Raw genomic sequence first — 52,243 nt, forward strand, 5'->3', positions numbered from 1 at the left:
TGCCCACACAGATTGATAGGTTTAAATTGTTAAAGAGCAATCTTAACGTGGCAAGCTTTTTGCTTTCCGGTTAAGAGGGCGGCCATTTTAACGATTTGATTGATGGTGTCAAACACTTTCTACAATCTTTTTTCGTTACCCTTTTTGAGAAGGTTGTGACCTCTGACTCGTTGCTGCCGCTAGGCTGTGTGCTCCGTGTCAGTGAGGTCGCATTATAGAGATCAAGTTCACATTGGCAAGGGCTTTTTTATAATTTTTAGTATTTATTTTTAGTTCGATGAAAAAAGGAGCAACAAGGCTCCTTTTTGGTGTTTTAATCATCGATACAGCACGTATTACTAAATAAAAGCATACGCATCAGCAAACATTCTTTCTTTCTGTGCTTGCTTGAAGTCAACAAAGCGCGTTCTTGCTGCTCCAGCCATTTCAAAACGACCAGCTATATAGATATCAAAATCAATTAATGAGGAGAAGTCTTGTTCTATGATTTCCAGAACATTGCCTTGCCTTCCATTCCACTCCTTTTCTTGAGCTTCAATCACAGGAATAAAATGTACGTTTTCATTCACTGCAGCAATTTGTTTAAGCTCTTTCATTGCGTATAACTGCTCACTATCTTTTCCACCCCAATATATATAAATGGGCTGAGAAAATTTCTGGCTGATACAATGGTCTAGGATTGATCGTGTATAACTAAACCCAGTTCCGCCAGCAATTAATAATATCGAACGTGCAGATTCAGTCTGCAACCAAGCAGTACCATGGGGTATATCAATCTCTATCGCTTGATCGTTAGCATAAGCATGATTCATCGACTCTACCACTTCTATTGCATACGCATTATGATCGGCGGCTCCAATATGCAATTCTAACTCGCCACTATGTCGGCATGGACTACTTGCAATTGAGAATGGCCTTTTATCTTCCTCCCCCATAACTACCATCAAATATTGCCCTGCCTTATAACTCACTGGGGTTTTTGGGTGTAGCAGGATTCGATAAGTATTGCGAGCTAATGGTTCTATCGATTTTACCGTGCATATGATCGTCATAGTTTCCTCTTGGTCACTCATCAAATAATAAAACTAAGTGACTTGTTGCATAAGCCAAACATGGAAATATCCACCCTTGAGTCAGCTCTTTTTGTGTAAGAACCGGTTCAAGAGCATAAAGTACATTCCCTTCGATTTTTTTACATAAGCACATTGTACACACTCCAGCTCGGCAGCGGCTAGGAATGTATATCCCATATTGCTCAGCCGCCTCAAGAATGGTTTGATCAGTGTCTACATCAAACTCTTGCTGGCTAGGGAGTAACGTAACTTTGTAAGACATTTTATTTATTGTCTGGAAAAATATTTAACGATTTCCAGATAGAATCAATTCTTTCAACAATCGCGGGATCTTTTTTAATCGGTGTTCCCCACTCTCTTACCGCTTCACCAGGCCATTTATTGGTAGCATCTAAACCCATCTTAGAACGAATATAAGAATTTTCAGGCCCTTCTTTCAACATTAAAGTATCCCTTGTCGGATCCATTCTTGTCGTCACAGCCCAAATCACATCATTCCAATCTCGAATATTTACATCACCCTCGCAAACAATAATGAAACGAGTGTCTATCAACGGTTCTAGATACTCCCAAAGCGCCTTCATCAAACGTCGGCTATGACCAGCTTCTTTCTTCTCCATGCTTATAATCATCATTTGTGAGTATTCAAAGCCACATGGAAAATACCAATCCAACACTTCAGGAAACTTTTGATGCAATTCAGCGAGCTCAGCATCTTTTAAACTAGATTCACTTAGCGATGAATTTTCATCATTTGAAATCGCAAGTTCTGCAGCCCATTTCTGGGTTATATCTAATCCCATCTTAGAGCCTAGACCAACAACTGGTGAAGCAAAATCGAGTGAATCAATTGGTGTATTATCAATTAAAGTCGTATCCCGGATCGGATCCATATTTAGAATCATGGCATGACTAATACTTGACCAATCTCGAATATCAACCTCTCCATCGCACACGATAACAAATTTGGTATACATAAATTGACGTAAAAAAGACCACACCCCCATCATCACGCGTTTGGCGTGACCAGGATATTGCTTCTTCATTTTCACAACGGCCATTCGATATGAACAGCCTTCAGGTGGAAGATAAAAATCTTCAATTTCTGGAAATTGTTTCTGTAAGATTGGAACGAACACTTCATTCAGGGCGACACCTAATACCGCAGGCTCATCTGGTGGGCGGCCGGTGTAAGTACTGTGGTAAATCGCATCCTTACGCATCGTTAAATGGGTAATAGTAAAAACATGATGCTTTTCTACTTCGTTAAAATACCCAGTATGATCACCGTAAGGTCCTTCATCGGCAAGTTCATTTGGATCAATATAGCCTTCCAGTACAATTTCAGCGCTTGCTGGAACGTCAAGATCGTTGCTAACAGATTTCACGACTTCCGTTTTACTGCCTCGTAACAACCCAGAAAAAGCATATTCAGATAATGAATCGGGAACAGGGGTGACTGCGCCTAAAATAGTCGCGGGATCCGCTCCAAAGGCAACTGAAATAGGGAATGGTTTTCCTGGGTGCGTTTCCATCCAGTCTTTCATATCTAACGCACCGCCACGGTGAGCGAGCCAACGCATAATGATTTTATTTTTGCTGATTTTTTGTTGACGATAGATACCAAGATTCTGACGATTCTTATTTGGCCCTTTGGTTATAGTTAATCCCCAAGTCAATAACGGCGCGACATCACCAGGCCAACAGCTCATGACAGGAATTTTATCTAAATCGATTTCGTCGCCTTTTAAAATAATATCTTGGCATGATGCACGCCGAAGGCGCTTCACTGGCATATTTAAAACTTGCTTAAATACGGGCAGCTTATTGATAGCATCTTTAAAACCTTTAGGCGGTTCAGGCTCTTTAAGGTAGGCCAATAGTTTGCCTACTTCTCGCAACTCTTTTACTTCACTTCGCCCCATCCCCATGGCAACACGTTCCGCCGTACCAAATAAATTGGTCAGCACTGGCATATCGTATCCAATAGGGTTTTCAAACAATAAAGCAGGGCCACTAGCTCGTAATGTACGATCGCTTATTTCCGTCATTTCATAATGAGGATCAATTGGATGAGTTATACGCTTGAGTTGTCCGATCTTCTCTAAGTGAGTTAGAAAATCGCGTAAATTCTTAAAACTCATAACACTTCTATTCGTTATTGATAATAATTGTCATTATATACTGATTCAAACTTACGATCTCGCCTCAAACTGTTTTTTGTTATTCTTATATCTTATTTAATCAACGATGATGTCATAGGAATTAATCCACTTCCGCTCAGCTGCTGCAACCAAGACTCATATCCATTCTTAATTAACAGCGCCCTCAAACCTTCTCCATCTTCATCCTTATTTAATCGAGAAACAAAAAATTGCTCTAACCCAATTGGCATAGGCTTTATCTTGATTAAGCCTATCATTGCTATTGATTTTAATGCTGGATTACCCACGGCATTGATCAATTGTTGTGTTGAAAAAACATCACCAATAGAGGCGAGTCTATTCACTTCATTTTCAAGTTCCGTACTTCCTTTCATCCTCCAGAGTAAATGATAAATACGAGGATCTTTCGAAACTTGAGCCAATTTAACCATCACAGCCGACGTTGGCAGCCATTGAATGACTTTATCTCCTGCAATTTGATTAACTAAATAAGACACCGCTTGTGGTGATAAGCTATCCATAGCAGAAATTAATAATGACTCTCGCTGCTTAATTTGGCTATCGGAACCTTTCAGCCATTGATGCAGTTCAAGGTTGCGCTCCTCAACAGATAAAATAAAATCTAAATTAGATTGTGTTTTGCTTCGTGCTCGCATTAAACGAGTCGCCACAACAGAGGAATTAAAAGCGGGGATCATTGTTTGATAACCATCCCCCGACTCCTCAATCGTATAAGCGGGTGAATGTTTAGTTTGCGAAAAAACAAATGCGGCCATTTCTGGGCTTAAGACAAACTGTGATGTTTCTAATTTTTTTAATAAGAGATAACGAGTGATCTCTTGATTTGGCATAGATAAAGATTCGAGTCGTAGTGCCAACTGATCTGTATCGTTTTTGGCTGCATTATCATATAACTGATCAACGACAATACTAATTTGAGGTTTTTTTAACCATTGCTGTGCTTCTTCTCTTGAGATTGATGTTGCTGATGCAAGCTTACTTGTCAGTAAAACAACACACAAAAGAATGAATGCAAACCGTCCTTGGTGCATAAATAATTCTTCCTTTTTACTATCGAGCCATACTGCTACGAATTTTTCGCTCATACAATAAAAATCACCGCTCAATGTGAGCGGTGATAGAAAGTTAAATCAATGATCTTATTCTATAGGGCCGTTATTGACGACGCATAGCATCAAAGAACTCATTATTAGTTTTGGTCATGGCCAGTTTATCGATGAGGAATTCCATGGCATCCGTTTCGCTCATAGGATGAACGATTTTACGTAAAATCCACATTTTCTGTAGCTCATCGCCTTTGGTCAATAACTCTTCACGACGCGTACCTGAACGGTTGAAATCAATGGCAGGGAAAACACGTTTTTCCGCAATCTTACGGTTTAAGTGCAATTCCATATTACCAGTACCTTTAAACTCTTCATAGATAACTTCATCCATTTTAGAGCCAGTGTCGACAAGCGCGGTTGCAATAATAGTTAAACTGCCACCTTCTTCAACATTACGTGCGGCACCAAAGAAACGTTTAGGGCGATGCAACGCGTTAGCATCAACACCACCTGTCAATATTTTACCTGATGATGGAATCACGGTGTTGTAAGCACGAGCTAAACGAGTAATCGAATCAAGCAAAATAACAACATCTTTCTTATGTTCAACCAGGCGTTTTGCTTTTTCAATCACCATTTCAGCCACTTGAACATGACGTGAAGCTGGTTCATCAAAGGTAGAAGCAATAACTTCTCCTTTCACTAAGCGCTGCATTTCTGTTACTTCTTCTGGGCGCTCATCAATCAGTAACACCATTAATTCACATTCAGGATGATTATGCGCAATGCTTTGTGCAATGTTTTGCAATAGCATTGTTTTACCGGCTTTTGGCGGAGCAACAATCAAACCACGTTGGCCTTTACCAATTGGAGATGCTAAATCTAAAACTCGAGCCGTAATATCTTCCGTTGAGCCATTACCACGCTCCATAACCATACGTTCGTTAGCATGCAGAGGCGTTAAGTTTTCGAAAAGGATTTTGTTACGGGCGTTATCTGGGCGATCAAAGTTGACTGTGTTGACTTTAAGAAGGGCAAAATAACGTTCACCATCCTTTGGTGGTCGAATTTTTCCGGCTACCGAATCACCTGTCCGTAAGTTAAAACGGCGAATTTGGCTTGGTGATACATAAATATCATCAGGGCCGGCAAGGTAAGAACAATCTGCCGAGCGTAAAAAGCCAAAGCCATCTTGTAAAATTTCAAGAACCCCATCGCCAAAAATATCTTCACCACCTTTAGCATGAGCTTTTAGGATAGAAAAAATGATGTCTTGCTTTCTCAAACGGGCTAAGTTTTCTAAACCTAGACTCTCTCCAAGTGCAACAAGTTCAGAGACTGGGCGGTTTTTTAATTCAGTTAGATTCATAGTGGTGGATGCTTGTTTTGTCAAAATAGGATTCTGTTTTTGGTGGTTTATAAGATAGGTATATGACCTTAAGGATCGGCCATGAAATGAAAATTTGTATATTTAACGTGCGATAAATTATCACTAAAATTAACGCTCGTCTAGCTTTAAAAAACACAAACCGCATATAAGTGATCATATGCGGTTTGTTATTTTATATTAATTAAGCAATACCCGATTACAGGTTGGCATCTAAAAATTCTTTCAACTGAGTTTTAGATAGTGCGCCCACTTTCGTTGCAGCAACACTGCCATCTTTAAAAAGAAGTAATGTAGGGATACCACGGATACCAAATTTTGGTGGTGTTCCAGCATTTTGATCGATATTTAGCTTACCGATAGTAAGTTTACCTTGGTATTCGTCAGCGATCTCATCAAGAATTGGAGCGATCATTTTACAAGGACCACACCACTCCGCCCAAAAATCAACTAGCACTGGACCAGCAGCTTTGATTACATCGTTTTCGAAACCTTCATCAGAAAGCTGCATAATCTTGTCACTCATCTTCCACTCCAATGTCTACTTTTATGAGCTGGTTGGATGATAACCAGCAATTAGATTGCCTATTGGAATGGATTTACTTTCGTATTGCAAGCTTAAGCTGATATTCTATGCGAATGAAAAAGACACATATCACAGAGCAAAAATTCGCCGACTTGGATTTATTACCCCAAGTCATTGAAGGATTGGAGAAAAAAGGGTTTGAGTTTTGCACCCCTATCCAAGCCTTGGCGTTGCCGGTACTGCTCACCGGCCAAGACATTGCAGGCCAAGCCCAAACGGGTACAGGTAAAACGCTCGCGTTTCTTACTGCTACTTTTAATCACTTACTAAAAAATGATGCTCCTGAGGGTCGTTCAAAAACGAGCCCGCGCGCAATCATTATGGCTCCGACTCGTGAACTTGCGATTCAGATTTATAACGATGCAGAAGGTCTCATTGAAACCACAGGTTTGAAAGCAGGTTTAGCTTATGGTGGCGAAAGCTATGATAAACAACTAACCAAACTTCAAGATGGTGTGGATATTTTAATTGGTACTTGTGGTCGTATCATCGACTTTTATAAACAAAAAGTATTCGATTTAAATAGCATACAAGCTGTTGTTTTAGATGAAGCCGATCGTATGTTCGACCTTGGGTTCATTAAAGATATTCGATTCTTGTTCCGTCGCATGCCCGAGCCAAAAGATCGCCTTAACATGCTATTTTCAGCTACGCTGTCTTATCGCGTACAAGAACTGGCCTTTGAACATATGCACAATCCTGAGCATGTGGTGGTTGAGTCTGAGAAAAAAACAGGCGCGAACATCAAAGAAGAATTGTTCTATCCATCTAATGAACACAAAATGGCACTACTTCAAACATTAATTGAAGAAGAATGGCCAGAACGTGCCATCATTTTTGCCAATACCAAATACAAATGTGAATCTGTATGGGGCCACTTAGCCGCAGATGGACACCGTGTTGGGTTACTAACAGGTGATGTTCCACAGAAAAAACGTGAGCGAATTCTAGAAGAGTTTACTCGCGGTGACGTTGATTTCTTGGTCGCGACTGATGTTGCTGCACGTGGGTTACACATTCCAGCGGTAACACACGTGTTTAACTTTGATCTGCCAGATGATGCTGAAGATTATGTACACCGTATTGGCCGTACCGGTCGTGCTGGTGCTAGTGGTTCGTCGATTAGTTTTGCTTGCGAAGACTATGCGATTAATCTTCCAGCGATTGAAGAATATATTGAACATTCTATTCCGATGTCAGAATATGATGCATCAGCATTATTAACCGAATTACCACCAGCGATACGACTGCAACGTCGTCCACAAACCAACCGCCGTACTAACACTGGCGGCGCTCGTGGTTCTAATCGCAGTAATGGTGCACGTAATAATAACCGTCGCCCACGCCAACCGCATAGCAATTAATCAAGGATATGATTGATTTATGAGTACAGCAGTTTCACCACCACTTTACGCGGCTATAGACCTTGGTTCGAATAGCTTCCATATGCTAATTGTCCGTCATATCGATGGCAGCGTGCAAACTATGGCAAAAATCAAACGTAAAGTCCGCCTTGCAAATGGTTTAGATACAAATAACCAATTAAGCCAAGACGCAATGCAACGTGGGTGGGACTGTTTAGACTTATTTGCTGAACGACTGCAAGATATACCAGCCGAAAACATTCGTATTGTTGGCACAGCAGCTTTACGCTCAGCTATCAATGTGGATGTTTTTCTGCAAAAAGCGAATCAAATTCTCGGCTATTCAATTGAGATCATTTCTGGTGAAGAAGAAGCGGCCACTATTTATAAAGGTGTCGCTCATACTTCTGGCGGTTTAGGTCGTCGATTAGTAGTCGATATTGGCGGCGCCAGTACCGAGCTTATTATTGGCCAAGAATTTGAAACTCAAGCACTTATTAGCTTACCAATGGGATGTGTAACTTGGTTAGATAATTACTTTCATGATCGCCAGCTTACGCAATACAATTTTGATAATGCAATTAATGCAGCAAAAATAACACTCGCGCCTATACTGGAAAAATACACCCAACTCGGTTGGGATGTGTGTGTTGGGGCAAGCGGTACCGTACAAGCATTGCAAGAAATCATGCTAGCTCAAGGCATGGATGAAGTGATTACTCTCAGTAAACTTAAGCGTTTACAAAAACAAGCTATGCTGGCTTCTCATTTAGAAGAACTAGAAATAGATGGATTAACTTTGGAACGGGCTTTGGTCTTTCCTAGTGGTTTATCTATTTTGATCGCTATTTTTGAAAGCTTAAACATTGAATCAATGACATTAGCGGGCGGCGCGCTGCGTGAAGGTCTGGCTTATGAAATGATCAGTGAAATGCGACAATCTGATATTCGCCAACGAACTATTGATAGCGTACAAAAACGCTACCAAGTTGATATAATTTATGCAAACCAAGTTGCTGAAACGGCATTACAATTATTTCGACAATGCAATCAACAATCATGGGTAAATGAGTCTCAAGCCCCCTACCTTCTGCAATCGGCCGCAGAATTACATGAAATTGGATTAAGCATCGATTTTAAGAAAGGTGGAGAGCACGGAGCTTATCTCATTCAGCATTTAGATTTACCAGGGTTTACTCGATCACAAAAGTACCTATTAGCTGAATGGATTCGCCGCTATCGCGAACAATTGAGCTCACTACCAGAGCAACATGCATTGTCGAGTCAAAGTAGTAAACGCTTGCTAAGAATACTTCGTCTTGCCATTTTATTGACCCACCGCCGCCATGTTAATTTACAGCCATTGGTTAAACTCCACTCCAATGAAGATGTACTCACATTATCCATTGATAAAAAGTGGCTAGAATCTAATCCACTCACTCAAGCTGAGCTAGAATTAGAAGCTAATCGACAAACGGATATAGGCGGGCCATTAATCATTAATTTGATTTAACCAAGAAAATGGAGCTCAATCGGCTCCATTTTTATAACCAATACTATTTAGATCTAATTATTCATGATCCGCTGTATCTACCGTAATATTATCTTGTGCTAACCACTCAGCAACATCCTTTGCGAAATAAGTTAAAATGCCATCTGCGCCAGCACGTTTAAAACAAAGTAACGATTCTAGTACTGTCTCTTTCTCTTTCAACCAACCATTTTGAATTGCAGCCTTATGCATCGCATATTCACCCGAAACTTGATAAGCGAAAGTTGGCACCTGTAATTCAGTCTTAACACGGCGAACAATATCGAGATATGGCATACCCGGTTTTACCATTACCATATCCGCACCTTCGTTAATATCCATCGCAACTTCATGGATGGCTTCATCACTATTAGCTGGATCCATTTGGTAATTTTTCTTATTACCACCTTTTAGGTTGCTACTTGAACCGACTGCATCTCGGAAAGGCCCATAGTAGTTGGACGCATATTTGGCTGAGTACGCCATAATTTGAGTGTGTATGAGTCCCGCTTTTTCTAAAGCTTCACGAATTTTACCTATGCGGCCATCCATCATATCGGAAGGAGCAACAACATCAGCACCTGCTGCCGCATGAGACAATGCTTGTTTAACTAAGACTTCAGTTGTCTCCTCATTTTGCACATAACCATCTGCATCAATAATGCCATCTTGGCCATGAGTCGTATAAGGGTCTAACGCAACATCCGTAATTACACCTAATTCAGGTACATGTTCTTTTAATGCCTTTACAGCACGCTGTACTAATCCTTCAGGATTATATGCTTCGGTTGCACATAAAGATTTTACATCTTGATTGACCACAGGAAACAGTGCGATGGCTGGCACACCAAGTTTTGATAGGTAATCGGCCTCTTCTAATAAAAGATCAATAGAAAGACGGTCTACACCTGGCATCGACTCAACTGCTTCACGACGATTTTTGCCCATTAAAACAAACATTGGATAAATCAAATCATCAACGCTAACTTTATTTTCAGCCACTAAACGACGACTGAAATCATGCTTACGAATACGACGAAGACGACGACCCGGAAATTGACCTTGAATAGATACAGACACCCTAACTCTCCTTAATTATCTTGAGCTACCGTTCATCGCTTAGCTCCCATGTATTTTATTATCATATCACTCTCAGCTATTCTTGAAAGCTCGTATTATCGCAATCCATGTGACGATTGGTTTGCAGTCATTTATACTAAGTGCACCATTTATAAACAGAGTTAATTATGATTGATAGCCACGCCCATATTTATGCAACTGAATTTGATGAGGACCGTGATCAGGTCGTTGAACGCGCTCTATCAATCGGCATTGAAAAAATTTTACTGCCAAATATTGATCTAGAATCAATCGCACCAATGCTCGCCACTGAAGCTCGATACCCCGACGTTTGTCATTCAATGATGGGCTTACACCCATGCTATGTAAATGACAATATTGAACACGATTTGGCGATCATTCGTCAGTGGTTTAATCAACATAAATTTATTGCCGTTGGTGAAATTGGCATTGATCTTTATTGGGATAAAACCTATCAACAGCAACAAGAATTTGCTTTTCGTACCCAGCTACAATGGGCAAAAGAACTTAATTTACCTGTTGTCATTCATACTCGAGATTCAATAGATCAAACTCTAGAGATATTGAAACAAGAGCAAGATGGTAGTCTGCGAGGCGTGTTTCATTGCTTTGGCGGCAGCCTTGCACAAGCCGAAGCCATTAACCAACTTGGTTTTCATCTAGGGCTAGGCGGCGTTTCAACCTTTAAAAATGGCGGAATGGATAACGTTATCCCACACCTGGATTTGGATTTTGTAATTTTAGAGACCGATTGCCCTTACCTTGCCCCAACCCCTCATCGAGGTAAGCGTAACGAACCTTTCTTTATGGAACTAGTTGCTCAAAGAGTTGCGGATTTACGCGAGATGTCTCTCAGTGAGGTCAGCCAGATTACAAGCAAAAATACCAAATTATTATTTAATCTCTAACCACTATTCTTTATATTTCACCCATAAAAAATGCGATGAATAACAGTTCATCGCGTTTTTTATAACAATATATTCGACGTTTAAAGATTGCTACGCCTAGCTTTTACGTCTATGCATCCTCTTCTCTCTCATCATCCCCATCATCATTTTTCGGTCGAGTATAAAAGCGAGAGAAAAACAAACCGATTTCAAACAAAATACACATCGGAACAGCTAATAAGGTTTGAGACACCATATCGGGTGGTGTTAATAGCATGCCAACAATGAAAGCAATGACGACAATATAAGGGCGTTTTTCCGATAAGGTTTTCGCATCGGTCGCACCAGTCCAACACAGTAAAATAATCGCGACAGGCACTTCAAATGCAATTCCAAATGCCATAAACAGTGATAACACAAAGTCCAAATAGCTGGATATATCCGTAGCAAATTGCACTCCTCCTAACGAAATAGCGGTAAAGAAAGAGAAGATAAGAGGGAAAACCACATAGTAAGCAAATGCCACACCACAGTAGAACAATAAAGAGCTCGAAAATAGTAATGGCGCAATTAAGCGACGTTCATGCTTGTATAAACCAGGTGCGACAAATGCCCATACTTGATAAAGCACAAGCGGGACCGCCAGAAAAACTGCAACCACTAAAGTCAGTTTTAATGGTGTAAAAAAAGGAGAAGCCACATCCGTTGCGATCATGCTGCCACCTTGAGGTAACCGGCTGATCAAAGGAGCTGAAACAAATTCATATATTTGGCTAGAGAACCAAACAATCGAAATAAAGATGGCCATAATAGAGGCAATTGCTTTTAAGATTCGATTTCTAAGCTCAATCAGATGCGTGATTAACGGTTGAGTTTGTTCCTGAGTGGACATATAAAGCCTCAATAATAAAACGCCTAGCTCATATAGAATAATCTAGGCGGTATTTCTCTCTAGTGCGCTTTATTGGCGTCAGTAGATTTACTTTCCGTTGAAGTCTCATCGGTGACTTTATTTGCATCAGGTAATGCTTTGTCATCCGCTTGGGCTACGGTTTGAGTATCTTCAACCTCATCTCGTGCATACGGCCGCTGCACATCTTGTGCGGCCTTTTTTAATGCTTCAATAGAGGATTGCAGCTCTGGCGATAAATCTTTCATCCCCATATTCTCTGCTTTACGAAGGTTATCTTGTAGTTCTTGAATTTTAAGCTCTTGGGATAGCTCATCTTTCACGTTATTAGCCATTGTTTTAGCCGTGCGAATAAATTTACTCACACTGCGAATAGCCGTTGGCAAACGTTCAGGCCCTAGTACGACCAAGGCGATAACCGATATTAATACCAGCTCCCCAAAACCGATATCAAACACCAGTTAGCCCTGCTCTTTTTCTTTTTTAGTATCTGTTGAGTGCGCAGATGCATCTGTTTTGGCTTGATCAATCGACTTTGGATCAAAATCAGCATCATCAGCTGTTGACTTATCAGCCGATTTTTCTTCTTCACTCATGGCTTTTTTAAAGCCTTTTACCGCAGATCCCAAATCACCACCAATACCACGTAATTTTTTCGTACCAAATAAAAGCACAACGATAACTGCAATGATTAAAAGTTGCCAAATACTAATTCCGCCCATTATTTTCTACCTCGGATCTACTGTTTAAAATATAAAGAAAGAGCACATTATAATGCACCTAGTTTACGAATTAATGACGGTACGCTTTCCAGCTCGCAAGCCAAAAAATGAGACCAACAGCACCACTCACTATAGAGGCATCTGAATGCCATTGAGTGCTACTTAATTGTAATATTGCAGAGCATACGACTAATGTCCCTCCAATACCAAATAAAAACTTACCCGTAGCTTGTTTACGTTTATTTAATGCATATCCTTCATAAATACGTGCAAGTTTTTGATCCATATCACGACTACGTTTCAACGTTTCGTATAGGAGTTCCGGTAGCTCTGGCAGTTTTTCAGCCCATAATGGTGCTTTCTCTTTTACTGCTTTAAATAACGCTTTAGGTCCTACTTGTTCTAACATCCACTTTTCAAGGAATGGCTTTGCCGTTTCCCATAAATCTAGTTGTGGGTAAAGTTGACGCCCTAAACCCTCAACGTATAACAGCGTTTTTTGTAAAAGTACTAATTGAGGCTGTACTTCCATATTAAAACGACGCGCCGTATTAAATAAATTCAATAACACATGACCAAATGAAATCTCACATAAAGGCTTTGCAAAAATCGGCTCGCACACGGTACGAATTGCAGATTCAAAATCAATCACATTGGTATCAGCAGGTACCCAACCAGAGTCAATATGCAACTCGGCCACTCGTCGATAATCACGATTAAAAAACGCTAAAAAGTTTTCTGCCAAATAACGTTTGTCTTCATTATTTAGCGTCCCAACAATACCGCAATCTAGTCCTATCCATAATGGGTTTTCTGGTGTTTGGTGTGAAACGAATACATTACCTGGATGCATATCCGCATGAAAAAAACTATCGCGAAAAACTTGGGTAAAAAAGACCGTCACCCCTTTTTCAGCCAAAAGTTTCATATTGGTGCCATTACTTGCCAGAGTTTCAAGATCAGAGACTTGTACCCCATATATACGCTCTGACACCATTAAATGCTCACTGCTGAAATCCATCAGGACGTCAGGGACGTATAAATCATCGCTATTAATAAAGTTACGCCTTAATTGCAGTGCATTTGCCGCTTCACAACGTAAATCCAATTCATGAACTAAGGTAGTTTCGTATTCTTTAACCACTTCAACCGGCTTTAAACGACGAGCATCTGGCATGAATTTAGCGACAATTCTGGCCATCCGATACATCAACTTCAAATCCGCTTCGATAACAGGGCGAATATCAGGACGTATAACTTTCAAGACGACTTCTTGCCCTGTACTTTTTAGTTTTGCCGTATGGACTTGAGCGATAGACGCTGACGCTAACGGTTCAATCTCAAATTCATCGAACCACTGCTCAACGGGTCCTCCCAATGATTTTTCAATACACTTTTTAGCCAGTTGACCATCAAATGGGCCGACTTGGTCCTGTAATAAAGCCAGAGGATCCGCAATATGATCGGGAAATAAGTCACGCCGAGTGGACATCATTTGACCAAACTTGATCCAAACTGGCCCAAGATCTTGCAAAGCCAATCGTAATCGGTCTCCAAGCAATTTATCTTTATGCTTCGGTGTTATCCAAAATAATAGTTTTTTAAGCAGTAACGGCCATTTGGTTAACTTATGAGTTGGCAGCAACTCATCTAATCCATATTCAAGCTGTATTTTAGCTATTCGGTATAAGCGGCGAGTCTCAGTCAATGTCATGATTTTTCCATCCATCGATTGATTCGTTGTTCAAGCTGAGCCGCTCGACTGGTAACATCATCAACTTGATCACAAAAATAAGCGACCTCCAAACTACTCGGAGCCACTTTCCACTCTTCAGTTAGTACAATACCTAAACGTTGTTGCTGTAATCGAACTTCTGATTTTAACCATTGTGTGGGCGCTTTTAATCCTTGAACTAAAGTATGTGCAACCACATCGCCCGTCACTCTAGAAACCCACTCTTCAATATCAGGCTTAATGTCTGCCATTAGTTGAGAAAACTTTTGTGCCAGTTGGATATCACCTTCAAGCACTAACTGATCTTGTTTAATTAATTGCGTGATTTTAGATTGGTCTTTTAGCTTAGGTAATGTCGCCAGTTTTAAACTTAAATAACAATCTGGATTACCTTCGTATTGGCTTAAAACATCAACACGATAACTAAAAACAAAAATCAAATTACGGTTTAATTCTTGTAAATGGATATGAATGACTTTGCCTTTTAGCCTAGCCACTTGCTGAATATATTCTGCATCATCTTGAATCAAACGATTGAGTGCAGTTTCAATCACGCCGGTTACGATAGGTTCAAATGGCATGATTATTCCTTAAAATTTATAACCGCGGTGCAATGCGACAATGCCGCCAGTCAAATTGTAATAGCTAGTTTGCTCAAAACCAGCCTCGTCCATCATACCTTTTAACGTGTCTTGGTCTGGGTGCATGCGAATAGATTCCGCTAAATAACGGTAACTATCTGCATCGTTAGCAACCACTTGACCAATCTTAGGTAATAAATGGAATGAATATGCATCGTAGACTTTTGACAGAGCTTCCATTTGTGGTTTCGAAAACTCCAATACCAACAAACGACCACCAGGTTTTAAAACACGGAACATTGAGCGCAATGCTTTATCTTTATCCGTCACATTACGTAGACCAAACGCAATCGTAATACAATCAAAGTGGTCATCAGGAAATGGTAATTCTTCGGCATTGGCTTGCACGTAATGTACATTACCTACCACGCCAAGGTCGCGTAATTTATCGCGTCCAACATTCAGCATTGAATTATTAATATCAGCTAAAACCACATGGCCATTATCACCGACAATACGAGAAAACTTAGCAGTTAAATCGCCTGTACCACCGGCAAGATCTAACACTTTATGACCAGGACGAACACCACTGCAATCGATAGTAAAACGCTTCCATAAACGATGTATGCCAACCGACATCAAATCGTTCATAATGTCGTACTTTGCCGCCACAGAGTGAAAAACTTCCGCTACTTTCTCCACTTTTTTATCTTTTGCGACAGTGGTAAAGCCAAAGTGAGTCGTATCGTCTTGAATGATTACATTATCTGATTGTACTTGTTTATCCGTCATGGTTATTCCGATTATTCAATCTCAGTGAGGATCTGGGCCAATAAAAGAGCGCTTAGTTTACTTTATCCTCAAGCGATTGTCTGTCATTGTGAAAATCATTTTGCGCAATTTCTGCTAAATTCGGTGCAATCTCTTTTTTGACTTCAACCCCTAAACTTTTAAATCCTTCGGCTTGACGAATCAGGTTACCTTTTCCTTGTGATAATTTATTCATAGCGCCTTGGTAGCTCGATTGTGCCCGATTTAAAGCCGAGCCTACCGAATCCATATCATCCACAAACAAACGCATTTTGTCGTATAACTTGCTTGCTTTATCAGCGATCAGTTTAGCATTCTGGTTCTGCCTTTCATTGCGCCATAAATGATTAATAGTGCGCAGCGCAACGAGTAAAGTGGTTGGACTTACCAATATGATATTTTGTTCCATCGCATCTTTCACCAACCGAGGATCAGCTTCCATCGCCAATTGGAAGGCAGGCTCAATTGGGATAAACATCAATACATAATCAAGTGAGGTAATCCCTTGTAATTGATGATAATCCTTTTGACTGAGCAACTTAATATGGCTCCTCATCGCGATTAAATGCTCAGTAATGGCTTTAGATTTATCAGCGTCGGTCACGCCATTAAAATAACGTTCAAATGCCACTAACGTCATTTTGGAATCAATAACGACTTGCTTATTTTCAGGTAAATTAACAATAACATCCGGTTGATAACGCTTTCCATTTTCATGATTCAAACTGACTTGAGTTTGATATTCATGCCCTTCGCGCAGACCTGAATCTTTTAATACATTGGCGAGAACCACTTCTCCCCAATTACCTTGCTGTTTATTGTCACCTTTCAATGCTTGAGTCAGATTAACGGCATCTTGAGCCATTTGTTGATTCAATTTTTGCAAATGACGAATTTCATGCACTAAGGTGTGTCGCTCTTTTGCTTCATGATTAAAACTAGTATCAACCTGTTGTTTAAAACCGTGTAATTGCTCTTTTAACGGTGACAATAATCCGTCTAGACTAAGCTTATTTTGCTCATCAACACTTTTCACTTTTGCTTCAAATACTTGGTTGGCCAAGCTTTCAAATTCTACTTTAAGCCTTTTCTCTGCTTGCTCTAGTATCTGCAATTTCTCTTGCGCGGCTTTTTGTGATTCAGTATGCCTAACTTCTAATTCTCGGTTAGCGGTTTTATAGTCGCTCAATTGCTGTTGTATCTGTTGATTCGCTTGCTTTAATTGCTGCATTTCGACTTGCTGAAGCTCTAAATAATTTAGCTTCTCCTTGCTTGCCATCAACTCCCCATAAGCTTGACGAGCATCAAATTCTGATTTATCACGAGCCATATCAAGCTGCTCTAATTCTTTTTGCTGTTCGAGATTAGATTGCTGTAAGTGCTGGATCGTTTGTCGAAACAAATTCACTTCACCAATGTGCTTCTCTTCTATTGCCAATTGCTTGGATTGATAACGATAACGAAGCCAAACTGCAAGCATCATCAAGCTAATCGTTATCCCTATTAGGCAAAGTATTATCAAATCGTTATCATAAGTGAACCCGTGCATATAAACCCTTATGGCTTGTTTTACTTACATAAATAATATTAGATACTGTATAAATGTCCAGTCTCTTGTCAAATCTTCCTTACTAACATTGAAATGGATAACCAATGAGCGATATAAAAAATGAACGTACCGCCATCATTCTTGGACTTTGTGCGGTATTACTTTGGTCAACGGTGGCCACGGCTTTTAAACTTACATTAGCGCAGTTTAGCCCAATTCAAATGTTAGCAATCGCAAGCCTTGTCTCCGCCATCACATTACTGTTAATTTGTGGTTATCAAGGAAAGCTTAAGCAAATAGGCTGCGTCTTTTTAAGTAACCCTTGGTTTTTCCTTTTACTTGGATTAATCAATCCTTTCGCTTATTACTTAATATTATTTAAAGCCTATGAGCTTTTACCTGCCTCTCTAGCACAGCCTTTAAATTACAGTTGGGCAATTACATTAACCTTAATGGCATCAGTTTTTCTCGGTCAAAAAATTCGTCGCCAAGATTGGTTCGCATGTGGTTTAGGTTACTTTGGCGTTTTGGTGATAGCAACGAAAGGTGATTTATTCGAGCTTAATTTTGACAGCCCTCTTGGCATTACTCTTGCCTTATTATCCACACTTTTATGGGCATCTTATTGGATCCTCAATACGAAAAATAAATCTGATCCTGTCGTGGTGGTATTACTTGGTTTCTTAGTGTCATTGCCATTTTCGGCTAGCTTGGCTTGGTATGAAGGTCATCCATGGAGCCAGATTACTTGGCAAGGCTGGATGGCAGTTTCTTATGTGGGATTGTTTGAAATGGGGATCACTTTTATCTTATGGTTGAGTGCATTAAAGTTAACGTCCAATACTGCTCGTATCAGTAACTTTATTTTCCTTTCGCCATTTATTTCATTGTTATTACTTTCTCAAATCATAGGCGAAACAATCTATCCATCGACAATTATTGGCTTAATATTTATTTTAATTGGTTTGATGATTCAGCAAATTAAATTTAAACGAAATTAAACTATCCGACCAACCTTATTGATTAAATTGATATATTTATGGCGATTGGGTTTTATTATATGGCTTGTTTTTTAGCGAGAAACTGCTGTAATTCGGCAACTGAAAATCCTTGATCTTTCATCTCTTGCGCAATCTGTTGGATATGTTCATCTTTACGTGATTCTAAAACTACTTGAAATTGATAAATAATATCTCTTAGATTTTCTAGGGGTACTTGTTTAGCGGCACTGCGGATTCTCTCTTGGCTTTGATTTCCCAATCCAGCCAGTAACTTTCCATACATGACTTTTTCAGGGCTATCTTCTAGCTGCTCTAAGATTCGAGCCATTTCATAAGTGGTCATAGACATAAGTAATTTGATTTTCCAGAGTAGGATATTTTATATTTTGAAGCCCTTAAATATACGCTTCCTATTATTTTTGGCAAATTATATTCAGTATATAAAATCACTTATTTATATTGGTAGTTTTCTTCCTAAAGTAAAAAGTACAGCTATCAAATATGGTTTCACGTGAAACCTGCAAGCGCTCTCTCCAATCTGAAAATCATAAACTTATAAGCTGTAATTATGATGCTATTTTTCTTTATACTTCACTTTAACAATGAAAAGTTAATGTTAAGATGAGGCTGTATCTCAAAAATGACAGTAATAAAAAGATACTTACAATGCCGCACATTATATTAAGGATAAAACATGTCACGCCATATTTCAGATCGTATTCAAGCTTTACGCCAATGGTTGGTTGCCAATAATTTAGACGCCATCATCATTCCTCACGAAGATGAATTTCTCGGCGAATATATTCCCGAACATAATGAACGCCTCGCTCATATTTCAGGATTTGTCGGCTCTGCAGGCGCGGCCATCATCACTCAAAAGCAAGCAGCGATTTTTGTCGATGGTCGTTATACGATTCAAGTGACTAAACAAACACCAAGTGATATTTTCTCTTACCATCATTTAATACAAGAGCCACCACTAACTTGGGCAACCCAAAACTTAAAAAAGGATGCCCGCTTAGCCATCGATCCTAAAATGCACTCAGCTACATGGTTTGAAAAAGCATCGCTACAAGTGTCTGATCATTTAAACATGATCAGTGTCGATCAAAATCCGATTGATATTATTTGGCAAGATCGTCCTGATCCGATTGAATCCACGATGCGATTAATGGATATTGAATTAGTAGGTCAATCGAGTGTGGCAAAACGTCAGCACATTGCCGACACCCTTCTACATACCAATACCGATGCTGCGCTTCTTACTCAATTAGATTCTATTTGCTGGTTGCTCAATATTCGCGGTTTAGATGTTTCTCGTCTGCCAGTATTATTAAGTCATGCCATTATTCATCAAGACTCAAGTGTAGATTTCTTTATTGCCGCTCATCGTGTTCCTAGTAACTTCACTCAACATGTTGGCCCAAATGTACGAGTGCATGAACCAAAGGATCTAGAGAAAATTCTCTCTACACTCGCCAATAAAAAAGTACTGGTTGATCCAAATACCAGTAACGCATGGTTTGCTCTGACCTTACAAAAGCATAATGCCATTATCCATCCTGCAGCCGATCCATGCTTACTCGTTAAAGCTTGTAAAAATTCAGTAGAAGCACAAGGAATGATCAATTGCCATGTACGTGATGGTGTTGCCATGGTGAGCTTTTTAAGTTGGTTAGATAAAGAAGTTGAACAAGGTCAAATGCATGATGAAGATGTTCTGGCGGCCAAACTTCAATACTATCGCGAGCAAGACTCAACGCTTGCTGACTTAAGTTTTGATACTATTTCCGCAGCCGGAAGTAATGCAGCGATGTGTCATTACAACCATGCTGATCAACCTGAATTTGGTAAACTTTCACTCAACAGTTTGTATCTTGTGGATTCAGGTGGCCAATATCAAGATGGCACTACGGATATCACACGTACCGTCGCTATTGGGCAACCAAGTGACTTCATGAAGCAACAATTTACCTTGGTACTAAAAGGTCATATTGCTTTAGCAAGTGCACGCTTTCCAAAAGGCACGACGGGTAGTCAACTTGATATATTAGCTCGTCAATTCTTGTGGGCAAAAGGTTACAATTACGATCATGGTACTGGTCATGGTGTTGGTCACTTTTTAAGTGTACATGAAGGACCACAACGTATTTCCCCTGCTTACAACGGCGTAGCTCTGCAAGCTGGAATGGTAGTTTCCAATGAGCCGGGTTATTACCGTACGGATGAATTTGGTATTCGTATCGAGAACTTAGAACTGATTGGTGATGTTGAGTCGGATGGCGATCTTGAATTACTTGGTTTTCAATCTTTAACTCGTTGCCCAATAGATACTCGAGCCATCAATATTGATATGTTGAACCGCCCGGAGTTAGCTTGGTTAAACGACTATCATCAAAAAGTATGGAACGATTTGAGTCCTCTGGTTGAAGGTGAAGTGAAATTATGGCTAGAACAAGCGACTGCCCCATTGTCTTATACCGTAAATTAAGGGTTAACAAAACATCGCTAAACTAGTACGGAATAAGCCAGCACGACTTGAATAGACAAAAATAAAAAGGCCCACAATAAGCTTCAATTGTGGGCCTTTAGTTTATGTTTCACGTGAAACATTAAACTATAATTAAAGCACTAATTAGCCAGAGTATGCATGATGCCAATCCGTCCATACTGCTTCATAACCACGAGATTTCACCGCTTCTGCTACCGATGCGGCAGAGCGCTCATCACTAATCGCAAACTGCTCAAGCTCAATATCATCATTGGCATAACCACCTGGCTGTGTTTTTGAGGCGGCCGAAATGCTAGTAATTCCCAAACCTAAAACATTGTCTCGAAACTCAGGTGATTCACGAGTAGATAATGACAATTCAACCTGTGGATTAAATAAACGATAAGCACAAATAAGTTGTACCAGCTGTTTATCTGACATTACTGATTTTGGCTGAACTCCACCTTCGCATGGTCTTAATCGCGGAAAAGAAATTGAGTATCGACTTTGCCAATACCGCTTTTCCAAATAGTGCAAGTGACTAGCCGCAAAGAAACAATCGGTTCTCCACTCTTCCAATCCGATTAATGCACCTATACCAATCTTATCGATACCTGCTTTAGCTAATCTGTCTGGTGTATCTAGCCGATAATAAAAATCTTGTTTATTGCCACGTAAATGATGCAAGGCATAAGTCGATGGATGATAAGTTTCTTGGTACACCATCACCGCATCCAACCCTAACGTTTTCAATTCAGCGTAATCATCTTGATCAAGCGGTTGAACTTCCATTGCTAGATAACTGAATGACTTTTTAATCAACGGCAGCGTTTGTCGAAAATAATTCATACCGACTTTGGTTTCATGCTCGCCAGTCACCAATAGGACACTATCAAATTTCATCTTTTTGATTGCCGCTATCTCGTCACTAATTTCATTCTGATCTAGCGTTTTTCGCTTAATTCGGTTGTCCATGGAGAAACCACAATAGCTACACGAATTAGCACAAAGATTAGAAAGATAAAGCGGTATATAAAATCCCATCGTATGACCAAATCTTTGACGTGTTAACGCATAAGATTTTTGTGCCATGACTTCTAAATACGATTCAGCTGCGGGTGAAATTAGCGCTTTAAAATCTTCTAAATCACACTTTGGTTTAACTAAAGCACGTTCAACATCCTCCGCCGTTTTACTGTAAATCGACAGCTTAATACTATCCCAATCCAATTTTTTAAATTCATCAATATAACTCATCACAAGCCACCTAAGATAAAAATGCCGTTAATGGACTGGAAGCTATCGCTTTTTGACTCGCGCCAGCTAATCCTGAACGGTAAGCTAATCTCCCCGCTTCTACTGCGTACTTAAATGCTTTCGCCATCATAATAGGGTCACTAGCAGCAGCAATAGCGGTATTAACCAATACAGCATCGGCGCCTAACTCCATCGCTTGGGCGGCATGTGAAGGTGCTCCAATCCCTGCGTCAACAATCACAGGAATGTTAGCTTGCTCAATGATAATTTCTAAGAAATCTTTTGATGCTAAGCCTTTATTCGATCCAATCGGTGAACCGAGCGGCATGATGGCAGCGCAACCAACTTGCTCAAGATGACGACAAAGAACAGGGTCGGCATGGCAATATGGTAGCACCACAAAACCAAGTCGAACCAACTCTTCTGCCGCTTTTAATGTTTCAATTGGATCAGGCATCAGATATTTAGGGTCGGGATGGATTTCTAACTTTAACCAATTGGTTCCGAGTGCTTCACGAGCCAACTCTGCTGCCATAATTGCTTCTTTGGCATTTTTTGCACCAGAAGTGTTCGGCAATAGGTTAATTTTTGCTTCTATTAGTGGCTGTAAAATATCATCGTCTTGATTATGTATATTGACACGCTTTAACGCCATTGTAGATAATTGAGAGCCTGAAACTGCCAATGCTTGAGCCATCGTGTGTTTATTGGCAAACTTTCCGGTTCCGGTGAATAAGCGAGAAGTAAATACTTTATCTGCAATTACAAGAGAATCAGAGCCGAAAGTATCAGGCTCGATACTAAGATTTGAACCTTGATAAGATGGTTGAGTATTCATAAAATTAGCCCCCTGCAATTGCTTGGAAAAGTGAAATATCATCACCAGAATTAACATGCACTTCATGCCAACGTGATTTTGGAACAATATTATTATTTACCGTGATGGCTATATTCTTGATATCAACCTTTAAATCTTGGATGAGTCCTTGTAGAGAAACCGGCACATCCAATGCGATGGCTTCTCCATTAATCATTACATTCATCTTCTTTCCTAAGAATTTGAACGCGTTCCCTTCAACTTATTTACTTATTAAAATAGTCACAATAATCTCAGTCATCGATTATTAATAACCTATATTTTATCTATAAGTGACTACAAATAGGACACGAAGGGTCCACGCTAATATTAAATTTTTGCCAAGTTAATGATTGCCCATCAAAGAGATTTAGGACATTCGGCTTTAACTTGGCGTTTTGAGTGATGAGCTTGATCGCTTCTAGTGCTTGTAAATTGCCTAACGTTCCAACTACTGGGCCGATTACCCCATTTTCAGAACATTTCAATCCCGCACTATCATCTTGATACGGCACGGCGCAGTGATAACAAGGTTGCTTACTTTGCCTAAAATCAAATGTCATCAACTGGCCGACCCAGCCAATAGCTGAACCTGAAATCAATGGAGTATCCGATTCAACACATGCCTTGTTAACCGCTTGACGGGTGGGAAAGTTATCGCTGCAATCTAGTACTACATCCGCCATCATCACTTCTAAATTTAGCCTGTCGCTTTCTAAAAATGACTCGACACTGCGTACTTTATTACTAGAGTTCAGTTGCTTGATTTGGTTAACCGTTGCTTTCGCTTTATTCACACCAACATCGGACTCACGATAAATCACTTGGCGTTGTAAATTAGACGATTCAACACAATCACCATCGGCAACGACCAGCTGACCTACACCAGCAGAAGCAAGATATAAGGCGACCGATGAACCCAATCCACCACACCCAACAATCAGTACTTTACTGGCAAGCAATAACTCCTGCCCTGACTCCCCAACTTCAGGAACCATAATTTGACGTTGATAGCGTTGAAACTGTAAATCGTTCATAAGTAGCCTTTTAAAAATTAAGCTCAAATCCAATTATGCTGATTCAGCAATACATGCCTCATCTGTTTGCATAATTTGCGCAAATAGGTTGATGGCTAATTGTATATCAGGAGCTTGAGTAATGGCACGCACAACGGCCAAACTCGTTACACCACATTGCCAAACTTGCTGAGCATTGGATAAATCTATTCCACCAATCGCAACGGTTGGCTCACTTGGTACTAGGCTACTGATCATTTCTTGATATAAGCGCAGCCTAGTCAGTCCTTGTGGTCTTGATACCATCTGTTTAGTTGGCGTGGGAAAAATATGCCCAAGTGCAATATAACTAGGATTGATCTGTGCCGCTTTTAGGATTTCATAGTAACCATGCGTCGATAAACCTAATCGTAAACCTGACCGTTCAATTACTCCTAAATCTGCGGTAAGTAAATCCTCTTGCCCTAAATGCACACCATAGGCTTTATGCTTAACGGCAAGTTGCCAGTAGTCATTAATAAAAACTTGCGCATCATGCTCACGCCCAAGTCTTATCGCTTGCTCAATTTGCCACTCTAAGTCACTTTGATCAGGGGCCTTAATTCGTAACTGAATTGTTTTCACTCCAAACTTGAGTAACGCTTCAATTTGAGTAAATTCCGTCACCACTGGATATAAGCGAAATTTATCTCTTTCTATCTCAGTAAAATCAAACAAAGACTCTTGAAGATTCTCCCACTGAAACTGAAGTTCTAATCCCTGCTCTACCCGCTCATTAACCAATAAAGGCACGGGAAATAAGAAGCGCTCTTTTGGCCATGTTTCACGTGAAACATTCAACACGGCATCTGCTGAGTTCAATTTTTCTGATGATGAAATATGAGAATGCGATACAGCCGCTCGCGCTAAAGTTAAGGCATCTTCCAAAGGAAAATCCAAACTAAGACAAGCAAAGAACCACGCTAAATGACGATGTGGTTCTAGATGTATTTTCTGCGCTGAACGTAAAACGCAAAACTCTGCTTCAGTATTAAGCCAAATATCATGATGCTCACCATTAAATAGTGCATCAATATAAACGGCGTTTTTATTCAATACTGTCGGCAGTGAAGCGCCATCTAAATACACTAAATGCCGAGCTTCGCTTTGAGATAGGTTTGAGGCCAGTTCATTTGATGTTAGCTCTGACTCCTCCTCAAAAGCAGGAATAGGATCATTCAATTGCACCGAAAATATATTGTCTTTAATACCATCGTGATAAATAAAGTCTCCACTACCACTGTTGCTTACTTGAATATGATCAGTGGCAAATCCGACTTGGTTAGCTGCGCTTAAGCATTGCAAGAATATCGCTTTGATATCATCATGCTGTGGTGGCAATTTAATCTTAATCATTAAACCTCCTGCTCCGATTCTTCAGGCTGATGAGATACCGCCGGATGGTATAACTCCGATCCTGTGGCTAGGAACTCAGCTGATTTTTGTTTCATCCCTTCTAGCGGATCATCTAGCATCTTGATATTAATCGCCTGATCCGCTGCTACCTGTTTAGTATCTTTAGCGTACTCTCGTACTTCTTGTGAAATCTTCATCGAGCAAAATTTTGGTCCACACATAGAACAAAAATGCGCGACTTTTCCAGACTCTTGCGGCAGGGTTTCATCATGGAAAGCCAACGCAGTTTCAGGATCGAGCGATAGATTGAATTGATCATGCCAGCGAAATTCAAAGCGCGCTTTGGATAAGGCATTGTCTCGGATTTGAGCCCCAGGATGTCCTTTAGCTAAATCCCCAGCATGCGCGGCTAATTTATAAGTTATTAAACCCGTTTTCACATCTTCTTTATTTGGCAATCCAAGGTGCTCTTTAGGCGTGACGTAACACAACATAGCGCAGCCAAACCAACCAATCATGGCCGCACCAATACCGGAAGTAATATGATCGTAACCCGGTGCAATATCGGTTGTCAGGGGACCTAATGTATAAAATGGCGCTTCATGGCAATGCTTTAGTTGTTCATCCATGTTCTCTTTGATCATATGCATAGGCACATGTCCTGGGCCTTCAATCATTACTTGCACATCATATTGCCACGCCACTTTGGTTAACTCGCCCAATGTGCGTAGTTCAGAGAATTGTGCTTCATCATTCGCATCTGCAATCGAGCCGGGGCGTAAACCATCGCCCAAAGAAAGTGCCACATCATACTTGGCACAAATCTCACAAATCTCACGAAAATGGGTGTAAAGAAAGCTTTCTTGGTGATGCGCTAAACACCATTTAGCAATAATAGAGCCACCGCGAGAAACAATACCAGTCACGCGTTTAGCGGTCATAGGAACATAGCGAAGTAGCAAACCGGCATGAATGGTAAAGTAATCCACCCCTTGCTCAGCTTGCTCAATCAAGGTATCGCGCATCACTTCCCAGTTAAGATCCTCTGCAATACCATTTACTTTTTCTAATGCTTGGTACATTGGAACCGTACCAATCGGCACAGGACTGTTACGCAAAATCCACTCACGAGTTTCATGAATATTACGACCAGTAGACAAGTCCATTACCGTATCGCCACCCCAACGAGTTGACCACACGAGTTTTTCAACTTCTTCTTCAATCGATGATGATACCGATGAGTTACCGATATTGGCATTCACTTTAATTAAAAAGTTACGGCCAATGATCATAGGTTCAGATTCGGGATGATTAATATTAGAAGGAATAATCGCGCGTCCTTCTGCTACTTCTTGGCGTACAAATTCAGGCGTTATTTCCTTGGGTAAATTAGCACCAAAGTTATTACCTGGATGTTGTTGGTTCATTTGTTCATCGACAAATTTCTGGCGACCCATATTTTCTCGAATCGCAATAAACTCCATTTCAGGAGTGATAATGCCTTGTCTTGCATAATAAAGTTGAGTGACACACTGGCCAGGTTTAGCTTTACGAATTCGGGGTAAATTACCATAGCGAAGATCATCTAAAGTTTCATCTTCAAGTCTTTCTTTGGTGAAAGACGAGCTGACATCCACTAGAACTTCGGTATCACTGCGCTCTTCTATCCATTGTTCTCGCAATTTCGGGAGGCCGGTGTACAGGTCGATTTGATAATCAGGATCGGTATACAAGCCAGAAGTATCATAAACTTGGATGGGTTCATTCGGTTGAAAGACAGGATTTTTTTTACCACCACCAATTAAGCTATCTGCGAGCGAAATTTCTCGCATTGGGACACGAATATCAACGCGGCTACCTTCAATATAGGTTTTTGATGAATTGGGATAAGGTTGAACAGATAAAGACTCAATGAAATTTTTTGCTTCCATTCGAGCTTGTTTGCGACTTGACGACATAGCATTTTCCTTTAACTTTTTGAGTTAGGGCTCCCAAGGGAGTAAATGCTTGACGGATTTTGATGCACAAGAATGCAGATCTGCAAAATAAAAATACAGCTACATTAATAGAGGGGTAATATGGATTACTCTTCTCTCGTTCCCTACGCAGGTATTAGCCTGATCAGGTTCACGGATCCCGCAATGACGCGGTCTCAGCCTTATGGCACTCCGACAAGTGAAAAATAGTATAGACGATAACGAATTTATAACAATATTAAGCTTAGTTTTTAATCAAAAAATGATAACCCACCCACGCGGCTGAAATACTCAAAAAGACATTTAACAACACGTTTAAGCCCATTTTGAAGAAAGCACCTTGCTGCATAAGTAAAACATTATCCATTGAGAAGGTTGAAAAAGTGGTTAATGCTCCCAGAAAACCTAGCCCAATAATCAATCGCCAAGGAGACTCTGGAATCACACCATTTTGCATCGCTGCCATTAGAAGTCCCATAATTGCCGAGCCGACCACATTCACAGTGAGTGTCCCATACGGAAAGCCTCTTCCGAGCAACGCAACACAAAACTCAGAGATTAAATAACGTGAACAAGCCCCGACAGCCCCACCTAACGCGATATAACTTAAAATAACTAACTGGCCCACAATACTCTCCCAGATAAAAACAGACATTTTATTCATACATAGATTGCATCAAACAGAGGGGAATTATCCGCTCCTATCTCTAGCTTTTTTCGACCTCTAATCCCAGAATATTCGCCACATCTTGTAGCTCTTCTAGCGAGTCTAAAAATAACAATGCATTAGAATCATCGACCGCTAAATAAAAACTGTTTGAACCATCGAGCGCCGTAATGGTGATCGCGTGAATATTCTCCACTTTATCCGTCACTACTAATCCACCAATCGCAATACGAACTTGACCTTGATAAATTTCAATCAATACGCCTTGTTTGGTTTTAAACTCACCCATCATTATCTTGTGCTTCCTTCTTTTAATTTATAAGCCATCTAAAATTGCTCTTAACTTAAGCGGCTTGACGGGCTTAGCGAGCAATTTAAATCCTTCGTTCTGAATCATTTGACTGACTTCAGGTGATCGATCGGCGCTAATAATAACACCCTCAAAGCCATCACCCAATTGATTACGTAAATGCAATAATACCTCTAAGCCTGTTCGTCCATTATCTAAATGATAATCAGAAAAAACCACTTCAGGGTACCAATCATTATCCATCGCTTGCAGGCTTTGCTGTAAGTTAAGCGCGGTTTTTACTTCACAGCCCCATCGTGCCAATAAAGATTTCATTCCTAATAAAATATCGGGCTCGTTATCTACACACAGCACTTTAATATTGGCTAAAGGAGCATGAGGCAATGTTGGAATTAAACTTGGTTTTTGGGGAAGTAATATACCCACATCTAATGTGACGGAAAATACGGTACCTTTACCCGGCCAAGAACGAAGTTCAACTTTATGATCCAACAGCCGAGCAATGCCTCTAGCAATCGCCAACCCTAACCCCAACCCTTGATCGGCTCGGTTTTGATCCACACGCGTGAACTCTTCAAAAATTTCACTTTGTTGCTCGTCTGGAATACCAATACCGTTATCCCAAACTTCTATTTTGATCTGTGGGTTTTGGCTACGCCGATGAAGATGTCGAACACCTAGAACTACTTTTGCTTGCTCATCCTCCTTTTGGCTGTAACGGAAAGCATTGGTAAGCAAATTTTGTAATATACGACGTAATAACTTAGGGTCAGATTTCACCACAACACTTGAAGGAATTCGATTAAATTCTATTTTTTGCTGAGTGGCTAACACGCTAAATTCTGCATCTAAATTATCGAGGACTTCATGTAATGCAAAGCTTTTGATTTCGGTTGGAACGTTGCCTGACTCTAAGCGTGAAATATCCAACAAATCCCCAATCAAATCTTCAGCCGCACCTAAAGCACTTTCAATATGAGCAGAAAATTGTTTGGTGTTTTGATCTTGTGCGGTTTCAGTCAAAGATGATGCAAATAAACGCGCAGCATTGAGAGGCTGCATTAAGTCGTGACTCACCGCGGCAAGTAATCGACTCTTTGATTGCAATGCGTGCTCAGCACTTTGATTGGCTGAAATTAACTGAGTATTTAAGATTTCTAATTCTTGGGTACGAACCTGAACGCGGTCTTCCAAGGTTTCATTAGCTTCTTTGAGTGCCTGCTCTGCTCGGCGAAAGGCGGTAATATCAGAGAAGCTCATTACAAAACCACCACCCGGCATTGGGTTGCCTTGCACTTCAATGACTTGACCGTCTTCACGTACACGCGAAGAGGTGTGCTTAGTACCGCGCTCTAAATGCTTTACTCGACGACGCACATGGCTATCAGGATCACCTGGGCCACATAATCCTTGCTCGGCATTATGACGAATGACGTCAGCAATCGGTCTTCCGACTTGGATCAATCCCGGAGGAAATTCAAATTGCTCTAGATAGCGTTGATTCCAAGCCACCAATCGAAGTTGTTTATCCACCACCGCAATACCTTGGCTAATATGCTCAATCGCGCCTTGTAATAAACCTCGGCTAAAGTCATACAGCTCCGAAGCTTCATCAACAATCGCGGCAACTTCTTCAAGTTGCATATTACGGCCTTGTAACGCAGAAGTAAGTACTAACCTAGAAGAAGATGCTCCAAACACTCCCGCTAACACTCGTTCTGTATGACGGATCAATTGCGCGGATGCTTGTTGCTGTGGCATCAAGGTATGTTGTTGCTGTTTCCAAAATAATTGAAAAGCATGACGAGCTCGTTTACGCCCCACAAATCGAGAGGCCAGCATCTCTAATTCGGCCACGCTTACTCGACTTTGATATAAGCTAACATCTTCATTTTCAGGTAATGGAGTTCCAACAAATGAAGCCGCTTGTAAGCGCTCACTTAGGCTGGATCGCGTAATTAAAGAGACGAATATATAAGCTAGCGTATTAATAATAAGACTGAGTGCCATTCCCCAATCTGAAGCTTTAAGCTTTAAAATTTGCAACCATTCTGGTGGTGTTAATAACCACAGCAACAAATTGGTTTTATCACTACCCGCGAGCATATTAGTTTGCAACATTAAGGTGGCGAGCCACACCAACATTCCAAATAACAAACCAGCATAGACCCCTTTACGGTTACCTTTACGCCAATACATTCCACCTAAAACCGCCGGAGCAAATTGTGCAATTGCCGCAAACGACAGTAAACCAATCACCGATAATGAAGAAACTCGATCTAAAACTTGATAAAAGCCCCATGCCCCTAATAGCAACAATGCAATCAAGCCTCGCCTTACGTTAAGTAGCAATCCCGATATCTGCTTCGGTTTCGCATTAGAAAGGCGCATACGGCGCAACAACATCGGCCACACCAGATCATTGGAAACCATGATAGTCAGGGCGATGGTGGAGACGATAACCATACCACTTGCCGCTGAAGTTCCACCTAAATATGCCAGCAACGCGATAGTTTCCGAGCCAACGCTTAAAGGTAAATTAATCACATAAGCATCGGCGCTAGTACCAGGAAGGAAATGCTGCCCTGCCCACGCGACTGGCAGTACAAATAATCCCATTAAGAATAAATAGACAGGAAAGACTCGTCGCGCGGTGTGTAAATCACGCGCTTGGTCGTTTTCAACAATAGTGGTGTGAAACTGACGCGGCAAACAAATAATCGCAGCCATGGTCAGAAACATATGAATAACAAGGGTGGGAATATTGGGAGATTGATAATATTGCTGAGCGAGTTTAGGCAGTGAAATATCTGGCGTGTTGATGATCAACATCAGCACAAATACGCCCACCAATAAAAAAGCCACCAACTTAACGATCGATTCAAACGCAATCGCCATCATAATGCCACGATGATGCTCAGTATTATCAATATGGCGAGTGCCAAAAAGCATGGTGAACATGGCCATCACACCAACGACAAACCACGATACTTGCAGATCTTGGTACCCGAGGTAATCCATTAAATTTGGGGCAACTAAATCCAACCCCATAGTGATCCCACGCAGTTGCAATGCAATATACGGCAAGATCCCAATCACGGCGATTAAGGTCACCGTAATGGCTAAACCTTGTGACTTTCCATATCGCGCGGCAATAAAATCAGCAATGGAAGTAATGTGCTCGCGTTTAGTAATTAAGATTAAACGTGCGAGGATACGCCAACCAAAAGTAAAAACGATAATAGGTGCAAGGTAGATAGGAAGAAATGACCAAAAATCTAAGCTGGCTTGCCCAACCGTGCCAAAGAAAGTCCATGAGGTGCAGTACACCGCGATCGATAAACTGTAGACCCAAGGTCGCCATTTAAATAACCAACTTTTTTGACGATCACCGTACCAAGCAATTAAAAACAATACGCCTAAATAGGCCAGTGATACGGGAATTACAATCCATCCTTGCATAACACCTCGGTTCCGCTGTCCATATTCCGTCATCCATACGGAAGTTAAATAAAAGCCTCAAATCCAGTATTAATAATACCGTGAATCGAGGCTTAAATTGTGCATTGCACAGAAGCTTGTCTCAATCTATTTTACTGGGATCTGTGCAGCGACTACTGATTTTGGCTCATCCAGTTTAACAAATAATGCCAATACGCCCATTGCAGCCATCACCCAGAAGATGCCTCCATCCCATAATTGGAATCCCCAGCCACTTAATGCCGTCATCACTGCCACAAAACCGCCCATTGGAATCGCATTATATAAAGCCTGTAATGCCACCATTTGATTATCATCCACTTGTTGGATATAACGAATCGTCGCAAAGTGAGCCACGGCAAATGTCACGCCATGCAGCAGTTGAAATATCACCAACGGCAAAACATCAGTACTAATGGCAAGCCCACTCCAACGCACAATCACACCCGTTGCCGACAATAAAAACATTGCTCTTAAGCTCCAATGGGCAAACAAACGACCACTAAAGGCAAACATTAATACTTCCGACACCACTGAAATACTCCAGAGATAGCCCACAACGGACTCTGAAATACCTAACTGTTTCCAATAAATCGCACTAAAACTGTAGTAAGCCGCATGAGACCCTTGAATCAATGCAATTAAAAATAAGAATTTAATGACATGAGGTTGCTTTAATATTGCCCATAGTTTTGGTCTTGCTTTCTGGTGTAGATCAGCCGAAGAAACGGGTAATACAGACGGAGAGCGCAACGATAAAATTAACGTAGCAAATAACCCCCCAATCACGGTATAAACGATCATCGAGCTACCAAAACCGTCCACTAAATATCCCACTAAAGTGGACGCGACAATAAAAGAGACCGAACCCCATAAGCGACTGCGACCATAATCCAATAACTTTAATTTACTGTAGTGATTCGCCATCGCATCAGACAATGGGATCCCTGGGCCAAAGCAGGCATTAAAGCCAATGGTCACCAGAGCCAACAACCAAAAATTCCCACCAGTAAAGAAATAAGCAATAGCAAAAAGAAGTGCGGCAAAGGTACAGAGACGCAAAGCAGGCATTAAATGTTCGACTTTATGCAAACGTGGCGTTAAGACTAAATTGGTTAAACACCGAGTTGCAAAACCGATACCAATTAATAGGCCAATATCGCTGGCTGAAACACCTTGATCTGAAAACCATAATCCCCAAAAAGGTAAATACACCCCATAAGCAAAAAAGAAACCGCCAAAATACTGAGAGACCCAACCGAAAGGAGATGGTTTAAACATGTGACTACAAACTCTGAAAAATAAAAGAAAAGTATTATGCCTAGCGTAAAAAGGAATTCACACTAAAGAACACACGACGCTAAAAGTAATTCGCATTACTGTGAGATGTGAAGTGATAAACAGATTCATTCTTTACGCTTTTTTACGTTATGGATCAACATATTTACATTGAACCAATTTATACTCACATTAACGCCATATAATTTATTTATCGTATAACGAATTCAAATTTCCTTCTATTTACGGCGGCATGAAATCATACTGGCAAACGGTTTTCATACCATTGGTAATAGACGCACAAACCCAAACGGATAAATCAGTGAAAAAATTCCCTAAAAAATATTGGCTCGTTGGCCTAGTGGTTATATCCGGTGGCTATTATTATTGGCACTCTCAAACCAATACCGCCCCAACACAGAACTATGCCACCGTTACTGTTCATACGGGTGATATAGAGCAAACCGTTCTCGCCAATGGCATGTTACAGGCTTCTAAATTGGTTAATATCGGGGCGCAAGTTTCTGGTCAAATCAAAAACCTCGCGGTGAATTTAGGTGATGAAGTAAAACAAGGTGATTTGATCGCTCAAATTGATGACCTCACTCAACAAAATAATCTCAAAGAATCTATCGCCTCTTTAAATAGTATTAATGCTCAAATTGAGGCGAAACGTGCACAAATATACCAAGCTCAACTAGAGTTTAATCGTCAAAAAAGTATGCTCGCCGCCAGAGCAAGCTCCAAAGCCGATTACGATACTGCGCAAGCAACACTCACCGTTTATAAAGCAGAATCCAAACAACTCGAAGCGCAAAAACAACAAGCAATTATAAAAGTGGATACCGGTAAACTCGATCTAGGTTACACCACTATTGCAGCGCCCATTGACGGTACTGTGGTTTACACCGCCGTTGAAACTGGGCAAACCGTTAACGCCAATCAAACCACACCGACCATAATTGAACTGGCGCAACTCGATACCATGACCATCAAAGCACAAATCTCAGAAGCCGATGTGGTTGATGTAAAACTAGGACAAGAGGTCTACTTCACCATATTAGGTCGACCTGATCATCCTTATCGAGCCAAATTACGAGCAATCGAACCGGGGCCGACGTTAATGAATGGCAATGATAGCGTGCTCACGATTGGTGACAGTGATGCTATTTATTTCAATGGCTTATTTGATGTAAACAACCCTGATCGAGTATTACGCATCGGTATGACGGCGCAAGTATCGATTGTCTTGAATAAAGCGAAAGACGCTCTTCTAGTACCTTCACAGGTATTAACAAAAAACGCCAAAGGCCAAGGTTATCAAATTCCAGTATTAGTGAATGGTCAAGTCGAACAGCGTCAAGTCAAAGTGGGTTTAAACAATAAAGTGAACGCGCAAATTTTATCTGGCGTGAAAGCTGGCGATGAAGTAGTGGTTGGTATTGCAACCATAGGCGCACCTTCACCATCCGATCGTAAATCGCGTGTAAGGTTGTAATCATGACTGATGCGTTATTGCATATCTCCGGCGTATCACGTTGTTTTTCAGCTGGAGAGCAACAACTTACCGTTCTCAACAACGTTGATTTAGAAATAAAACGTGGCGAGATGGTCGCCATTGTCGGCGCTTCAGGTTCTGGAAAATCCACATTAATGAATATTCTTGGTTGTTTGGACAAACCATCCAAAGGCCAATATTTTATTAATGGACAAGACACCTCCCAAATGGAAGTGGATCAACTCGCCGCCCTACGCCGAGAACACTTTGGTTTTATTTTCCAACGATACCATTTACTCGGAGATCTAAATGCGGTCGCCAATGTTGAAGTGCCAGCCGTCTACGCAGGAAAGAGTAAACACTCTCGCCATAAACGCGCCGAAGAATTATTAACCCGATTGGGCTTAGGAACTCGCTTAGATCACAAGCCCAGCCAACTCAGTGGTGGCCAGCAGCAACGAGTTAGTGTTGCGCGAGCCTTGATGAATGGTGGCGATGTCATTTTAGCTGATGAACCAACCGGTGCATTAGACAGCCACAGCGGCAAAGAAATGATGCTGTTACTGCAAGAGTTGCATCAAGATGGCCACACGATCATCTTGGTTACTCACGATATGGATGTGGCACAATTTGCCGACCGCATTATCGAAATCAAAGATGGTGAAATAATCCAAGATTATCTCAACAATAAAGATCGAATCACCACTCAAAAGCAATTAGAACCACGATCTGCTAAGAGCAAAAATATAATCTCAACCCAAATCGATCGTATTAGTGAAGCCTTTAAAATGGCGCTCATTGCCATGTCGAGTCACCGCTTACGCACCTTTCTAACTATGCTGGGCATCATTATTGGTATTGCGTCGGTCGTCTCCGTGGTGGCTCTTGGCTCAGGCACCCAACAACAAATCTTACAAAACATCTCATCACTTGGCACCAACACCATTGATGTTAGACCCGGTACAGGATTTGGTGACAGGCGATCGGGACGTATAAAAACTTTAACGGCTGCGGATGCTAAAGCCCTAGAAAACCTACCTTTCATTGATAGTGTTACGCCGAGCGTCAGCACATCAGTAACTATTCGTGCCGGAAATCAAGCTGTAACGGGCAGCGTTCAAGGTGTAGGTCCTGCTTATTTTCGTGTTTACGATTACCAGCTAAACCAAGGCCAATTTTGGGATGAAAACAGTATCAAAACCCTTGCTCAAGAAGCCGTGATTGACAGCAACACCAGCCAAGAATTATTCGATGACGCGAATCCAATTGGTCAGGTGATCTTTTTAGGTCGGTTACCGGTTAGGATCATTGGTGTCACCAAACCCAAAGATCAAGCATTTGGACGCAGCGATACGTTGAATGTTTGGATACCTTACACCACGGTTGCAGGGCGCATGCTGGGGCAAAATTACTTAAACAGCATTAGCATTCGGCTTAATCCAGAAGTACCAAGCGATGCTGCTGAGCAAAGTATTATATCCTTGTTAACCATACGCCACGGCACGGAAGATTTTTTTACCATCAATAGCGATACCATTCGTCAAAACATAGAAAAAACCACTGCCACTATGACACTACTCATTTCTGCGATTGCCGTCATTTCGTTGATCGTCGGTGGTATTGGAGTCATGAATATTATGTTGGTCTCCGTCACCGAACGAACCCGTGAAATTGGTGTTCGCATGGCGGTTGGCGCAAGACAAAGCGACATTTTACGTCAGTTTTTAATCGAAGCGATTTTAGTGTGTTTATTTGGTGGTCTATTGGGCATTGGCTTAGCTTATTTACTCGGCTTTGCATTGCAATCCAGTGGCGCGGGTTTCCAAATGATCTACTCATCGAATTCCATTATTGCGGCATTCTTATGCTCGACTTTAATTGGCGTATTATTTGGATTTTTACCTGCTCAGAATGCGGCAAAATTGGATCCCATTGATGCATTAGCAAGAGATTAAAATCGATCGTCACTCTTGATAAAAGCGCTACTGATAAAAGCGCTATTCGACTGAGGCCATAGACCAAAGTCGTCTAGCGGTACATAGTAATATTAGTCACACTCATCTTGCTCCAGTTATGGGGGAACGATCGCCGCCAACGCCGCGACACCTTCAAGTAAGAAGAGTATTAATGCCTGATAAATTCAACATGACATTGGCTCCATTCGACTGCTTAACCAAGCGAGAACAAGCACGCTTACGCCAAAGTTTGGATGTGGCTTATTTTCGTGAATACGACACTATTTTATCGCCAAATCAAGATTGCGAAGTGCTGCATATTGTCATTAAAGGAGCGGTAGAAGAAACAGATACACAAGGGAAAGAGGTTTTTGCCCATTACACCCCTGATGATATGTTTGATGTGAGAGCACAATTAGATGGCATAACTAAACATCGCTACACCGCGCTTGAAGATACATTAAGTTATTTATTACCACGTAGCGTCTTCCAAGAGTTCTATCAACATAATCTCGATTTCGCCGCTTACTTTGATAGCAACTTAACCAAGCGTCAGTCTCTTTTAAAGAGTGCTCATCAGCAACAAAATTTAGCAGAGTTTATTTTAACCAAAATCGACAGCCATATTTACCAAGCACCCTTAATTTTCACGCCACAAGATTCTCTGCAATATGTCACATCAAAAATGCAGTTAAAAAAGATCGATGCTGCCTTGGTTGAAATAAAAGCCAATGATTATGCCATCGTCACTCGTACCGACTTATTGCACGCCATTGCATTAAATGGTCACTCGCTTCAAACGCCAGTACAAAATATTGCTACTTACCCGGTGCACGCCATTGAGCATGGTGAGTACCTATTTGATGCCATGATCCGCATGACTCGAAATCGTTGTAAACGCTTGATGGTAAAACGCGGCTCAACCGCTATTGGTATGTTGGATATAACCCAAGTATTGTCGGCATTTTCAACCCATTCGCACGTATTAAGCTTGCGCATTTCGAATGCCACAAGCATTGAAGAACTGGCACTCGCTGCGCATCAACAGCGAGAACTTGTCACCAACTTACATAAAAACGGTATTCGCACCCGCTTTATGATGGAGCTTATCGCCGCTCTTAATGAACACATTATCGAAAAAGCTTTTGAGCTCATTGTCCCTAAAAATCTGCATGACCACTGCTGTTTATTAGTATTAGGATCTGAAGGCCGTGGTGAACAAATACTTAAAACAGACCAAGATAACGCCTTAATTATTAAAGATGGCCTACATTGGCACCAGTTTTCACCGCTCATGGATAAGTTAACTCATACCCTGCAACAACTCGGTTATCCATTGTGTAAAGGGCAAGTGATGGTGAGCAACCCTGATTGGGTCAAATCACAATTAGACTGGAAGAAGAGCTTATCAGCTTGGGCGCAAAGCAATACGCCACATTCCGTTATGTCTCTGGCTATTATGGCCGATGCATTAGCAATTGCCGGAAACACCCAACTACTCTCACCGGTCAAACAACACTTACACAACCTTATGCAGCAACAGTCATTATTACTCATGCAGTTCGCCCGCCCGGCTTTAGGTTTTGCGGTGCCTTTAACCTTATTTGGTCAAGTAAAACAAAACAAACAAGGCATCGATATTAAACAAGGCGGTATTTTCCCTATTGTGCATGGCATTCGAACACTGGCGTTAGAATATGGCATTACCGCCACCAATACTTTTGAACGAATTGAAAAACTGGAACAAAAACAGGTATTAGCTACGCTCACCAAAGACAACTTATCAGAGGCTTTAAAGCTCTTTTTAAAATGGCGGTTAACCCAACAATTACAACTTAATCATCACCATAACATTTTAGACACCAAACTACTTAACCGAACCGAACGCGACCTATTACGCCACAGCTTACATGCCGTGAAAAAATTCAAACAGTGGCTTCGTTATCACTATCAAATTATAGATTAAAGTACACTTTGAGGAATGATAAATGAATCTACTACAACGACTCTGGTGGTCATACCGATTGAAAGGATCGGACTATCAATATTTATTTCGTCGAGATAAGACCAATAAAGCAGTCCAGAAAGAATACATTTCGCTGGATTGTGAAACCACCAGCTTAAATCCAGCACAAGCGGAGCTAGTAACAATAGCGGCAACCAGAATTATTGGTAATAAAATCATCACCAGCCAACCTTTTCATATTCGCCTTAAAGCGCCACAATCTCTCGATCAAGGCTCGGTACGAATCCATCACTTACGTCACCATGATCTGCATAATGGTTACCATGAAATTGATGGTATTAAGGCTCTGTTAGCTTTTATCGGTAATCGTCCTTTGGTGGGTTACCACATCCGCTACGACAAGGCGATTTTAGATCGTGCTTGTAAAAAACATTTAGGCTTTCCTCTGCCCAATCCATTAATTGAAGTCAGTCAGTTATATCATCAAAGACTTGAGCGCTTATTACCAAACGCCTATTTTGATCTCAGCCTAGAAACTATCTGTCGTCATTTAGATTTACCCATCCAGCAACGGCATGATGCTCTACAAGATACAATTACCGCCGCATTAATTTATGTCCGCTTGACCTATGGATCACAACCTACACCTTTCATTACTAAGTAAAAATACCTTTTCAGAACTAGAATATAAGTCTCATTTTGTGTGATTCATCGCATAAAAAAACCAATAAATTCAATATTTAATCCTAAAGTCTAATTGTGATGAGATAAGGATAAGCAGACAGTTGACGTACAAGAAAAAATACAATCACCAGCATTAAGATGAACTAATTAAGAGTCTGACTCATCCAAGGAGAGAATTATGAGTGAAGTACACATTCATCCAGTCAAAGACAATATCCTAAAGACCACTCACGCGAGCAACGATACATACCTTTCCATGTACCAAGAATCAGTCACTGACCCAACCAGTTTTTGGGGTAAACATGGCAAAATCCTCGATTGGATTAAACCGTTCACCCAAGTAAAAAACACTTCATTCGATCCTGGCCATGTTGGTATTAAATGGTTTGAAGATGGCAAATTAAACGTTTCGGCCAACTGCATTGATCGTCATTTAGCCGAACGCGGCGATGACATTGCCATTATTTGGGAAGGCGATGATCCCAACGATGATGCACAAATCACATTCAAGCAGTTACATGAAAAAGTATGCCGCTTTTCTAACGTATTAAAACAACAAGGTGTCAAAAAAGGCGACGTGGTTTGCCTTTACATGCCAATGGTGCCGGAAGCTGCAGTCGCAATGCTCGCTTGTACCCGCATTGGCGCAGTGCATACTGTGGTATTTGGTGGGTTCTCTCCTGAAGCACTTTCTGGTCGTATTATCGATTCAAATTCTCACGTTGTGATCACCGCCGATGAAGGCGTGCGTGGCGGACGTGCAGTGCCTCTCAAGGCCAATGTTGATCAAGCCTTAAAAAATCCAGATACCAATGTGCGTAGCGTGATTGTTTTTCAACGCACAGGCGGAGACGTCGAATGGAATCGTGAACGTGATATTTGGTGGCATGAAGCAACCGAAAAAGCCTCTCCAGTGTGCGAACCAGAAGCCATGGATGCTGAAGACCCGCTTTTCATTCTCTACACTTCTGGATCAACAGGTAAACCTAAAGGCGTACTTCATACTACCGGTGGTTATTTAGTGTATGCCGCCATGACGTTTAAATATGTGTTCGATTATCAAGAAGGTGAAGTGTTCTGGTGTACCGCCGATGTAGGTTGGATCACAGGACACACTTACCTTGTTTACGGACCGCTTGCCAATGGCGCGAAAACAATTTTATTTGAAGGCGTACCAAATTACCCTAATACCAGTCGCATGAGTGAAGTGGTCGATAAACATCAAGTCAATATTCTTTACACCGCTCCGACCGCCATTCGCGCCTTGATGGCCAAAGGCGATGAAGCCATTAAAGGCACGTCGAGAAAAAGCTTACGCATCATGGGATCGGTCGGTGAACCGATTAATCCCGAAGCATGGGAATGGTACTACAAAACTATTGGTGATGAACGTTGCCCGATTGTAGATACTTGGTGGCAAACCGAAACGGGTGGAATTTTGATTTCCCCTCTTCCGGGTGCAACCGATCTTAAACCAGGCTCAGCTACTCGCCCATTCTTTGGCGTTCAACCAGCATTGGTCGATAACGAAGGTAACGTGGTCGAAGGCGCAGCAGAAGGCAACTTGGTGATCACTGATTCATGGCCAGGACAAATGCGAACTATTTATGGCGATCACGAGCGTTTCGAGCAAACGTACTTCTCAACCTTTAAAGGTGTTTACACCACAGGTGATGGCGCTCGTCGTGATGAAGATGGTTATTATTGGATAACCGGTCGTGTCGATGATGTACTTAACGTATCCGGTCACCGCATGGGAACCGCTGAAATTGAATCAGCCTTAGTGGCATTTGATAAAATTGCAGAGGCGGCAATTGTTGGCGTTCCACACGATATTAAAGGTCAAGCGATTTACGCTTATATCACCTTAAATGATGGCGAATTCCCATCAGCGGAATTACATAAAGAGGTCAAAGATTGGGTTCGCAAAGAAATCGGCCCAATTGCCACACCAGATGTTTTACATTGGACAGATTCTCTGCCAAAAACCCGTTCAGGTAAAATCATGCGTCGTATTTTGCGTAAAATTGCCACTGGTGATACGAGTAACTTAGGCGATACTTCCACTCTTGCCGATCCAAGCGTAGTGGATAAATTAATCGAAGAGAAATCAAGATTGGTTTAATGCTTCACTGAATATAATATTCACCTCACTCAATCAGGTCATCCTAGGATGTCCTGATTTTTTTCATTTTATCTCTAACGTAATTATCGTAACCGACAACAATCGAACACGAATTAATTACACTTCTATTATTCCTGCAAATTATGAATAAAATAGAAAACCCCATCAGTGAAAACCAGTTCACAATCGCTCTAAAAACGAACAAAACAAGTCATTAGACCAGTAAATTGCTGCGATTTGCTGTGATTTCGCTATAATCAGGCAAATTAATTGGTGCAGTCACGATTTTTTTTGCTATCTTAGTTAGCAATGTATCAAATCTATGACATGATGCATTTTACATTCACTTTGATGGATATTAGCTTCATGATGACAGCAAACTTACAAGTTCTGGTCTTAAATGGCCCAAATTTAAACTTGCTAGGCTTACGTGAACCAGATCATTACGGCTCACACACTTTGTCCGATATCGTGTCAGACTTAGAGGTACAAGCCAAAGAACTGGGAATCGAACTGTCTCACTTACAATCGAATCGTGAATACGAATTAATTGAAGCGATCCATGCCTCGCATGACACGATTGATTTCATCATCATCAACCCAGCCGCGTTTACGCATACTAGCGTAGCATTACGTGATGCTTTACTGGGCGTTAATATCCCTTTTATCGAAGTGCATTTATCTAATGTTCATGCTCGTGAACCTTTCCGCCATCATTCTTACCTATCCGATAAAGCTGTCGGGGTAATTTGTGGTTTAGGGGCTCAGGGCTACCAATTTGCATTATCGGCTGCTTATCAAGCACTCACAGCAAAATGAGTGATGACAAAAGTGGTCTATAACCATTCTATGTCCAACTGTTGATGGGCAATATAATATCGGCTGACAATCTTGCCAGCTATACACTGAATAATTAAACACATAGAGAATTTATTATGGATATCCGCAAAATCAAGAAGCTAATCGAGCTAGTAGAAGAATCTGGCATCGCTGAACTTGAAATTTCTGAAGGTGAAGAATCGGTACGAATCAACCGTTATAGCGCTCAAGTAGCACCTTCGGCTCCAATGCAATATGCACCACAAGCTGCTGCACCAATAGCGGCTCCTGCTGCACCCGTTGCGGCAGTAACTGAAGCGCCTGTGGCTCCAGTTGAAACAGGTCATAAAGTACTTTCTCCAATGGTTGGTACCTTCTACCGTTCTCCAAGCCCTGAAGCAAAATCATTCATCGAAGTAGGCCAAACGGTACAAGAAGGTCAAACTATCTGCATCGTTGAAGCGATGAAAATGATGAACCAAATTGAAGCTGACAAATCAGGCGTGATCAAAGCGATCCTTGCAGAAGATGGACAAGCGATTGAATTTGATCAACCTCTTGTAATTATTGAATAATCATCTCGATTAAGAGGCTAGATAAAAATGCTAGATAAATTAGTCATCGCGAACCGAGGTGAAATAGCCCTCCGTATTCTTCGCGCATGTAAAGAGTTAGGCATCAAAACTGTTGCTATTCACTCAACTGCTGACCGTGATTTAAAACACGTTCTATTGGCAGATGAAACCATTTGTATTGGTCCTGCTCGCAGTACTGACAGCTACTTAAATGTTCCTCGTATCATTGCAGCAGCAGAAGTCACAGGCGCAGTAGCGATTCACCCAGGTTACGGTTTTCTTTCTGAAAATGCTGATTTTGCTGAACAAGTTGAGAAATCAGGCTTTATTTTTGTTGGACCAAAAGCTGAAACCATTCGTTTGATGGGTGATAAAGTTTCCGCAATTAGTGCAATGAAAAAAGCTGGCGTACCTTGTGTACCGGGTTCTGATGGTCCATTAGATGATGATGATGCCAAAAACCGTGCTTTTGCAAAACGTATTGGCTACCCAGTCATTATCAAAGCTTCTGGCGGCGGCGGCGGTCGTGGTATGCGCGTTGTGAAGAAAGACGCCGATCTCGTTGAAGCGATTGCAATGACACGTTCTGAAGCAAAATCGTTCTTCAATAATGACATGGTTTACATGGAGAAATACCTTGAAAACCCACGCCACATTGAAGTTCAAGTGTTAGCCGATGGACAAGGTGGCGCAATCCACTTAGGTGAACGCGATTGTTCTATGCAACGTCGTCACCAAAAAGTAGTGGAAGAAGCTCCAGCACCGGGCATTACAGAAGAAATGCGTAAATACATTGGTGAACGTTGTACTCGTGCTTGTATCGAGATCAACTACCGTGGCGCAGGTACTTTTGAGTTCTTATATGAAAACGGTGAGTTCTACTTCATTGAAATGAACACTCGTATTCAGGTTGAGCACCCAGTAACTGAAATGGTTACCGGTATCGACCTTATCAAAGAGCAATTACGTATTGCTGCTGGCCAACCATTATCGTTTACTCAAGATGATATTAAGATCCGCGGCCATGCGGTTGAATGTCGTATCAATGCTGAAGATCCAGAGCGTTTCCTACCTTGCCCAGGTAAGATTGAACATTTCCACCCACCAGGTGGTATGGGCGTTCGTTGGGAATCTCATGTGTACGCTGGTTATACTGTGCCACCACACTACGATTCAATGATTGGTAAATTAATCACATTCGGCGAAAACCGTGATGTGGCCATTTCCCGTATGAAGAATGCTTTGAGCGAAACCATCATCGATGGCATCAAAACTAACATTCCTCTACAACTTACCATCATGAACGATGAAAACTTCCAACACGGTGGTGCAAACATTCACTACCTTGAGAAGAAACTAGGATTACAATAATCCCATCGTTGAATAGCTAAATCAGAAGGTCGCATTATGCGGCCTTTTTATTATTTATAGATTGTCATTTGTATCCATATCAAACTTTTGCCAAAATACCGCCTTTCTCAATCTCTATTAATTTCAACCCAAGGCTCTCCAACCATGAAGACACTCACGTCTCGCTACCAACAAGCTCATAAAGAAGCTAAATGGGCGATTGGCCTCGCACTGGCTTATTTTGTGTGGTGGTATTCTTCTGCTTACGGTTTAGCGCCAGCGCCCGACAATATTCAAGCCATGCCGACACTCTACTTTGGTTTTCCTTTATGGTTTTTAATGGCGTGTGTTATCGGGCCAATTGTGTTTACTTTATTATGCGCTGCTATGGTGAAATGGGTTTATCAAGACATGTCATTAGAAATAGAACCTGAACAGTTAGCAACAGAGCCTCAACCACAACAAAAATCACCACACGCCTCCCGCCAACAAGAAGACCAACATGAATATTGAGATCCTTATCCCATTAGTGATTTACCTTATTGCCGTCTTTGGTTTAGCTTATTGGAGCAGTCGACATGACAACAAAGCCGGTTTTCTAAACGAATACTTAGTGGGTGGACGTAGCATGGGCGGCTTTGTGCTTGCCATGACGCTTGCCGCCACTTATGCCAGCGCCAGTTCGTTTATTGGCGGACCGGGAGCCGCTTACCAAATGGGTTTAGGTTGGGTTTTACTTGCCATGATCCAATTGCCTGCAACTTGGCTCACTCTCGGGGTTTTAGGTAAGAAATTTGCTATTGAAGCTCGCCGCTATAACGCCCTCACCCTCAACGATATTTTGTATGCGCGTTATCAGCATCGAGGCGTAGTGATATTTGCTTCACTCTCATTATTACTGGCTTTCTTTGGTACCATGGTTGTTCAGTTCGTTGGCGGAGCACGCTTGCTGCAAACCGTGACTGGATTATCCTACACTCATGGCTTGATGATTTTTGCCATCACAGTGGGTTTATATACCACCATTGGCGGCTTTCGCGCTGTGGTGATGACAGATACCCTTCAAGGCGTGATGATGATCATCGGCACCATCTCCTTATTAATTGGGATTATTCATGCAGGCGGCAGCATCGGCGAAATCGTTACAGATTTACACCATATCGATCCCACTCTCGTCACTCCTTACGGCCCCAATCACTTTTTAAGCCAGCCATTTATGCTCAGCTTTTGGATATTAGTGTGCTTTGGTGTGATTGGCCTACCGCATGCCGCCGTTCGTTGTATGTCTTATAAGGATAGTGCCTCGCTACATAAAGGCATGGTGATCAGCACCATCATGGTGGCATTACTGATGTTTGGTATGCATCTGGCTGGCGCATTCGGGCGCGCTATCGTGCCCGACATTGCCAGCCCAGATCAAATCATGCCAACCTTGATGATCACTGTATTGCCCCCTGTTGTGGCTGGAATATTCTTAGCCGGTCCAATGGCCGCCATCATGTCCACTATTGACTCACAACTGATCCAAGCCTCAGCGACGTTACTCAAAGATTTATACATCAACTACATCAACCCATCGATAGCAGAAGGCGAAGCGGCAGAAAAAACACTGCCAAAACTGTCCTTATGGGTTACGGGCATTTTTGCGGCGTTGGTATTTGTGGCAGCCTTGAATCCACCCGATATGATTATCTGGCTCAACTTACTCGCGTTTGGGGGCATGCAAGCAGTCTTCTTATGGCCGCTCGTTTTAGGCTTATATTGGAAAGATGCCTCTGCAACCGGTGCTTTTGCTTCCATGGTCGCGGGGTTAATCAGCTACATTGCAATCAGTACCTTCAAACCTAACTTAGCAGGTGTTCACGCTATCGTACCGAGCCTCATCATCGGTTTAATCGCCTTTATTATTGGTAGCAAGCTAAAACCTACACCACACGAATCCGCAGAAACCGCTTAGCGATAAGATAGCCATGCTCAAGTGATCAAGTGATCAAGTGATCAAGTTTGAGCATGACTTACCCACAATACTCGCCTCATTTGCTTATTTTCTGCTAAACTTCGCCACAATTTATTGTTTAACCAATTTCTATACCCAAAGTAATTGAAGTTGCAGTAAGGCGACAAGTAAACGAAGCCCCATGAGTTTTCTTTTATAAACAGAAAGCTAGTCTAAGTGATTGGGGTGAGTGAACGTAGCCAACGATTGTTTGTAAAGAACAAAACTACAGCTTCAAGTAAGACGGGTATATTATCCAGCGAGAGATCAATCCTATGCCTTGGATCCAAATAAAACTGAATGCAACTAAAGCCAACGCAGAAGCGATTGGAGATATGCTAATGGACGACACTGGCGCGCTGTCGGTGACTTTTCTTGATGCGAAAGACACTCCCATCTTTGAACCTCTACCGGGTGAGACTCGCCTTTGGGGTGAAACCGATATTCTGGCACTGTACGATGCCGAAGCCGATACGCAGCTAGTACTTAAGCAAATTAAAGATAGCAACATGTTGAGCGATGATTTTGCTCACAAAGTCGAACAGCTTGAAGATAAAGACTGGGAACGCGAATGGATGGATAACTTCCACCCAATGAAATTTGGCGAGCGTCTGTGGATTTGCCCAAGCTGGCGCGATGTGCCTGATCCAAGCGCGATTAACGTCATGCTCGATCCCGGCCTTGCGTTTGGTACCGGAACTCACTCCACCACCGCGTTGTGCTTAGAGTGGTTAGAAAGCATCAATTTGGAAGGCAAAACCGTCATCGATTTCGGTTGTGGCTCAGGCATTCTTGCTATTGCTGCCATTAAACTCGGCGCGGCCAAAGTGATTGGTATCGATATCGATCCGCAAGCGATTGTTGCTTCGATTGAAAATGCGAAACGCAATGACGTCGCAGACCAACTAGAGCTATTTCTACCACAAGATCAACCAGACGGATTAATTGCCGATGTCGTGGTCGCCAATATCTTAGCCGCGCCATTACGCGAGCTTTCAAGTGTCATTTCAAGCTTAGTCAAACCACAAGGTCTATTAGCCATGTCGGGCGTTTTAGATACCCAAGCGGACAATGTTGCCACCTATTATGATCCACTATTTAATCTCGACCCAATTTCATCGCAACAAGAGTGGTGTCGCATTTCTGGTCAAAAAAAGCCTGATTAATTACGCCCACCAAAATAATAACCGTAGACTTCGAGGCTAATTGACTGAAAAACAGGCTATTTATGAAACTAATTGTAAAATGCTCAAATATTAGTCTTTTCACGCCTCGAAAAAATGCGTAAAATGCGCGCCCTTGCTATTAGAACTATATCCGCGTTATTGATGCATCGTATAAGTAATAAACGATAGTAAAAGAACAAAGGATTAGGTGAGTGTTTTGAAGATCGGAAACTACACATTACCGAACAACTTAATCGTGGCCCCAATGGCGGGCGTGACGGATAGACCGTTTCGTGAATTATGTCTTCGATATGGGGCAGGCATGGCCGTCAGCGAAATGATGTCCTCTAACCCAAAAGTTTGGAACACATCCAAGTCACTCCAACGCATGGTGCATGAAGGCGAATCGGGCATTCGCAGTGTACAAATTGCAGGAGCCGACCCACAACTAATGGCGCAAGCGGCTCAAGTCAGTGTTGAAAACGGTGCGCAAATCATCGATATCAACATGGGTTGTCCGGCTAAGAAAGTAAATAAAAGACTCGCAGGCTCCGCGTTACTGCAATACCCAGAGATTATCAAACAGATACTCACTGCGGTTGTCAAAGCAGTCGATGTCCCAGTGACTCTTAAAACGCGCACAGGATGGGACACAGATAATAAAAACTGTGTTGAAGTCGCGAAAATGGCTGAACAATGTGGCATACAAGCCTTGGCGCTCCACGGGAGAACCAAAGCCTGCATGTATAACGGTGACGCAGAATACGACAGCATTAGAGCGGTCAAAAACGCTATCTCGATTCCTGTTATTGCTAACGGTGATATTGATAGCCCAGAAAAAGCAAAATATGTGCTGGAGTACACTGGCGCAGACGCTCTAATGATAGGCAGACCTGCCCAAGGAAAGCCGTGGATTTTTAATCAAATCCAACATTTTTTAAACACGGGAGAACACTTGCCACCCCTTCCAACAGAAGAAGTGCAAGCGATTCTCATTGGCCATGTTCAAGCTTTACATGAGTTTTATGGCGAGTTTTTAGGCCCTCGCATTGCCCGAAAGCATGTGGGTTGGTACCTAAAAGAACACGACCAAGCGGGTGAATTCCGCCGTATTTTCAACGCCATCGAAGATGCCAATCAGCAGCTTGATGTGCTTAAAGGTTATGTTGTCTATCCCAACTAATTTAGAGTGATCCTTTAAATAGTCGATAGAAATAACGTTGCATTATAATATTACCAAAAAGAGCTTAGACTAATTATGTTCGAACAAAATCTGACTGTAGAACCACTAACAGTAACGACAGTGACATCACAAGATCAAATCACGCAAAAACCACTACGTGACTCTGTAAAAGCATCTTTAAAGAACTATCTTGCACAATTAAATGGTCAAGACGTTACTGAATTATACGAATTAGTACTAGCAGAAGTTGAGCAACCAATGCTTGATATGGTTATGCAATACACTCGCGGCAACCAAACTCGCGCAGCGAACATGATGGGTATCAACCGTGGTACGCTTCGCAAGAAATTGAAAAAATACGGCATGAACTAATAACACCGTAATAAGCTATTGTTTTAAAAAGGCTTACCATTCATTTGGTAAGCCTTTTTTCATTATAGACCCACACTTAAACCCACAATAAACAATGCTCATATCTTCAACTATTTGATAGACTGGACAACTTAATTTAGTCTCATCAATTTCGGTAATCCTTCATGGTCGAGCAACATCAACAACAACTCAAAAAGCAGCTTTGGAACATCGCCAACACCTTACGTGGCAACATGTCTGCCGACGATTTTCGTGATTACATTCTAGGGCTTATCTTCTACAAGTACTTATCCGACAAACTGCATACTTACGCCAATGAATTGCTGGCCGAAGATGGCATAGCCTTCACCGACATTGATGTCACCAGCGAAGACGGCAAAGAGATATTAGAAGCAGTACAAGAAGAAGCCATCGACAAACTAGGTTACTTCTTCAAGCCTTCCTCCCTATTCCATGTACTAGCGCAAGATGCCGAAAACGGTGAGTTTATCTTGGATGATGTGCGTGATGTACTCAATGACATCGAACAAAGCACCATGAACGCCGACAGCGCCGATGACTTTAACGGCCTATTTGATGAACTCGACCTCACTTCCAACAAACTCGGCAAAACCCCTGATGCGCGTAACAAACTGGTGGGGCAAATTCTTGGTCACTTAAACAATATTGATTTCCACCTAGAAAGCACTGAAATCGACATTCTGGGCGATGCTTACGAATACTTGATTGGCATGTTCGCCAGTGGCGCAGGTAAAAAAGCGGGCGAGTTCTACACTCCGCAAATGGTATCCAAGTTACTGGCTAAGCTGGTGACCATAGATAACCCTGTGAAATCGGTGTATGACCCGACTTGTGGTTCTGGCTCGTTATTGCTGCGAGTGGCGAAAGAATCCAACAATCAAGACATCAAATACTACGGCCAAGAGCGTAACCCAAGCACTTACAACCTTGCGCGTATGAACATGATCATGCACGGCGTTCATTACAAGCGTTTTGATATTGAAAACGACGACACCCTAGAAACGCCGATGCACATCGATGATCGCTTTGATGCTGTAGTCGCCAACCCGCCGTTTTCTGCTCAATGGTCGGCTAGCCCACTGCATTTAAACAACGACCGCTTTGCAGACTACGGCAAGCTTGCGCCGAAATCGAAAGCTGACTTTGCCTTTGTGCAACACATGATCCACCAGCTTAATGACAGCGGACGCATGGCGGTAGTCTTGCCACACGGCGTATTGTTCCGTGGCGCGGCAGAAGGTCATATTCGCCAACACTTGATTAAGCAAAAGAGCTACTTGGATATGGTGATCGGCCTTCCGGCGAACATCTTCTTTGGCACTTCGATTCCAACCTGTGTGATGGTGTTTAAGAAAGACCGCCAGCCAGATGACAACGTGCTGTTTATTGATGCCAGCAATCACTTTGAAAAAGGCACTAATACCAACGTAATGCGTGAAGAAGATTTACAGCGCATTTTAGATGCGGTCGCTAAGCGTGAGAATATCGACAAATATGCTTATGTTGCCTCACCAAGCGATCTGCAAGAGAACGATTACAACTTAAACATTCCACGTTATGTCGATACTTTTGAAGAAGAAGCGCTGGTGGATTTATCGCAAGTCGCCCAGCTGTTGAAAGCTAATGATATCGCCATGATGGAAACCGACCGCACTATTGCCGATTTCTGTGCTGAGCTAGGTATTGAAGCGCCGTTTGAGGTGGTGAAATGAGTGAGTTAGTGCCGAAGTTGAGGTTTGAGCATTTCTCATCGAAATGGAAAAAAGAAGTCTATGGCAATATATATAGCTTTAACTCTACAAACTCTCTTTCCCGAGAAAATTTAAACTATGTATCGGGTTCCGTAATGAATATTCATTACGGAGATATTCATACGAAATTTTCTACCATCTTTAATTTAAACAGAGAAGTTGTACCATTTATTAATGAAGATATTGATTTATCGAAAATAAAATCCGAAAGCTACTGTCAAGAAGGCGACTTAGTCATTGCAGATGCGTCGGAAAATTACAATGATATTGGTAAAACCATTGAAATAACATGCTTACATGGAAAACCAACTATTGCAGGACTACATACCTTTTTAGCTCGTCCTGCTCCTAACACAATGGCAATTGGCTTTGCTGGCTATTTAATGCAGTCATGGTCCGTTAGAAAGCAAGTTATGATTATTGCTCAAGGAACAAAAGTACTAGGTATCTCAACTAACCGATTAAAGAATATAACCCTAACTATCCCGCACTATAAAGAACAACAAAAAATAGCTGACTTCCTCACCTCAGTAGACACCAAAATCAGCCAGCTGACGGAAAAACACCGCCTACTGCAAGACTATAAAAAAGGCGTAATGCAGCAGATCTTCAGCCAGAAGATTCGCTTTAAAGATGAAAATGGTGAAGCGTTTCCGGAGTGGGAGGTTTATTCATTATTGGATATTTCTGAAGGTGGACTTTCTAATGGTGTATTTAACGACCCTAAAATGTCAGGTAGTGGGTATAAATTAATAAATGTTAAAGACATGTATGTGGGTAATAGCATTGATTACTCAAAGTTAACTTTACTTTCTCTAGATGAAAAAACATTCAAAAAAAATCAAGTAAAGTATGGTGATATTTTTTTCACTCGTTCATCTCTTGTTCCGAGCGGTATAGCATTTAGCAATGTGAATTTATCAAATTCAGATGATATTACATATGATGGGCATCTAATTAAATTAAGCCCCAAACTAGATATCATCGTGCCAATTTTTTTAGCTTACTTATTAAGAAGTCATATTATGCGCAAAGCTCTCGTGTCGAGAGGAAAGCAAAGCACAATGACTACAATAGGCCAAGAAGATATAAAAAACATTCCATCTTATATACCTTGCCTTGCCGAACAACAAAAAATCGCTCAATACCTGCAAGCTATCGACCAGAAAATTGCAGCCGTCGCTGAGCAAATAGAACAAAGCAAACAGTTTAAAAAAGGCTTATTGCAACAGATGTTTGTGTAGAAAGGTTGCGAGGTGCTAGTCCCTAGTTTCTAGGAAAAGCGAAGCGCGGTACTCGGGCGCTGCGCTTCTCATGGCTAGAGAAAAGATAAAAGCAAATACAGCAGAAGCAAATGCGGACTTAATAAAGCCCGTCATCCCGAGGAGCCTAGGCGACATCAGGGATCTCCCACAACACGTTGAGACTCAAATCGTGGTTGGAGATCCTGAACTGCGCTCCTTCGTCGCTTTTCAGGATGACGGTTAAACATCGTCATTCCGTACAAGGAGCAAAGCGACTGGGGATACGGAATCTCCCACAGCCTGTTGAGTGCCAATTATAATGAGTAACATGCGGTAGGAGATC

The 52,243-nt window shown here is 41.6% G+C and carries 44 protein-coding genes, 2 pseudogenes and 1 riboswitch; of the genes and pseudogenes, 20 read left to right on the plus strand and 26 right to left on the minus strand.

Translation table 11 applies throughout. From position 1 onward, the window contains the following. Positions 1-338: 338 nt before the first annotated feature. The 7 genes and pseudogenes from fre to trxA all read right to left on the minus strand — a co-directional run bounded on the left by fre (position 339) and on the right by trxA (position 6,218). Positions 339-1,052, minus strand: a complete 714-nt coding sequence (fre, locus tag HC725_RS14740; RefSeq protein WP_190332633.1) for an NAD(P)H-flavin reductase — start codon at positions 1,050-1,052, stop codon at positions 339-341. A gap of 13 nt (positions 1,053-1,065) precedes the next feature. After that, positions 1,066-1,335, minus strand: a complete 270-nt coding sequence (locus HC725_RS14745) for a 2Fe-2S iron-sulfur cluster-binding protein (RefSeq protein WP_190332634.1) — start codon at positions 1,333-1,335, stop codon at positions 1,066-1,068. A gap of 1 nt (position 1,336) precedes the next feature. After that, positions 1,337-1,750: a hypothetical protein gene (locus tag HC725_RS16935; protein ID WP_446751376.1), complete on the minus strand. Its 414-nt coding sequence runs from the start codon at positions 1,748-1,750 to the stop codon at positions 1,337-1,339. An 8-nt stretch (positions 1,751-1,758) separates the two neighbouring features. Further along, positions 1,759-3,217: pseudogene (gene ubiD / locus HC725_RS14750) on the minus strand (4-hydroxy-3-polyprenylbenzoate decarboxylase); the annotation flags it as partial. Positions 3,218-3,309: 92 nt separating this feature from the next. Beyond that, the gene (locus tag HC725_RS14755) at positions 3,310-4,344 is read right to left on the minus strand and encodes a hypothetical protein (RefSeq protein WP_190332636.1); all 1,035 of its coding nucleotides are present in this window, start codon (positions 4,342-4,344) and stop codon (positions 3,310-3,312) included. 70 nt (positions 4,345-4,414) lie between these two features. After that, entirely contained in the window at positions 4,415-5,674 is a 1,260-nt protein-coding gene (gene rho, locus HC725_RS14760) for a transcription termination factor Rho (protein ID WP_190332675.1), read from the minus strand. A 217-nt stretch (positions 5,675-5,891) separates the two neighbouring features. Continuing rightward, complete coding sequence (gene trxA, locus HC725_RS14765) at positions 5,892-6,218, minus strand: thioredoxin TrxA (RefSeq protein ID WP_190332637.1); 327 nt, start codon at positions 6,216-6,218, stop codon at positions 5,892-5,894. A 113-nt stretch (positions 6,219-6,331) separates the two neighbouring features. On the opposite strand from trxA, the gene rhlB reads away from it, so the two are divergent. Next, on the plus strand, positions 6,332-7,642 hold the full coding sequence (rhlB, locus tag HC725_RS14770) for an ATP-dependent RNA helicase RhlB (RefSeq protein ID WP_190332638.1): 1,311 nt from the start codon (positions 6,332-6,334) through the stop codon (positions 7,640-7,642). 19 nt (positions 7,643-7,661) lie between these two features. Further along, positions 7,662-9,155, plus strand: coding sequence for a guanosine-5'-triphosphate,3'-diphosphate diphosphatase (gppA, locus tag HC725_RS14775; RefSeq protein ID WP_190332639.1), 1,494 nt, complete (start codon positions 7,662-7,664; stop codon positions 9,153-9,155). 57 nt (positions 9,156-9,212) lie between these two features. Here gppA and hemB read toward each other — a convergent pair whose 3' ends face one another. Further along, complete coding sequence (hemB, locus tag HC725_RS14780; protein ID WP_190332640.1) at positions 9,213-10,253, minus strand: porphobilinogen synthase; 1,041 nt, start codon at positions 10,251-10,253, stop codon at positions 9,213-9,215. 167 nt (positions 10,254-10,420) lie between these two features. Here hemB and HC725_RS14785 point away from each other — a divergent pair, with 167 nt between their 5' ends. Next, entirely contained in the window at positions 10,421-11,182 is a 762-nt protein-coding gene (locus HC725_RS14785) for a TatD family hydrolase (RefSeq protein ID WP_190332641.1), read from the plus strand. Positions 11,183-11,291: 109 nt separating this feature from the next. Here HC725_RS14785 and tatC read toward each other — a convergent pair whose 3' ends face one another. The 7 genes from tatC to rmuC form a co-directional block, all read right to left on the minus strand. Further along, on the minus strand, positions 11,292-12,053 hold the full coding sequence (gene tatC, locus HC725_RS14790; protein WP_190332642.1) for a twin-arginine translocase subunit TatC: 762 nt from the start codon (positions 12,051-12,053) through the stop codon (positions 11,292-11,294). 59 nt (positions 12,054-12,112) lie between these two features. Next, positions 12,113-12,529, minus strand: a complete 417-nt coding sequence (tatB, locus tag HC725_RS14795) for a Sec-independent protein translocase protein TatB (RefSeq protein WP_190332643.1) — start codon at positions 12,527-12,529, stop codon at positions 12,113-12,115. A gap of 3 nt (positions 12,530-12,532) precedes the next feature. Further along, positions 12,533-12,793, minus strand: a complete 261-nt coding sequence (gene tatA / locus HC725_RS14800; protein WP_190332644.1) for a Sec-independent protein translocase subunit TatA — start codon at positions 12,791-12,793, stop codon at positions 12,533-12,535. A gap of 70 nt (positions 12,794-12,863) precedes the next feature. Continuing rightward, entirely contained in the window at positions 12,864-14,507 is a 1,644-nt protein-coding gene (ubiB, locus tag HC725_RS14805) for a ubiquinone biosynthesis regulatory protein kinase UbiB (RefSeq protein WP_190332645.1), read from the minus strand. Beyond that, positions 14,504-15,109 carry a ubiquinone biosynthesis accessory factor UbiJ gene (locus tag HC725_RS14810; RefSeq protein ID WP_190332646.1) on the minus strand — a complete coding sequence of 202 codons (606 nt, stop codon included), beginning with the start codon at positions 15,107-15,109 and terminating at the stop codon, positions 14,504-14,506. The genes ubiB and HC725_RS14810 overlap by 4 nt, the downstream gene beginning before the upstream one ends. Before the next feature lie 9 nt (positions 15,110-15,118). After that, positions 15,119-15,901 (minus strand): bifunctional demethylmenaquinone methyltransferase/2-methoxy-6-polyprenyl-1,4-benzoquinol methylase UbiE, encoded by a 783-nt coding sequence (gene ubiE, locus HC725_RS14815; RefSeq protein WP_190332647.1) that lies wholly within the window; start codon positions 15,899-15,901, stop codon positions 15,119-15,121. A 52-nt stretch (positions 15,902-15,953) separates the two neighbouring features. Next, entirely contained in the window at positions 15,954-17,468 is a 1,515-nt protein-coding gene (gene rmuC, locus HC725_RS14820) for a DNA recombination protein RmuC (RefSeq protein WP_190332648.1), read from the minus strand. Between the two features lie 104 nt (positions 17,469-17,572). Here rmuC and HC725_RS14825 point away from each other — a divergent pair, with 104 nt between their 5' ends. Next, entirely contained in the window at positions 17,573-18,469 is an 897-nt protein-coding gene (locus tag HC725_RS14825) for a DMT family transporter (protein WP_190332649.1), read from the plus strand. 55 nt (positions 18,470-18,524) lie between these two features. Here the strand turns inward: HC725_RS14825 and tsrA are convergent, their stop codons facing one another. Further along, positions 18,525-18,818, minus strand: coding sequence for an H-NS-like global regulator TsrA (tsrA, locus tag HC725_RS14830; RefSeq protein ID WP_190332650.1), 294 nt, complete (start codon positions 18,816-18,818; stop codon positions 18,525-18,527). Positions 18,819-19,163: 345 nt separating this feature from the next. Between tsrA and HC725_RS14835 the strand changes: the two genes are divergently transcribed. Then, positions 19,164-20,960, plus strand: a complete 1,797-nt coding sequence (locus tag HC725_RS14835) for an aminopeptidase P family protein (protein WP_190332651.1) — start codon at positions 19,164-19,166, stop codon at positions 20,958-20,960. Positions 20,961-21,104: 144 nt separating this feature from the next. Here HC725_RS14835 and thiH read toward each other — a convergent pair whose 3' ends face one another. From thiH to HC725_RS14885, 10 genes are all read right to left on the minus strand, one after another. Then, positions 21,105-22,217: a 2-iminoacetate synthase ThiH gene (gene thiH, locus HC725_RS14840; protein WP_190332652.1), complete on the minus strand. Its 1,113-nt coding sequence runs from the start codon at positions 22,215-22,217 to the stop codon at positions 21,105-21,107. A gap of 10 nt (positions 22,218-22,227) precedes the next feature. Further along, the gene (locus tag HC725_RS14845) at positions 22,228-23,055 is read right to left on the minus strand and encodes a thiazole synthase (protein ID WP_190332653.1); all 828 of its coding nucleotides are present in this window, start codon (positions 23,053-23,055) and stop codon (positions 22,228-22,230) included. Between the two features lie 4 nt (positions 23,056-23,059). Beyond that, entirely contained in the window at positions 23,060-23,260 is a 201-nt protein-coding gene (gene thiS, locus HC725_RS14850; RefSeq protein ID WP_190332654.1) for a sulfur carrier protein ThiS, read from the minus strand. Positions 23,261-23,360: 100 nt separating this feature from the next. After that, positions 23,361-24,110: a HesA/MoeB/ThiF family protein gene (locus HC725_RS14855; RefSeq protein ID WP_190332655.1), complete on the minus strand. Its 750-nt coding sequence runs from the start codon at positions 24,108-24,110 to the stop codon at positions 23,361-23,363. Positions 24,111-24,143: 33 nt separating this feature from the next. Beyond that, positions 24,144-25,484, minus strand: a complete 1,341-nt coding sequence (gene thiE / locus HC725_RS14860) for a thiamine phosphate synthase (RefSeq protein WP_190332656.1) — start codon at positions 25,482-25,484, stop codon at positions 24,144-24,146. After that, the gene (thiC, locus tag HC725_RS14865; protein WP_274601408.1) at positions 25,484-27,442 is read right to left on the minus strand and encodes a phosphomethylpyrimidine synthase ThiC; all 1,959 of its coding nucleotides are present in this window, start codon (positions 27,440-27,442) and stop codon (positions 25,484-25,486) included. The genes thiE and thiC overlap by 1 nt, the downstream gene beginning before the upstream one ends. Positions 27,443-27,565: 123 nt before the next feature. Next, positions 27,566-27,665: riboswitch (TPP riboswitch) on the minus strand. A 39-nt stretch (positions 27,666-27,704) separates the two neighbouring features. Further along, a complete protein-coding gene (gene crcB, locus HC725_RS14870; RefSeq protein WP_190332657.1) occupies positions 27,705-28,088 on the minus strand; it encodes a fluoride efflux transporter CrcB in 384 nt (127 codons plus the stop codon). A gap of 79 nt (positions 28,089-28,167) precedes the next feature. Continuing rightward, entirely contained in the window at positions 28,168-28,419 is a 252-nt protein-coding gene (locus HC725_RS14875; RefSeq protein ID WP_190332658.1) for a hypothetical protein, read from the minus strand. 24 nt (positions 28,420-28,443) lie between these two features. Further along, a complete protein-coding gene (locus tag HC725_RS14880) occupies positions 28,444-31,899 on the minus strand; it encodes a hybrid sensor histidine kinase/response regulator (RefSeq protein ID WP_190332659.1) in 3,456 nt (1,151 codons plus the stop codon). 126 nt (positions 31,900-32,025) lie between these two features. Further along, complete coding sequence (locus tag HC725_RS14885; protein ID WP_190332660.1) at positions 32,026-33,198, minus strand: 3-phenylpropionate MFS transporter; 1,173 nt, start codon at positions 33,196-33,198, stop codon at positions 32,026-32,028. A 250-nt stretch (positions 33,199-33,448) separates the two neighbouring features. Between HC725_RS14885 and HC725_RS14890 the strand changes: the two genes are divergently transcribed. The 15 genes and pseudogenes from HC725_RS14890 to HC725_RS14960 all read left to right on the plus strand — a co-directional run bounded on the left by HC725_RS14890 (position 33,449) and on the right by HC725_RS14960 (position 51,900). Beyond that, positions 33,449-34,693: an efflux RND transporter periplasmic adaptor subunit gene (locus HC725_RS14890; protein ID WP_190332661.1), complete on the plus strand. Its 1,245-nt coding sequence runs from the start codon at positions 33,449-33,451 to the stop codon at positions 34,691-34,693. Between the two features lie 2 nt (positions 34,694-34,695). Continuing rightward, the gene (locus HC725_RS14895; RefSeq protein WP_190332662.1) at positions 34,696-36,648 is read left to right on the plus strand and encodes a MacB family efflux pump subunit; all 1,953 of its coding nucleotides are present in this window, start codon (positions 34,696-34,698) and stop codon (positions 36,646-36,648) included. Between the two features lie 172 nt (positions 36,649-36,820). Next, positions 36,821-38,614, plus strand: coding sequence for a DUF294 nucleotidyltransferase-like domain-containing protein (locus HC725_RS14900; protein ID WP_190332663.1), 1,794 nt, complete (start codon positions 36,821-36,823; stop codon positions 38,612-38,614). A 22-nt stretch (positions 38,615-38,636) separates the two neighbouring features. Next, a complete protein-coding gene (locus HC725_RS14905) occupies positions 38,637-39,278 on the plus strand; it encodes a 3'-5' exonuclease (protein ID WP_190332664.1) in 642 nt (213 codons plus the stop codon). A gap of 198 nt (positions 39,279-39,476) precedes the next feature. After that, entirely contained in the window at positions 39,477-41,423 is a 1,947-nt protein-coding gene (gene acs, locus HC725_RS14910) for an acetate--CoA ligase (RefSeq protein ID WP_190332665.1), read from the plus strand. 369 nt (positions 41,424-41,792) lie between these two features. Further along, positions 41,793-42,242 carry a type II 3-dehydroquinate dehydratase gene (gene aroQ, locus HC725_RS14915; protein ID WP_190332677.1) on the plus strand — a complete coding sequence of 150 codons (450 nt, stop codon included), beginning with the start codon at positions 41,793-41,795 and terminating at the stop codon, positions 42,240-42,242. Between the two features lie 116 nt (positions 42,243-42,358). Next, the gene (gene accB / locus HC725_RS14920; protein WP_190332666.1) at positions 42,359-42,817 is read left to right on the plus strand and encodes an acetyl-CoA carboxylase biotin carboxyl carrier protein; all 459 of its coding nucleotides are present in this window, start codon (positions 42,359-42,361) and stop codon (positions 42,815-42,817) included. A gap of 27 nt (positions 42,818-42,844) precedes the next feature. Beyond that, the gene (gene accC, locus HC725_RS14925; RefSeq protein WP_190332667.1) at positions 42,845-44,188 is read left to right on the plus strand and encodes an acetyl-CoA carboxylase biotin carboxylase subunit; all 1,344 of its coding nucleotides are present in this window, start codon (positions 42,845-42,847) and stop codon (positions 44,186-44,188) included. A 144-nt stretch (positions 44,189-44,332) separates the two neighbouring features. Beyond that, positions 44,333-44,602: pseudogene (locus tag HC725_RS14930) on the plus strand (YhdT family protein); the annotation flags it as partial. A 67-nt stretch (positions 44,603-44,669) separates the two neighbouring features. Next, on the plus strand, positions 44,670-46,124 hold the full coding sequence (gene panF / locus HC725_RS14935) for a sodium/pantothenate symporter (RefSeq protein ID WP_190332669.1): 1,455 nt from the start codon (positions 44,670-44,672) through the stop codon (positions 46,122-46,124). Between the two features lie 314 nt (positions 46,125-46,438). Then, positions 46,439-47,329, plus strand: a complete 891-nt coding sequence (gene prmA, locus HC725_RS14940) for a 50S ribosomal protein L11 methyltransferase (RefSeq protein ID WP_190332670.1) — start codon at positions 46,439-46,441, stop codon at positions 47,327-47,329. A 217-nt stretch (positions 47,330-47,546) separates the two neighbouring features. After that, positions 47,547-48,512, plus strand: a complete 966-nt coding sequence (dusB, locus tag HC725_RS14945) for a tRNA dihydrouridine synthase DusB (RefSeq protein ID WP_190332671.1) — start codon at positions 47,547-47,549, stop codon at positions 48,510-48,512. A 75-nt stretch (positions 48,513-48,587) separates the two neighbouring features. Continuing rightward, a complete protein-coding gene (fis, locus tag HC725_RS14950; protein WP_190332672.1) occupies positions 48,588-48,884 on the plus strand; it encodes a DNA-binding transcriptional regulator Fis in 297 nt (98 codons plus the stop codon). Positions 48,885-49,048: 164 nt separating this feature from the next. Then, a complete protein-coding gene (locus HC725_RS14955; RefSeq protein WP_190332673.1) occupies positions 49,049-50,617 on the plus strand; it encodes a type I restriction-modification system subunit M in 1,569 nt (522 codons plus the stop codon). Continuing rightward, complete coding sequence (locus HC725_RS14960) at positions 50,614-51,900, plus strand: restriction endonuclease subunit S (RefSeq protein WP_190332674.1); 1,287 nt, start codon at positions 50,614-50,616, stop codon at positions 51,898-51,900. The genes HC725_RS14955 and HC725_RS14960 overlap by 4 nt, the downstream gene beginning before the upstream one ends. The last annotated feature ends 343 nt before the right edge of the window (positions 51,901-52,243 follow it).

The sequence above is a fragment of the Vibrio sp. S17_S38 genome (genome assembly GCF_014694375.1).
Lineage (GTDB): Bacteria > Pseudomonadota > Gammaproteobacteria > Enterobacterales > Vibrionaceae > Vibrio.

Excerpts from the sequence above, each read along its gene's own strand:
- HC725_RS14955 (WP_190332673.1), top strand. The coding sequence starts at position 49,049 with ATGGTCGAGCAACATCAACAACAACTCAAAAAGCAGCTTTGGAACATC.
- fre (WP_190332633.1), bottom strand. The coding sequence starts at position 1,052 with ATGACGATCATATGCACGGTAAAATCGATAGAACCATTAGCTCGCAAT.
- ubiB (WP_190332645.1), bottom strand. The coding sequence starts at position 14,507 with ATGACATTGACTGAGACTCGCCGCTTATACCGAATAGCTAAAATACAG.
- prmA (WP_190332670.1), top strand. The coding sequence starts at position 46,439 with ATGCCTTGGATCCAAATAAAACTGAATGCAACTAAAGCCAACGCAGAA.
- thiE (WP_190332656.1), bottom strand. The coding sequence starts at position 25,484 with ATGATTAAGATTAAATTGCCACCACAGCATGATGATATCAAAGCGATA.
- HC725_RS14745 (WP_190332634.1), bottom strand. The coding sequence starts at position 1,335 with ATGTCTTACAAAGTTACGTTACTCCCTAGCCAGCAAGAGTTTGATGTA.
- HC725_RS14810 (WP_190332646.1), bottom strand. The coding sequence starts at position 15,109 with ATGCCATTTGAACCTATCGTAACCGGCGTGATTGAAACTGCACTCAAT.
- panF (WP_190332669.1), top strand. The coding sequence starts at position 44,670 with ATGAATATTGAGATCCTTATCCCATTAGTGATTTACCTTATTGCCGTC.
- HC725_RS14785 (WP_190332641.1), top strand. The coding sequence starts at position 10,421 with ATGATTGATAGCCACGCCCATATTTATGCAACTGAATTTGATGAGGAC.
- tatA (WP_190332644.1), bottom strand. The coding sequence starts at position 12,793 with ATGGGCGGAATTAGTATTTGGCAACTTTTAATCATTGCAGTTATCGTT.
- tatC (WP_190332642.1), bottom strand. The coding sequence starts at position 12,053 with ATGTCCACTCAGGAACAAACTCAACCGTTAATCACGCATCTGATTGAG.
- HC725_RS14905 (WP_190332664.1), top strand. The coding sequence starts at position 38,637 with ATGAATCTACTACAACGACTCTGGTGGTCATACCGATTGAAAGGATCG.
- HC725_RS14885 (WP_190332660.1), bottom strand. The coding sequence starts at position 33,198 with ATGTTTAAACCATCTCCTTTCGGTTGGGTCTCTCAGTATTTTGGCGGT.
- trxA (WP_190332637.1), bottom strand. The coding sequence starts at position 6,218 with ATGAGTGACAAGATTATGCAGCTTTCTGATGAAGGTTTCGAAAACGAT.
- accC (WP_190332667.1), top strand. The coding sequence starts at position 42,845 with ATGCTAGATAAATTAGTCATCGCGAACCGAGGTGAAATAGCCCTCCGT.
- acs (WP_190332665.1), top strand. The coding sequence starts at position 39,477 with ATGAGTGAAGTACACATTCATCCAGTCAAAGACAATATCCTAAAGACC.
- rhlB (WP_190332638.1), top strand. The coding sequence starts at position 6,332 with ATGAAAAAGACACATATCACAGAGCAAAAATTCGCCGACTTGGATTTA.
- HC725_RS14880 (WP_190332659.1), bottom strand. The coding sequence starts at position 31,899 with ATGCAAGGATGGATTGTAATTCCCGTATCACTGGCCTATTTAGGCGTA.
- accB (WP_190332666.1), top strand. The coding sequence starts at position 42,359 with ATGGATATCCGCAAAATCAAGAAGCTAATCGAGCTAGTAGAAGAATCT.
- rmuC (WP_190332648.1), bottom strand. The coding sequence starts at position 17,468 with ATGCACGGGTTCACTTATGATAACGATTTGATAATACTTTGCCTAATA.
- HC725_RS14825 (WP_190332649.1), top strand. The coding sequence starts at position 17,573 with ATGAGCGATATAAAAAATGAACGTACCGCCATCATTCTTGGACTTTGT.
- thiH (WP_190332652.1), bottom strand. The coding sequence starts at position 22,217 with ATGAGTTATATTGATGAATTTAAAAAATTGGATTGGGATAGTATTAAG.
- gppA (WP_190332639.1), top strand. The coding sequence starts at position 7,662 with ATGAGTACAGCAGTTTCACCACCACTTTACGCGGCTATAGACCTTGGT.
- HC725_RS14895 (WP_190332662.1), top strand. The coding sequence starts at position 34,696 with ATGACTGATGCGTTATTGCATATCTCCGGCGTATCACGTTGTTTTTCA.
- HC725_RS14845 (WP_190332653.1), bottom strand. The coding sequence starts at position 23,055 with ATGAATACTCAACCATCTTATCAAGGTTCAAATCTTAGTATCGAGCCT.
- HC725_RS14900 (WP_190332663.1), top strand. The coding sequence starts at position 36,821 with ATGCCTGATAAATTCAACATGACATTGGCTCCATTCGACTGCTTAACC.
- HC725_RS14890 (WP_190332661.1), top strand. The coding sequence starts at position 33,449 with ATGAAATCATACTGGCAAACGGTTTTCATACCATTGGTAATAGACGCA.
- fis (WP_190332672.1), top strand. The coding sequence starts at position 48,588 with ATGTTCGAACAAAATCTGACTGTAGAACCACTAACAGTAACGACAGTG.
- rho (WP_190332675.1), bottom strand. The coding sequence starts at position 5,674 with ATGAATCTAACTGAATTAAAAAACCGCCCAGTCTCTGAACTTGTTGCA.
- HC725_RS14875 (WP_190332658.1), bottom strand. The coding sequence starts at position 28,419 with ATGATGGGTGAGTTTAAAACCAAACAAGGCGTATTGATTGAAATTTAT.
- HC725_RS14855 (WP_190332655.1), bottom strand. The coding sequence starts at position 24,110 with ATGAACGATTTACAGTTTCAACGCTATCAACGTCAAATTATGGTTCCT.
- aroQ (WP_190332677.1), top strand. The coding sequence starts at position 41,793 with ATGACAGCAAACTTACAAGTTCTGGTCTTAAATGGCCCAAATTTAAAC.
- tsrA (WP_190332650.1), bottom strand. The coding sequence starts at position 18,818 with ATGTCTATGACCACTTATGAAATGGCTCGAATCTTAGAGCAGCTAGAA.
- HC725_RS14960 (WP_190332674.1), top strand. The coding sequence starts at position 50,614 with ATGAGTGAGTTAGTGCCGAAGTTGAGGTTTGAGCATTTCTCATCGAAA.
- HC725_RS14835 (WP_190332651.1), top strand. The coding sequence starts at position 19,164 with ATGTCACGCCATATTTCAGATCGTATTCAAGCTTTACGCCAATGGTTG.
- ubiE (WP_190332647.1), bottom strand. The coding sequence starts at position 15,901 with ATGACGGATAAACAAGTACAATCAGATAATGTAATCATTCAAGACGAT.
- thiC (WP_274601408.1), bottom strand. The coding sequence starts at position 27,442 with ATGTCGTCAAGTCGCAAACAAGCTCGAATGGAAGCAAAAAATTTCATT.
- thiS (WP_190332654.1), bottom strand. The coding sequence starts at position 23,260 with ATGAATGTAATGATTAATGGAGAAGCCATCGCATTGGATGTGCCGGTT.
- HC725_RS14755 (WP_190332636.1), bottom strand. The coding sequence starts at position 4,344 with ATGAGCGAAAAATTCGTAGCAGTATGGCTCGATAGTAAAAAGGAAGAA.